Raw genomic sequence first — 57,671 nt, forward strand, 5'->3', positions numbered from 1 at the left:
TGGTCTGCGGCTTGGGGTCGTCCAGCAGCGCCAGTGGCGGCAGGTCGGAGCCGTCGGTGCTCACGCCCTGGAACATCGGGATCTGGGTATCGCGCTTGGCACGCTCGCTCTTCTCCACCACCGGTGCCGGCGGCGGCTCGATCCTGACCGGCTCGCGCTTGGCCTGCTTGACCGCATCGACCTTGCGCACTTCCTCGCGCTCCTCGCGCATCACGCGGGTCTGCTGCCACTCGCTGGCCTGATGGGTCTTGCGCTGCATCAGCGGCCCCAGCGCCAGCACCCAGGTGCCGATGCGCTCCATCACCGCAAACCACGACAGGCCGGTGGCCAGGGTGATCGACACCAGCAGCAGCACCAGCACGAACAGGTTGGCACCCAAGGCCCCGAACCCGGCGCTCAGCGAATTGCTGACCAAACGCCCCAGGATCCCGCCGGCGGCGGCCACGTCGCCGTTGAACAGGCGCAGATGCAGGAAGCCGGTCGAAGCGATCAGGAAACCCACCATGCCGACCAGCCGCAACGCCGGCCCCAGGTCGGCCTCGGCCTGTCCTTCCTTGTCCATGCCGAACAAGGCGATCCAGGCCACCGCGCCCAGTACCACCGGCAGCAGGAAGGCCACATAACCGAACAGCTGCAGCAGCACGTCGGCCGTCCAGGCGCCGACGCGGCCGCCCATGTTGTGCACCGGCGCGACCACGCTGCCGGTCTGCGACCAGCCCGGATCGGCGCTCGAATAGGTGAACAGGCTGGCCAGCAGATACAGCAGCAACGGCGCCACCGCGATCAATGCCAGATCGCGCCAGAGCTTTTGCCGACGCGGATTGTCCGCCACCGCCGTCTTGCGCGAGGACGTCTTGCCCTCAGCGGGCTTGCTGCGTTCGGGAACCTGCTTTGCCACCTGTAGCCAGACCTTAGAAAAATGCTGTTAGTGGTTGATAATAAACGACTGAGGCCATGGTTTCAGCTGTTGCATGCGCATCGCCGGCCCAGGCCTGCGCCGGTCAACAAAAAACGCCGCACAAGGCGGCGTCGATGACGCGTACTGGGTGGGCCATGCCATCTGCGGTTCAAGCAGTTCCATCGCGCCGCCTTGATTCACCGGGTGGGGACCGCCACTCTATGCCGCCACGGGGGCGCGAATTCGTTCGCCTGCCCTGCCAATTCCTAGATCGCGAGTATACATGAGCGCCTCTTCTGCCAGTCCCGCCAAGCATTCCCGCCTGCTGATCCTGGGCTCCGGCCCGGCCGGCTGGACCGCGGCGGTCTACGCCGCCCGCGCCAACCTCAAGCCGGTGGTGATCACCGGCCTGCAGCAAGGCGGCCAACTGATGACCACCACCGAAGTCGACAACTGGCCGGGCGACCCCCACGGCCTGATGGGCCCGGACCTGATGAGCCGCATGCAGGCCCATGCCGAGCGCTTCGAGACCGAGGTGATCTTCGACCACATCCACACCGCTGACCTGTCGCAGCGCCCGTTCCGGCTGATCGGCGACGGCGCCGAGTACACCTGCGACGCGCTGATCATCTCCACCGGCGCCACCGCCAAGTACCTGGGCATCCCCAGCGAGGAAGCCTTCAAGGGCCGCGGCGTGTCTGCCTGCGCCACCTGCGACGGCTTCTTCTACAAGGACCAGGACGTGGTGGTGGTCGGCGGCGGCAACACGGCAGTCGAGGAAGCGCTGTACCTGTCCAACATCGCCCGCAAGGTCTACCTGGTGCATCGCCGCGACACCCTGCGCGCCGAAAAGATCATGCAGGACAAGCTGTTCGCCAAGGTCGCCGCCGGCAAGATCGAGACCGTCTGGCACCACGCCATCGACGAGGTGCTGGGCAACGATGCCGGCGTCACCGGCGTGCGGGTCAAGTCCACCCTCGACGGCAGCACCCGCGAGATCGTCGCGCATGGCTTCTTCGTGGCCATCGGCCATCATCCCAACACCCAGCTGTTCGACGGCCAGCTGGCGATGAACAACGGCTACCTGGAGATCCGCTCCGGCCTCAACGGGGCGGCGACCGAGACCTCGGTGCCCGGCGTGTTCGCTGCCGGCGACGTCGCCGACCAGCACTACCGCCAGGCGATCACCTCGGCCGGTTTCGGCTGCATGGCCGCACTGGATGCCGAGCGCTATCTCGACAAGAGCGCCTGAGGTGGCCGCTGGCCGCCGGCCGCGCCGCGCGGGCAGCACCGATGCCGGCGGGCCGGGCGCATGAGCGTCACCGCCCGCTGGTGCCGCCGCCTGGACGAGCTCCCGGCCGGCGCCTGGGACGCGCTGCACGATGGCGCGCACCCATTCATTTCCTATGCATTCCTGGAAGGTCTCGAGCGCGAGGGCTGCCTGCGCCCGGACTGGGGCTGGAACCCGCTGCACCTGACGTTATGGGACGGCGATACGCTGGTCGCCGCCACGCCGGGCTATCTGAAGAACAACTCGCATGGCGAGTTCGTGTTCGACCACGCCTGGGCGCATGCGTATGCGCGTTACGGGCAGGAGTACTTCCCGAAGTGGCTGTGCGGGGTGCCCTACTCGCCGGTGACCAGCCCACGCCTGCTGGGCGCCACGCACTGGCGACCGCAGCTGCTCGCGGCGATGCGCGAGCTGGTGGAGCGCAGCGGGCTGTCGTCGGCGCATGTGAACTTCTACCCGGCCGACGAAGATGCGGCCTTCGATAGCGACTGGCTGGAGCGCAACGATCTGCAGTACCACTGGCATAACGCCAGCGGCTGGAGCGACTTCGACACCTTCCTGGCCGCGATGGACCACAAACGGCGCAAGAACATCCGCCAGGAGCGCGCCAAGGTGCAGCGGGCCGGTGTGCAGTTGCGCGTGGTCCATGGCGATGAAGCCAGCGCTGCCGACCTGGAGGCGATGTATGGCTTCTATCTCAAGACCTTCAACGAGTACGGCAACTCGCCTGCGCTGACGCCGCAATTCCTGCACCACCTGGCCCGGCACCTGCCGCGCCAGCTGGTGATGTTTCTGGCCGAGCTGGACGGTCGCCCGATCGCCGGCGCGCTGTGCCTGCGCGGGCGCGACACGCTGTACGGGCGTTACTGGGGCGGCGAGGCCTTGCCCGGGCTGCATTTTGAAACCTGCTACTACCAGGGCATCGACTATTGCCTGCGCGAAGGCCTGGCCCGCTTCGAGCCGGGCGCGCAGGGCGAGCACAAGATCGCACGCGGCTTTCTGCCGACCCTGGTCCGCAGCCGTCACTGGATCGCCGACCCCGGCTTCCGCGAGCCGCTGGCGCACTGGTGCGCCGACGAACGCCAGGCGGTCGCCCGGCACGCACGCGAGCTGTCCGAGCACAGCCCGTTCCGCGACTGAGCCGATGCGGCGGCGACCCGGGCTGGGTCGCAACTGATCGCAGACACGGCGTCGCCAGGATGTCGCAACAACAGGACTCACGCCACCGCAAGCCGGTGGTCAGCCGAGTGCGACCCGCATGCGCGGCACCGGGGGCTTGCGCACCCATCCCGCAAGGCGCGCCCATCATCCCCGCGAACCGTCGCGTGGCAGCAATAGGCATCGTCCTGGGTGCGCCAGGTGCGCCACGCTCTACACTGCGCGCATGTCCCGCGCCCTTCCCTACCTGCTGGCGGCCGATCCGGCCGCGCCGTTTCCGCCGGCCGAACACGCGTTGCGCGAGCCGGACGGCCTGCTTGCCATCGGCGGCGATCTGTCGCCGCAACGCCTGCTCAACGCCTATGCCGGTGGCGTGTTCCCCTGGTTCTCGGAGGGCCAGCCGATCCTGTGGTGGAGCCCGGACCCGCGCACGGTGTTTCGTACCGATGGCGTGCGCCTGTCCTCGCGCTTCCGGCGCCAGTTGCGCGGCAGCCGCTGGATGCTGCGCGCCGACACCGCCTTCGCCGAGGTGATCGCTGCCTGCGCGTCGATTCCGCGTGCCGGCCAGGACGGCACCTGGATCACCCCGGCGATGCAGCATGCCTATCTCGAACTGCATCGTCTGGGCCATGCGCATTCGCTGGAAGTGTTCGATGGCCCACGCCTGGTCGGCGGCATCTACGGGGTGGCGATTGGCCGGATGTTCTTCGGCGAGAGCATGTTCAGTGCCGACAGCGGCGGCTCCAAGGTGGCGCTGGCCGGGCTGGCCGCGCATCTGCATGCCTGCGGCTGGCCGTTGCTCGACGCGCAGGTGGAAAATCCGCACCTGCTGGGCCTGGGTGCGCAGCGCCTGCCACGGACGGACTTCCTGCAGCAGGTGCGGCTGCAGGTTGGCCGGGTTGCGCCGCCGGGCAGCTGGTCCGAGCGCCACGGCGAGCGGCCTGCCAGCGCGCTCGCTGAAGTCCGCTTAACATAAAATTTGCACCGCGGGGAGATGGAGCGTAAAATGCCGTCCCTTACGGCCCTCCCGGGCCAGCCGTGATTGCACAGGATTACATGTCGAAAGACGACTCCATTGAATTCGAAGGCAGCGTCAGCGAGACGCTCCCCAACACCACGTTCCGGGTCAAGCTGGAAAACGGGCACGAGATCATCGCCCACATCTCCGGCCGCATGCGCAAGAACTACATCCGCATCCTGACCGGCGACCGGGTCAAGGTCGAGATGACTCCCTACGACCTGACCAAGGGTCGTATTACCTACCGCATGAAGTAAGCGGTTCTGGTGTGAGACGCGAGGCGGCCCATGGCCGCTTTTTGTCGTGCGTGCTATTTGCCGAGCGGATTGCAGCGCCGTGAAACAAGGACAGAACGCTGCTCATGTGTGCGCAAGGGCTTTCAGCGATGCGCTGACAGACAGGCACCTGCGTGCCGAGCTCGACCCGCGCGCGCGGGCTTTCGCCCTCCAGGCGCAGACTCGGGCGAATGCGCCAGCGCGCTGCCGGTCTCGCGCCTTGGCGATCTTGCCCGGCCACACCGCGCTGCAGATTCCAGGCGTTGCACGGGGCAACGCCAGGCACCTGAACGCTGGCCAGCCATCCGTGCAGCACCGCACCGTCCAGACATAAAAAAAGCCGCTCATGCGAGCGGCTTTTTCCGGGTACGTCAGACAGTTGCGTCGATCAATCGACCGTGGCCGGCAGCAGGCGCTCCGGCTCCGGATGCGCTTCCACCACCAGCTCGCCGTCCTTGACGTCGATATTGACCCGGCCGCCCTCCACCAGCTTGCCGAACAGCAGCTCGTCGGCCAGCGGACGCTTGATCTTCTCCTGGATCACCCGCGACATCGGGCGCGCGCCCATCAGCGGATCGAAGCCGTGCTGGGCCAGCCAGTCGCGCGCCGTCGGCGTGGCCGACAACGACACGTGCTTTTCCTGCAACAGCATTTCCAGCTCGATGATGAACTTGTCCACCACCCGCAGGATGTGGTCGAAGCCCAGCGGCTGGAACTGCACGATCGCATCCAGGCGGTTGCGGAACTCGGGCGTGAACCCGCGGCGGATCGACTCCATCGCATCGGTGGAATGATCCTGCTTGGTGAAGCCGATCGACCGCCGTGACGCCTGGGTGGCACCGGCATTGGTCGTCATCACCAGGATCACGTTCTTGAAGTTCGCCTCGCGGCCGTTGGTGTCGGTGAGGATGCCGCGATCCATGACCTGCAACAGGATGTTGAAAATGTCCGGATGCGCCTTCTCCACCTCGTCCAGCAGCAGCACGCAATGCGGCGTCTTGACGATCTTCTCGGTCAGCAGGCCGCCCTGGTCGAAACCGACGTAACCCGGAGGCGCGCCGATCAGGCGGCTGATCGAATGCGCTTCCATGTACTCGGACATGTCGAAGCGCACCAGCTCGATGCCCAGCTGCAGCGCGAGCTGCTTGGTGACCTCGGTCTTGCCGACACCGGTGGGACCGGCGAACAGGAAGTTGCCGATCGGCTTTTCCGGATTGGCCAGGCCCGAGCGCGCCAGCTTGATCGAGCCGGCCAGCGTCTCGATCGCCGGGTTCTGGCCGAAGATCACCATCTTCAGGTTGCGCTCCAGATGCTGCAGCACGTCCTTGTCGGTCGCGCTGACCTGCTTGGCCGGAATCCGCGCCATCTTGGCGACGATGGTCTCGATCTCCTCGATGTCGATCAGTTCCTTGCGCTTATCTTCCGGCAGCAGCCGCTGCCGCGCGCCGGCTTCGTCGATCACATCGATCGCCTTGTCCGGCAGCAGGCGGTCGCCGATGTGCTTGACCGACAGGTCCACCGCCGCCTGCAGTGCGTCATCGGCATAGGTCACGCCGTGGTGCGCTTCGTACTTGGGCTTGAGACCCTGCAGGATCTCGAAGGTCTCGCCCACGGTCGGCTCGACGATGTCGATCTTCTGGAAGCGACGCGCCAGTGCACGGTCCTTTTCGAAGATGCCGCGGTATTCCTGGAACGTGGTCGAGCCGATGCAGCGCAGCTCGCCCGACGACAGCGCCGGCTTGATCAGATTGGAGGCATCCATGGTGCCGCCCGACGCCGACCCGGCGCCGATGATGGTGTGGATCTCGTCGATGAACAGCACCGCATTGGGCACCTTCTTCAGCGCCGCCAGCACGCCCTTGAGGCGCTTTTCGAAGTCGCCGCGGTACTTGGTGCCAGCCACCAGCGCGCCCAGGTCCAGCGAGAAGATCACCGCGTCGGCCAGCACTTCCGGCACGTCGTTGTCGACGATGCGCTTGGCCAGCCCCTCGGCGATGGCGGTCTTGCCGACACCGGCCTCGCCCACGTACAGCGGGTTGTTCTTGCGGCGCCGGCACAGCACCTGGATGGTGCGCTCGATTTCGTCGCCACGGCCGACCAGCGGGTCGATCTTGCCGTTGCGGGCCTGCTCGTTGAGGTTGGTGGCGAACTCGGCCAGTGCATCGCCCTTGGCCTCGCCCTCCCCGCCCTCGCTCTTGGGCTCGCCATCGGAGGCGGACGGCTGCTCGCCATCCTCGCCCAGCTTGGCGATGCCATGCGAAAGGTAGTTGACGATATCCAGGCGGGTGATGTCCTGCTGGTTCAGGAAATACACCGCGTGCGAATCCTTCTCGCCGAAGATCGCGACCAGCACATTGGCGCCGGTGACTTCCTTCTTGCCCGAGGATTGCACGTGGTAGACCGCCCGCTGCAGCACGCGCTGGAAGCCCAGCGTGGGCTGGGTGTCGCGGCCATCGTCTTCGGCCAGGCGCGAGACCGAGGCCTCGATTGCCTGCTCCAGATCGTTATGCAGACGCACCTGATCCGCGCCACAGGCCTTGAGGACGGCCTGGGCGGACGGGTTGTCCAGCAGCGAGAGCAGCAGGTGCTCGACGGTCATGAACTCATGACGTGCCTCGCGTGCTCGCTTGTAGCACTGGCCGATGGTTTGCTCTAGGTCTTTGCTGAACATTGGTAACTCCGAACGGCTGTTGCCAACAATATGCGGCTTTTGTCGGGATTTACCACAACCCTATCGGATAGGCATGTTCAGACGGCGTTAGCATGTGATTGCAGCCACAGTGTTGCGCTGCTGGAATGATCGAATCGCCCCGTCAGCTCTGTTCCATCGTGCACAGCAGCGGATGCTGGTTCATGCGCGAGAATTCGTTGACCTGTGCCACCTTGGACTCGGCGACTTCGCGGCTGTAGACCCCGCAGACGCCGCGTCCACGGGTATGGACATGCAGCATGACCTGCGTGGCCCGCTCCAGATCGAGGTTGAAAAACTGCTGCAGCACCGTCACCACGAAGTCCATCGGGGTGTAGTCGTCGTTCAGCAGAAGCACCTGATACCGCGGCGGTGGCGCCACTTCAGGCTTGCTGGCTTCGACGGTGAGGCCGTGATCGTGTTCGTGTGAGGTCTTGCGAGGCATCCGGCCATTATACGGTTCATCGCCGCGCGCATTGGACGATTTACGCCGCGCCCCGCACAATTTGTCTCCGATTCCATGGCTGGCCCTTGATGACCGATTCCCTGACCGCGCCAGTGCCGGTGCCGTCGTTCACCGCCGACCTGCCCGGCTCCGCGCACCTTGCCGGGCGGCAGCGCCACCTGGCCGGGCCTCACGCCACGCTGGTCGCCGGTGGCGCGGGCGCAGTCCCGACTGCGCAGGGCCTGCAGCGATGAGCGCTTCCGACCAGCGCTGGCATCCGGATGTCACCGTGGCCACCGTGGTGGTGCGCGACGGGCGCTTCCTGCAGGTCGAGGAGCGCATCGGCGGCCGGCTGTTGTTGAACCAGCCGGCCGGGCACCTGGAGCCGGACGAGAGCCTGCTCGATGCGGCGGTGCGCGAGACGCTGGAAGAGACCGGCTGGGACGTGCGCCTGACCCACTTCGTCGGCACCTACCAGTGGGTCGCCCCGAGCGGCCAGTGCTTCCTGCGGTTTGCATTCGTCGCCGACGCCGTCACCCACCATCCCGAGCGCAGCCTGGACACCGGCGTGGTGCGTGCGTTGTGGATGACCCCGGAAGAATTGCGCAGCGCGACCGAGCGCCTGCGCAGCCCGTTGGTGTGGGAGGTGGTGGCCGACTACCTGGCCGGCCAGCGCCATCCCCTGGCCTTGGTGCGGCACGTCGCATGAGGACGCCGCGCATCGTGGTCGGTGTCTCCGGCGGTGTGGATTCGTCGGTGGCGGCCTGGCGGCTGGCCCAGCAAGGCGAGTCGATCGCCGGGCTGTTCATGCAGAACTGGGCCGACGACGGCAGCGGCGATTGCCGCGCCGAGGACGACCGCCGCGATGCGGTGGCGGTGTGCGGGGTGCTGGGCATCCCGTTCCACTTCCGCGATTTTTCAGGGGAATACTGGAGCGGCGTGTTCGAGCACTTCCTGGCCGAGTATGCGGCCGGGCGCACGCCGAACCCGGACGTGCTGTGCAATCGCGAGGTCAAGTTCAAGCATTTCCTGGATGCGGCCCAGGCGCTGGGCGCCGAGCGCATCGCCACCGGCCACTACGCCCGGGTGGCGCACGGCGGCGGGCGCTGGCGCCTGCTGCGCGGCGCCGACCGCGGCAAGGACCAGAGCTATTTCCTGCATCAGCTGGGACAGACCCAACTGGCCGCGACGCTGTTTCCGATCGGCGACCTGGAAAAGAGCACGCTGCGACGGATCGCCCAGGACGCCGGCCTGCCGACGCATGCCAAGAAGGATTCCACCGGCATCTGCTTCATCGGCGAGCGCGATTTCCGCGAGTTCCTGGGCCGTTACCTGCCCGCGCGCACCGGCGAGATCCGCGACCCGCAGGGGCAGCGCATCGCCGAGCATCCGGGGGTGTTCTATTTCACCCTGGGTCAGCGCGAAGGCCTGAACATCGGTGGCCTACGTGGACGCGCCGCCGCGCCGTGGTACGTGGTCGGCAAGGATGTGGCGAGCAATGTGCTGTATGTGGACCAGGACCGCGATAGTCCGCTGCTGCAGTCGCGCTGGCTGCAGTCCGAGCAGGTCCATTGGGTCACCGGCGCGGCGCCGGCGCGCAGCTTCGCCTGCACCGCACAGACGCGCTACCGGCAACCCGACGAGCCGTGCACGGTGCAGGTGCAGGACGATGGCAGCGTGCAGGTGCGTTTCGAGCGGCCGCAACGGGCGGTGACGCCCGGGCAGTCGCTGGTGTTGTACGACGGCGAGGAATGCCTGGGCGGTGCGGTCATCGCCGCCACCGACGCGCCGCTGGAACGCCAGTTGGCGGGATCTTCTTTTTTACCTGAGGTAGTGGCTTGATGAGTTCTTCCATGGATCACCGCGTGCTGGCGCTCGCCGGCGTCGCCCAGGCCCTGCAACAGGTGCGGCGGATCGCCGAAACCGGGCACTCGGAGGCTGCGACGGTGCGTACCGCCATGGACAGCGTGTTCCGGGTGGATGCGGTCTCGCCGGAGGCCGTGTACGGCTCGCCAGCGGACCTGGCACCAGGGCTGCGGCTGCTGCACAACTATTTCCACAACCAGGGCCAGGACGAGGTCCTGCCGCGGCTGGCACTGGCGGTGCTGCAGCTGGAGCGCCGCTTCGTGCGCGACACCGCCACCGTCGCCACGGTCTCCAACGGCATCGAGGCGGCCGCGCGGCAGGCACAGAGCCTGGGCGACAGCGGCCATCCGGACGTGTTGAATGCGCTCGGCGGGCTGTATGCGCAGACCATCAGCCACCTGCGCCCCAAGGTCATGGTGCAGGGCAATCCGCATTACCTGGGCCAGGCCGGTGTGGTTGCGGAAATCCGCGCGTTGCTGCTGGCCGCTGTCCGCTCGGCGGTGTTGTGGCGGCAGATGGGTGGCAGCCTGTGGGATTTCCTGTTCGCCAAGCGCGCAATGATCGAGGCGGTCGACCGCGCGCTGCGCTAAACCAGTGGCAAGCGCCGGGGGACACGCGCGCCGGCGGTCGCTGGCGCGTGTCAACAAAGCTTGAACGGGCGAGACGATGTGGCGATCGTCGCTAAAGACACAGGGGGGACGGCCGATACAGCAACCGTGACTCTGCCGAGAACGCCCATGTATTCACGTCCACTTATCCGTCTGGCCGCCCCTTTGGCCTTGACCTTGCTGTTTCCTTTCGCTGTCGGATTCGACTGGCCCGCTTCGGTGCGCTGGGCGATCCTGGCGACCATGACGCTCAGCTGGCTCGGTTTCGCTGCCTGGGTGACCTACTCCCAGTTCCGGCGTAATCCGGACCAGACCCGCATCCTGCGCGAGCAGGACCAACTGCTCAACGAACTGCGTACGTTCGTCAGCAACGAAGTCGACGGTTCGCGCTCGGAAGTCGAGCGTGCCCGCGAACTGATCCGCCAGGCCGTGTCCGGTCTTGGTGGCAGCTTCGAAGCGATGAACCGCAAGTCGCGCCAGCAAAGCCAGGCATTGGCCCGCATCGTCGACCGTGCCGGTGACGACGGCAGCGCCGGCGTCGACGTCGCCCGCTTCGCCCAGCACGCCAGCTCCCGGATGGAGCAACTGGTGGAAGCGCTGGAACAGGTGAGCGGCCAGAGTACCAACACGGTGCACCACATCGACGAGATGGCCCAGCACCTGGATGGCATCTTCGCGCTGCTGGAAGATGTCAAGTCGATCGCCGACCAGACCAACCTGCTGGCCCTGAACGCCGCCATCGAAGCAGCCCGTGCCGGTGAAGCCGGTCGCGGCTTCGCCGTGGTCGCCGACGAGGTGCGCAATCTGTCCGAGCGTTCCACCACCTTCAACGAACAGATCCGCAAGCTGGCGCACAGCTCCAAGGAATCGATCGCCAAGGTCCGTGAAACGGTCTCGCAGCTGGCCTCGCGCCACATGGATCGCTCCCGCGAAGCCCGCCACGAATCGGCGGCGATGCTGGAGAACGTCGCGCAGATCAACGCCTCGCTGGGCGACGGCATGCGCGAAATCTCCGAATGCGCGCGTTCCATCGACGGTAGCGTGGCCGAAGCGGTGCGTGCCCTGCAGTTCGAGGACATCGCCACGCAGACGCTGAGCGGTATCCACACCCACCTCGATCGCCTCACCGCGATCAACCGTGAAGCGGTGGCGCTGCAGGAACTGCTGCATCGCAATGGCGGCGTGTACGACAGCGATCTGGTCGCCGCGCTGGCCAAGGTGTCCAACCGCCTGCGCGACATGCGTGTGGAATGGGAGCGCCCGCCGCACAAGCCGGTGGCGCAGCAGGGCATGGGCGCCGGTACGGTCGAACTGTTCTAAGACCGATGCCACGCACTGCCTGATTCCGACATTCCCCGGCCTTCCGGGGATTTGTCGTTCCGCAACAACCTGGTACTCCGCTGATGACGCTCCTCGCCCCGCCCACCGATGCACCCACGGCCGTGCTGGAATCCGCCGTGCTGGCGGCTGCACACGCCCAGCGCATTGCGCAAAGCGACGCGGCCCGGCCGGCGCTGCGCAGCGTGCGCATGCCGGCCGCGCTGGAACGGCTGGAGCATGCCGCCCGTGCGGAAGTGCAGGCAATGCAGAACCCACGCCGCAGCTGCAGCGAGGAAGACCTGCTGTTTGCGACCGTGGCCTGGGACCTGGGCCTGGATGGCGCCGCTGTCGGCGTGTCTGGAGCCTGACCTCCGTACGAGGGCGGGGCGTGCCTCGGCAGGCGCCCCGCCGGTTGTGTCCACTGCCCGACCGTTGGCGCTTGTGCACCGGGCCGTGCCACCAGGCGTGGCTCCGAGCATGCGGCACCATTCGATTGCAGCACCAGGGTGACCTGTCCCCTGCCCGCCTGCTCGACGACCTCCAAGAATCCCACGAAACAATGGAGCGCTTCGCTCGGCTGTTCTACGGCCTGGCTGCAGGGCGCTTGCCCGCTCCCGGTCGCGAGACACGCCGCGAATCCATCGCTCCAGGCTCTTATGCGGTATCCGTGCCGCAGGTTCCGAGATAGTCAGCGGGCTGCACCGAGACGCCCCTGCTGCTCGCAGCTGCCGCATGTGCCTTCGGTAGTTTGGCGCGTGATAGCTCAGGTATAGAGCGCCTGGCGCTGTGGCTTGGCTGCAGGGCCCTTGTCTGCCCACCATTGCGGGACACGCCATGAATCCGTTCCTGAAGTCGCTTAAGCGACATCCATGCCGCACAAGGTCCCCAGATACTGAGCGGGCTGCACCGGCACGACGCAGCTCCTGCTCTGAATTGCAGCGCGTGCCTTTCAGGTGGTCCGGTAGGTGAGATCTAGAGCGTCTAGCTTTGCAGCTTGGCTGCAGGGTCCTTGCCCGCCTACCATCGCGGGACACGCCGTGAATCCGTCCATGGAGGCTCTGGCGCGGCATCCATGCCGCTCAAGGTCCCGCGACGGTAGGCGGACAAGGACCAGTCGGGATGGTCGGTGTGCATGGTTGCAAGCGGTGCACAAGGTTGCTTTTTGGATAGCCGCGGATTGGGTCATCTTCCCAACGAAAGCCGAGCAGCGGACAAGCTTTTGAAGGCTCTCGGTGCGTTGTCCTCGCCGGTTGCCGGACCCTTGGCGGCATGGATGCCGCCGCGGAGCCTCCGCGGACGGATTCACGGCGTGTCCCGCAGGTGGCGAGGGCATCGCGCCCTCGACTCATCGAGCTTTTCACTTGCGGATGTGGACAGCCAGACGATTGAACAGCCGGACGACGCCAGGCGCTGCGAGAGGTTGCGTCAGCCGGCGATGACCAGGCGTGCACCGAGGCGCATGCCGGCTTCGGCCTCGCGCAGCCACTGCGCCATGTCGCGCGGCGACAGCGGCCGCGAATAGAAGTAGCCCTGGATTTCGTCGCAGCCCTGCTGGCGCAGCAGGGCGTCTTCCTGCACCGTCTCCACCCCTTCGGCCACCACCTGCATGCCCAGCGCATGGCCCAGATGCACGATGGCCTGGGTCACCTCGGCGGTGTTGGCGTCGTCGAGCATGCCTTGCACGAAGCTGCGGTCGATCTTCAGGCGCTGCACCGGAAAGCGATTGAGGTAATGCAGGTTGGAGAAGCCGGTACCGAAGTCGTCCACCGCCAGCAGCACGCCGTTCTGTTCGAACAGCTCGAAGCAGCGACGCAGTGCATCGGAATCGCGGATCAATGCCGACTCGGTCAATTCCAGTTCCAGGCGCGAGGGCGACCAGCCGTTGTCGCGGCAGATTTCCAGCACGCGCTCGGCAAAACCACGCTCGCGCAGCTGTACCGCGGACACGTTGACGGCGATGCGGCTGAAATTGAGGCCGGCGCGGTCCCAGACCACGGCCTGGCGGCAGGCTTCGCCGATCACCCATTCGCCCAGGCGCACGATCTCGCCGCACTCCTCGGCAATCGGAATGAACTCGACCGGGCTGCACTGGCCATGGCCGGGCCGGTTCCAGCGCATCAGCGCTTCGATCGCCGGCGAGGATTCGCCCACCGTATTGACCAGCGGCTGGTAGACCAGGGTGAACTCTTCGCGCTCCAGCGCGCCTTGCAGTGCGTGTTCCAGCTCCAGGCGGCGCTGTGCACGCATCAGCACGTCCTGGCTGTAGTAATGGAAGGTGTTGCGTCCCGATTCCTTGGCTGCATACATCGCCGCATCGGCGGCCCGCAGCAGGCTGTCGAAATCCGACAGGCCATCGCCCTGCAGCGCGATGCCGATGCTGGCTCCGAGCTTGAGGGTGACGTGGTCCTTGCGCAGCGGCTCGCCCAGCGCGCTGATCAGCTTGCGCGCGACATGGCCGGCGTCTTCGGGTTCGGAAAGATCGCGCAGCAGCACGATGAATTCGTCGTCGCTGAAGCGACCGAACAGGTCGCTGTTGCGCAGATGCTGATGCAGGCGTGCAGAAGCCAGCTTGAGCAGGTTGTCGCCGGTGGCATGACCGAAGGAATCGTTGATGCTCTTGAAGCCATCCAGATCGATCAGCAGCATTGCCAGGACCTGACCACGCTCGTGCGCTTCGCGAATCGCGTTCTCCGCCTGTTCGCGCAGCAAAAAGCGGTTGGGCAGGCCGGTCAGGCGATCGTAATGGGCCAGCAGCTCGATGCGTTCGTTGGCCTCGCGTTCGCGGGTGACGTCGCGGAACAAGGCGACGAAACGCGGCGGCAGGCCTTCGCGGCGGTCCAGCTCGATCAGCACCTGTACCCAGATCCGCTGGCCGGAGTTGCGGTAGAAACACAGCTCCAGCTGTTCGGGCAGGCCGCCGTCGGAGATACGCAGCAGCGCCGCCTCGAAGGCGTCGCGCGAATCCTGCGTGTACAGCGACAGCGCCTGCTCCAGGGTAATGTTTTCCTTGCGCAGGCCGTGGATGCGGTAGCACTCCTCGGTCCATTGCATGCGCCGGGTGTCGACCTCGATCTCGCAGCCGCCGATCTTGCCCAGCGCAGACACGCGGTTGAGCAGCTCGGTGCGCCAGCGGATCAATGCGTCGGTCTGGCGCTGCTCGGTGACGTTCTGCAACTGGCCCAGCAGGCGCACCATGCCGCCATTGCCGTCGAACACCGGCTGCGCCCACACCCGAAGGTGATGCGGATTGACGCCGGCAAGGCCGTTGATTTCCAGCTCGAAATGCACCGGCAGGCCTTCGTGCTTGATCTTGCGCCAGGCACTGCGCAGATGCGCAACCGACGGCCGACCCAGCAGGCGCAGGAGGTCGCGGATGCCCTGCAGGCGCAGCTCGGTCATGCCGAGCTGCTGCAGGAAATCCGGCGACACCCACAGCGTGTCCTTGCGCGTGTCCCAGCTCCAGCTGCCCATGCTGGCGATGCGCTGGGCCTCTTCGAGCTGGGCCTGCTGCTCGCGCAGCTGCTGCTCGAGCAATTTCTGGTGGTGCACGTCGGTATGCGTGCCGACCATGCGCAACGGGCGGCCGTCGGCGGTCCGCGACACCACCCGGCCGCGGTCGAGGATCCAGCGCCACTGGCCGTCGTGCTGGCGCAGGCGGAATTCGGCGGTATAGGTATCGGTGCGCCCGTCCAGGTGCGCCTGCACGGCAGCACTGACCAGCGAGTGGTCGTCCGGATGGATCAGTCCGGACAATGCGGTGAGATTGTTCGGGAGCGGCTGCTCGGAATAACCGAGCATGCGGGTCCAGCGCTCGGAGCGGTAGACCACATCGGCCGGAATATCCCAGTCCCACAGTCCGTGATCGGCGCTGTCCAGGCCCATTTCCCAGCGGCTGGTGCCGTCGGCGCCCATCGGCTCGGGAATGCTCAGGGTGAAGGCCATGACCTGGCCATGTTCGTCGCAGACCGCGCGCAACCAGCCCTCCAGACGCCCGCCGCCGGTACGCGGCAACACGCAGGCGGCCATGCCGCCGCTGTGGACCACCTGGACGCGACTGCTTTCCAGGACGTCGGCATAGGCGCCGAGGGTGGCCGGCAATCCCAGCGATTGCGCAACGCGGTTGGCCGCCAGAGGCTGGCCATGCGCATCCAACAACACCACCGCCGAGGTCAGCGGGTGCTGCAGCATGCTTGCAATGACGCCTGAGTCCACTCTGGAACACTCCGAAGAATCGACCCCGGGCCTCGGAGTCGCAATGGATAACGGCCGTTTCCTGGATTAGTTGAGGCATGTGTTTCGGGCTCGACCGTACCGGGCCGAGTTGCGGCTAAGATGGCTGCATCGCCAGCACCAAAGGTCGTCCGCGGACCCATGCCTCATCCTGTCGCCGCGCCCGCGTTTTCGTCCGCTCCCGTGTCCCGTCTTCGCCTCGCCGAGCGGCTGCAACAAGGTCTATGGACCCTGACCGGGCTGTACCTGCTGGTCGGCGTGGTCTGGCTGCTGCTGGGCAACCGGCTGCTGCATCTGGCCGGCGGCGCGATGCCGGAACGTTGGTCGGACGCGGGCTTTGTGCTGCTGTCGAGCGTCGTGATCCATCTGGTGCTGCGCCGCTTCGTGGCGCTGATCGTGGAAGAGCATGCGCAACTGGCGCAGTCGGAGGCGGTGCTGCAGGCCAAGTTCCTGGCCCTGCCCAGCCCTGCGCTGATCTACGACCTGGCCACGCTGCGCATCCTGGATGCCAACCCGGCCGCGCTGGAATTCTTCGGCTGGGAGCGCGACGAGTTTCTGCAGCAGACGCTGCAGGCGATCTGGCCCAATGCCGACGGCGCGCGCCTGGAGGAAATCATCACCCAGATCCGCGCCAAGGGCGACGCCACCTGCACCCTGCAAGAGGACCTGCTGACCCGCAGCGGCCCGCGCCATGTGGAGATCCGCAGCAACCAGCTGCATCTGGCCAGCGGCCCTGCCCGCCTGGTGGTTACCGTGGATCGCAGCGAGGAACGCCAGGCGCAGCATCTGCGCGACGAGGCGCTGCAGCGGCTGGAGGAGGCGCAAGGCATTGCGCGGCTGGGCTCATGGCAGCTGGATCGCGCAACCGGGCTGGGGCGCTACTCGCCGGCGGTGTACCGCCTGCTCGGCCGCAGCGTGCCGATGCATCGGCGCGAGCATCGGCTGGAAGAACTGTTGACCGCCTCGGACACTGCCACCCAGGCGCGGATCGAACGCATGATCGAGGACATGTGCACCGGTGGCGACGTGCAGATCGACGTGCTGCTGCCGTTGACCGGCGGCGATTCGCAGCCGCGCACCGTGCATCTGCGCGCCGAAAGCGTGACCTGCCCGAACGGTGCCCGGCATATCCATGGCACGCTGCAGGACGTCAGCGAACGCGAGCAATCGCGCCGCTTGCTGCGCGAGCGCGAGGAGCAGTTCCGCGAGCTGGTCCGGGTCCTGCCCGATGGCGTGCTGATCCTGGCCGACGAGCACGTGATGTATGCCAATGCCGCCGGGTCGGTGCAGTTCGGTTTCCAGGGCGAAACCATCCTGGGCGAGCCGCTGCAGACCCTGGTGGGCGACAGCGACCTGCCGGTGGTGCGCGAGTACCTGCGCGCGGGCAGCGACCGCAACGAGCCGGTGTCCAGCGCACGGGAGATGCGCCGTCGCGACGGCAGCACCTTCTATGCCGGCCTGTCGGCCGGCGACATCCGCTATGGCGGACGCAGCTGCAAGTTGCTGGTGGTGCGCGACCTGAGCGAACCCGAACGCATGCGCGATGCGCTGGCCGAGAGCAACGCCGAGCTGCAGGCCATGGCCAAGCGCCTGTTCTCGCTGCAGGAGGACGAACGCCGCGCGATCTCGCGCGATCTGCACGACGACATCGGCCAGGCGATCACCGCGATGAAGCTGTCCGCGCATGCGGCGCTGGACGAGCCGGATCCTGACGCGCGCCGTGAAGACCTGCTGGAAGTGGTGTCGCTGGCCGACAGCACCGTGACCAAGCTGCGCAACCTGTCGATGCTGTTGCGTCCGCCGCAGCTGGATGCGCTGGGCCTGGAAGCGGCGCTGCGCTGGCAGGCCTCGATGCTGTTCCGCGCATCGCCGGTGCGGCTGGAACTGGATATCCAGGCACTGGACGTGCGGCCGGGCAACGAGATCGAGCAGGCATGTTTCCGGATTGCGCAGGAAAGCCTGACCAATGCCCTGCGCCACGCCTGCGCGGGCGAAGTGCGCATGCGCCTGCACTCGATCGACAGCGAGAGCTTCCGCCTGGAAGTCAGCGATGACGGCGATGGCTTCGAACCGGAAGGCCCGCGCGGGCTGGGGCTGATCGTGATGCGTGAGCGCGCGCAAACCGTTGGCGGTGCGCTCGCGATAGAATCGGCCCCCGGAGCAGGCACGCGCGTGACGTTGCGCCTGCCCTATCACCCGGTCGGCGAGTCCGTCCACGACGATGGTGGACGCTAAGTCATGTGGAGCCCCGTAATCCCGCCCGGACTGGAAATCGTCAAACCCACCCGCCTGGGCGCGGGTAATCCCGACCTGTTGCGTCTTGTGGACGCTGCCGCTTCCGGCGGTCCGCCGTTGATGGTGTTCCACATCGACATCGACCACTTCGCCTCGATCAACGAGAACATGAGCGCCGAAGTCGGCGACCAGGCGCTGACGCTGGTGGCGCGCCGGCTGCAGGACTTTCTCGGCGCGCGCGGCACGTTGTGGCGGCACGGCAGCGATGAAATGGTGGTGGTGGCAGTGCGGCGCGAAGACACCCCGCTGCCGGAAGACTTTGCCGAGGAGATCCGCCAGCAGCTGGAACTGCCGCTGTCGGTGCTGCCGTACACCTTGTTCATGACCGGCAAGGTCGGCATCAGCCTGTGCCCGGAACACTCCACCTCGCTGTCGATCCTGCTCGACTACGCCGAGGAAGCCAGCTACCAGGCAGCACGCGAAGGCGGCAATACGGTGCGCCTGTACACCCGCAACTCGACCACCAACGCGCACAGCGAAAGCATCATTGCGCGGCAGATCGTCGATGCGATCCCGCACGGCGAATTGCGGCTGCGCTACCAGCCGCTGGTGAGCGCGCGCGATGGCCGCATCGTCGGCATGGAAGCGCTGCTGCGCTGGCAGTCGCCGACCCTGGGCATGCTGGTGCCGGAGCGCTTCATGCGCACCGCCGAGCGCCTTGGCGTGATCGTGCAGATCGGCGAATGGGTGCTGCAGAACGCGGTGCGTCAGGCGCGGCTTTGGCGCGACCAGGGCTTCGACGATTTCAGCATCGCGGTCAACGTCTCCACGCTGCAGCTGCTGCGTCCGGGCTTCTTCAACGAAGTGATGGCGATGCTGCAGACCGCCGGCGTTCCGGCGCAGTTCGTGACGCTGGAGATCAACGAAAGCGCGTTGACCAACAACGTCAACTTCGTCCACGAGACGATGGCCAACCTGCGCAACGAAGGCATCAGCCTGAGCCTGGACAACTTCGGCACCGGCGATTCCAGCCTGAGCGCGCTGGTGCGCTATCCGGTAGACCGGCTGAAGATCGACCGCAGCTTCATCAAGAGCGCGCCGGCCGGCAGCCGCGAGGCAGCGATCGCGCGCGCGATCATCGCGATGGGTCACCAGCTCGGCATGACGGTGATCGCCAACGGCGTGGAATCGCAGGCGCAGCTGGGCTTTTTGCGTCGCAACGATTGCGACATCTTCCAGGGCTATCTGTTCGGCGAGCCGATGTCGGCCGAGTCGGCCGGCATGGCGCTACGGCGCCGCTACCTGCGCCCGGAATCGTTCGCCGAAAGCCGCCCGGACCGCACGCTGCTGCTGCTGGACGACGAGGAAAACGTGCTGCGCTCGCTGGTGCGGCTGTTCCGCCGCGACGGTTACCGCATCCTGGCGGCCGGCAACGTGCGCGACGCCTTCGACCTGCTCGCCACCAACGACGTGCAGGTGATCCTGTCGGACCAGCGCATGAGCGACATGAGCGGCACCGAGTTCCTGGGCCGGGTCAAGATGCTCTACCCCGACACCGTACGCCTGGTGCTGTCCGGCTACACCGACCTGGCCACGGTCACCGAAGCGATCAACCGCGGCGCAATCTACCGCTTCCTGACCAAGCCCTGGAACGACGACGAGCTGCGCGAGCACATTCGCCAGGCCTTCCGCACGCACGACGAGCTGCGTAACGGCCGGGAGTAGGGATTCGGGATTCGGGATTCGGGATTGGTAAAAGCAAAAGCCAACAGCGATATTCCTGAGCCGCAATCGGAGATTCGCTGAGCAAGGCAGACGGCAAGAGCGCGGCAAAACCGCCCTTGCGAATCCCTAATCCCTAATCCCGACTCCCCAATCCCAACGGGCAGCGCTACCGCGGCTGCCGCACCGGCAATACGATCCGGAAACTGGCCCCCTGCCCCGGCGTGCTTTCGACGTCGATGCGGCCGTGGTGCTTGTTGATGATGCCGTAGGAAATCGACAGGCCCAGGCCGGTGCCGCTGCCGACCGGCTTGGTGGTGAAGAACGGGTCGAAGATGCGTTGCAGCAGGTCCGGGGCGATGCCGGCGCCGCTGTCCTGGAACTGGATCCAGACGTTGTCGGTCTCGTCGCGACCGGTGGTGACGGTGATCGTGCCGCGCTCGACGATCGCCTGGCCGGCGTTGAGCAGCATGTTCATGTAGACCTGGTTGAGCTCGGACGGCAGGCACTCGACCAACGGCAGCTCGGCGTAGTTACGCTCCAGCGTGACCTTGTACTTGAGCTCGTTCCAGATGATGTTGATCGTGGATTCGAGCCCGGCATGCAGGTCGACCATCTTCCACGACTCGGAACGGTCCGAGTACGAGAAATCCTTGAGGTCGCGCACGATGCGGGTGACCCGCTCGATGCCCTCGCGCGACTCGGCCATCAGCTGCGGCAGGTCGCGGCTGATGAAGTCGATGTCGGCACGGTTGCGGATCTCGTCGATCTCCGGAATCAGCGCCTTCGGATCCGGCGCCTGCAGCGCGCGCTCGTAGGCTTCGATCAGCGTGAACAGGCTGCGCAGGTATTCCTGCAAGCTGCCCAGATTGGAGTGCACGTAACCGATCGGGTTATTGATTTCATGCGCCACGCCGGCGGCGAGCTGGCCGATGGAGGCCATCTTCTCCGACTGCAGCAGCTTGTCCTGCGCACCGTTCAGACGCAGATAGGCCTGGCGCAGTTCGGCATGGCGCTGCTGCAGCTCGCGCTCATAGTCCTGCTGGCCTTCGATGTTGTGGAACAGCGCCAGAAAGTGCCCGACGCCCTGCTCCTCGTTGTAGTACAGGTGCGCGATGACCACGCGATCGGCGACCGGCAGGCTGCCGGTCCAGCTGCCCTTGCTGCGCGCCTGGTTGAGCGCATCCGACGGCAGCACCTGCGAGATCCGCTCGCCGAGATTGCGGTCGTCGGTGGGATCTTCCTTGCACAGGCTCTGGCGTGCGATGGCGTTGGCCAGGATCAGCTGCCCGTCTGCGCGGAACAGCAGCACGCCCTCGAGCATCTGGTCGCCGAAGGCGCGCAGCATGGCCGGTGACGGCAACAGGGTTTGATTGAGAAAAAACTTGGCAGTCACGGGACAGGGCGGCGTAGAGGACGCTTCAATATACGCCGAACGACGCGGGCCTCGCATTGCGCCGCGCCACGCTCCTGCGTAGCCAGTCTCTCGGCACTGCAGCAAGACGTGGCCGAGCCGGCCTGCGCGTGCGCTCGGGCACGCTGCGCGGCTTCAGGCCACTGCCAGCGACCGACCGCCGCGCAGCACACTCGACTGGCCCTTGGCGTCGTAGGACGGCGCACTCTCGGTGCGGCCAAGATGACGCAGTGCCCAGTTCACTTCGCGACGCCGGCGTGCCAGCAGCGCACCGTTGGCGCGATTGGCGTCGGCCAGTTCGCGCAGCCGCGCTTCTTCGCCCTGGGGCATTGCCGCTTCCAGCGCGCGCAGTGCCGACAGCTTGTCCTGGGTGTGACGCATCAACCCATCGATGTCGTTCTCGAGTAATGCCTGGCGTTCGCCGGCCAGCGCGTCGCTGAGACGTTGCAGGAACTCGTTCACGTTCATCCTTTGGGTCGGGGATTAGCCCGCCAGTTGCTGATTCAGATCCATCATGCGGCTGGCGATGGCATCCGGGTTGATGGAATAGCTGCCGTTCTGCAACGCATCCTTCACTGCCTGGACGCGACCGGTGTCGATCGCCGAGGACTGCGACAGCATGCGCTGCAGGTTCTGCAGGTTGGTGGCCTCGCCGGTCAGCTTGACGCTGTCGGTCGGCGGCAATGCGGCGATCGGGGACGCGCGATCTTCGCCGGCCGAGGCGATCTTGCTGCTCGTGGCCGCGGTGCGAAGGGTGGCAGCGGTCGGTAGATTGCCTTCGATTTTCTGGCTCATGTCGGGAACTCCTCTACAGGTCGTAGGGGATAACGGCAGGCCAAAAAAAAACTTTATAGCGATTTTCTATCTGGACACCACAACGGTCCCGCTCGCTTCGACGATCCCCTGCACCACCCGGCGCGACGAGGAATTTTCCACCGACACCCGCTCGTTCTCGCCGGCGTCGGACAGCGCACGACCGCTCATGCGCACCTCCAGACCGCCGTTGCGCGACACCAGCGGGACCGTGTCGCCGCGCCGGACCAGCCGCTGGGTGACCAGGTCGTTGGACGACAGCAGCGAACCGGCCGGCAGGACACGCCGGGCGCTCTTGCCCACCGCAGCCACCGGGTCGGCCAGCACCGCACCGACGATGCGCGCGGCGTCACGCTTCTCGATACTGATATCGGCCAGCGAGATGGTTTCTCCAGCGCTGATGCCGCGGCGCAGCACCAGCACGTCCTGGTTGCGGCGCACCTTCAGCGGCACGAACAGGCGCCAGCCAGCCGGCTGCGGACAAGCCACCTCCACCGTATTGGTGCCGGTCGGCTGCGCCTGCAGCGCGATCGGGCAGGCCGGCATGCGCAAGCCCGGATCGAGCGTGGCCTCGGCCTCGGCATCCGGGCCGACAGTGGCCAGTGCCGCAGCGCGGATGGAATCGACAGACTGATAGCTCTGGGCCCAGGCCGGAGCGGCAGCCAACAGGATGACAAGCAGGAGCAGGCGCATGGGACCAGATCCGGAGGAAGACGGAACAGACGGTGCAAGAGGCGTGCCTGTTCTTGCCGGGATTGGGGAGTCGGGATTGGGGATTGGTAAGAGCGGCCTGGCGGGTGGTTCATTTTTCCGGTGCCATGGACCCTTTGAACCAGCGCATCTATCTGACCAACTGTCTCTGAAACCTTCAGGGCCGCAGAAGCAGCAACGGCCTGACCAACGCGCTCATTCACGCCTTTGAGCCAATCCCTAATCCCTAATCCCAAATCCCCCAATCCCCGCGCTTTTGCGAATCCCCAATCCCGACTCCCCAATCCCTACAGCGCCCCACACCAAACTTAAAACCACTCAAGTTTTCCAAGGGCGCTGTCGATATCTGCCCCATGACCCACGATCTGCTCAACCGCATCGACCAGCGCACGCGTCTGGCTGGCCACAACCGACTGGCCCTGCTGCTGTTCCGGCTGGGCGGGCGCCAGCTTTTTGGCGTCAACGTCTTCAAGGTGCAGGAAGTGCTGCGCCGCCCGGAGCTGTTCCAGGTGCCGGGCCTGCCGACCGAGTTCGCCGGCGTGGCCGACGTGCGCGGGCGCTCGGTGCCGGTGCTGGACTTGGGGCTGGCGATCGGCCACCCGGAGCGCGATGCGCACTCGGAAAACGGCCCCGGCTACCTGGTGGTGGCCGAATTCAACCGCTCGGTCCAGGGCTTTCTGGTCAGCGGCGTGGAGCGCATCGTCAATATTGCGGTGGAAGATATCCATCCGCCGCCGGAACTGGGCGCCGAAGCCACTTATTTGACGGCGGTGACGCGGTTCCAGGGCGAGCTGATCCAGGTCATCGACGTGGAGAGCGTGCTTGCCGACATCGCCAAGGTCAGCAAGGACGTGCAGCTGGATCCCTCGCTGCAGATGGTCGCCTACGACCGGCAGTTCCAGGTGCTGGTGGTGGACGATTCGCGCGTGGCGCGCCAGCAGATCCGCAGCGTGCTCGACCAGCTCGGCGTGGCGGCGACCCTGTTGTCCGACGGCCGCCAGGCGCTGGACCATCTGCTGCAGGTGGCTGCCTCGGGCGAGAATCCGGCCGACCGCTATGCGATGGTCATCTCCGACATCGAAATGCCGGCCATGGACGGCTACACGCTGACGACGGAAATCCGGCGCACGCCGGGACTGCAAGGCCTGTACGTGCTGCTGCACACCTCCCTGTCGGGCGTGTTCAACAACGCCATGGTCGAGCAGGTCGGTGCCAACGCCTTCGTGGCCAAGTACAGCGCGCACGAACTGGCCGACTACGTGCTCGCCCGCCTGAAAGTGGTCGCCGAAGCGGCCTGAGCGGGCCAGGCGGCTGCCGGATCGGAGCCGATCGCAATGGCAGGGCGCTGCGCCGAGCGGGAGCCGCACCGCGCGACAGGCACAACAGCGCAGACGCGGTGGTAGTGCGTCGATGCGATGCCGAAGCGGCAATCGCCGACGCCAGACGGCGGCTCAGGTGAGGCCGAACCTTCCGGCCTGGCGCATTCACTGAACAAGCGCGCGACCTCTACGTTGTCCATCGCGTTTCCCGCACGGCCGGGGCGCCGTTCGTCGGCGGCACCGATGACGCTCCGCGCTCCGCGGGCCGCCCCCCCCCCTCGATTGGCACAAACATTGCTTCCTCCCTGGCAACACTTCGCGGGAGAGCACCGTGTCCAATTCGATCTCGTCCTTCCTCGGCATCCACGGCGATGCGCTGCCGCTGCGCGAGCAGCGCATGAAGCTCATTGCCAGCAACCTGAGCAATGTGGACACCCCGGGGTACAAGGCCAAGGACCTGAACTTCGAGGCGGCGCTCAAATCGGCCGAAGGCGTGCGCGATGGCACCCTGCTGCAGACCACGGACGCCAAGCACTACGAGATCGGCGGCAGTGCCGGGCTCAACCCGTTCCAGATCACCCGCGAATCCGACCAGCCCAGTCTGGACGGCAATACCGTCGATCCCGACGCCGAACGTGCTGCCTACGGCCGCGCCGCGCTGGAATACCGCGCCTCGCTGAGCTTCCTCGAATCCAAGGTGCGCTCGATGCTCACCGCGATCACCGGCCAATAAGTCATGAGCAATCTTCCCATCTTCGATGTGGCCGGCTCGGCGCTGCACGCGCAGTCGGTCCGCCTGAGCACCATCGCCTCGAACCTGGCCAATGCGGATTCGGTCGCCGGCTCGGCCGAGGCGACCTACAAGCCGATCGAGCCGATCTTCCAGGCCCAGCAAAGTCGCCAGGACCCCAGCCTGACCTCGGTGAACGTCAAGGAGATCACCACCACCAACGCGCCGCCGATCCGTCGCTACGAGCCCGGCCATCCGCTGGCCGATGCCGACGGCTACGTGTTCTCGCCCGACGTGGACCCGGTCTCGCAGATGGTCAACATGATCTCGGCCTCGCGCAACTACCAGGCCGGCGTGGAAATGCTCAACACCGCCAAGGAACTGGCGCTCGCCACCCTGACCATGGGTCGCTGACCCTCTCGCTGACCTCCACCTTACGGATTTCCAAACATGAGCACGATCGGCAGTGACCTCTACGCCAGCCTTGGGCTGAGCACCAGCAGCCCGGCCTCGACGAAGAAGAAGGAGGAATCGCTCGGCCAGGCCGACTTCCTGAAGTTGATGACCGAGCAGCTGCAGCACCAGGACCCGCTCAAACCGATGGAAAACAGCGCATTCCTGGGCCAGCTGGCACAGTTCTCCACCGTGCAGGGTATCGGCGACCTCAATACCAAGGTCAGCAGCTTCTCCGACGCGCAGAACAGCGATCAGGTGCTGAAAGGCGCCTCGCTGGTCGGGCACAACGTGCTGGTGCCCTCCGCGCAGGTCGCCATCTCTGCCACCAACTCGGCCAATGGCGTGGTCGCCGCGACCTCGGCCGGTACCGTCAATTTCGAAATCACCGATGCCAACGGCGCCTTCGTCAAGCAGCTCAGCGTGCCGTCCAGCGGTGCCGGCGAAGTGGCGTTTGCCTGGGACGGCACCGATGCCAACGGCAACCGCATGGCCCCCGGCAAGTACGGCGTGACCGCCACCCAGACCGACACCGCCGGTTCCAAGAGCAAGTTACCCACCTATGTCGACGCACCGGTAGAAAGCGTCACCATCGGCTCGGAGGGTCTGTATCTCAACCTGACCGGGCTAGGCACTTCCCCGCTCGCCAAAGTGCTCCGCGTCAGCTGAGCCGGCAACCGACACCTAAAGGACCTCATCCATGGCTTTCAATACCTCGTTGTCCGGCATCAACGCAGCCAATGCCGATCTGAACGTGACTTCCAACAACATCGCCAACGTCAACACGACCGGTTTCAAGGAATCGCGTGCCGAGTTTGCCGACATGTTCCAGAGCACCAGCTACGGCCTGTCGCGCAACGCGGTGGGCTCGGGCGTACGCGTCAGCAACGTGGCGCAGCAGTTCTCGCAGGGCAATATCGATCCGACCGGGCGCAGCCTGGACCTGGCGGTCTCCGGCGAAGGCTTCTTCACCGTGTCCTCCAACGGCGCCAAGATGTATACCCGCGCCGGCAACTTCCAGACCGATGCCAACGGCTATGTGGTCAATCCGCAGGGCGCGCGGCTGCAGGTCTTCGCCCCCAACCCGAGCGGCAACGGCTTCGACGTCGGTCGCCTGTCGGACCTGCAGCTGCTGACCACCGACAGCCCGCCCAAGTCGACCTCCACGGTCAACCTGGCCTTCACCCTGCCCGGCAACGCCACCGCACCGACGGTGACCCCGTTCAGCCCGGCCGACGACAAGACCTACAGCCACTCCACCGGCGGCATCAACGTCTACGATTCGCTGGGCGTCAGCCACGTGCAGACCTCCTACTTCGTCAAGACCGCCAACCCGAACGAATGGCAGGTGCACAACTACGTGGACGGCGCTGCGGTCGGTGCACCCACCACGCTGCAGTTCTCCGATACCGGCGCACTGACCACCCCGGCCAACGGCATCATCGCGATGGACCCGTTCACCCCGAGCACCGGGGCCGGCGTACTGAACATGCAGCTCAACGTCAGCGGCTCGACCCAGTACGGTGAGGCCTTCGCGCTGCGCGACACCCGCCAGGACGGCTACGCCAGCGGCAAGCTCAACGAGATCAGCATCGACACCAGCGGTGTGGTGTTCGCCCGCTACTCCAACGGCGCCGACAAGCCGCTGGGCCAGGTCTCCCTGGCCAGCTTCGTCAACCCGCAGGGCCTGCAGTCGCAGGGCAACAACATGTGGGCCGAAAGCTACACCTCCGGCGCCGCCCGCATCGGCGCCCCGGACACCTCGGACCTTGGCCAGATCGAATCCGGCTCGCTGGAATCCTCCACCGTGGACCTGACCGAGCAGCTGGTGAACATGATCGTGGCCCAGCGCAACTTCCAGGCCAACTCGCAGATGATCTCGACCCAGGATCAGGTCACCCAGACGATCATCAATATCCGTTAACGGCTGGGATTAGGGATTGGGGATTAGGGATTGGCAAGAGCGGGCATTGCATCCAACCGATGCCCGCAATGTCCCCTCCTCTCCCAGGTCATAACAGCCCGCGTTTACGAATCCCGAATCCCGACTCCCCAATCCCGGTGCCTCATGGACAAAGCTCTCTACGTTGCGATGACCGGCGCCCGCGCCTCCCTGCAGGCGCAGGGCACCGTGTCGCACAATCTCGCCAACGTCGATACGGTGGGATTCAAGGCTGCGCTGGCCAACACCGAAGCGTTCAAGATCCAGGGCAAGGGCTATCCGTCGCGGATCGATGCGCTGCACGTGGACCAGGGCTTCGACCGCAGCCAGGGCCACCAGAAGGTCACCGGCAACCCGCTGGACGTGTCGCTGCAGCAGGATCGCTGGCTGGCGGTGCAGTCGCCCGACGGCAGCGAGGCCTATACCCGCAACGGCGAGCTGGCGCTTACCGCCAATGGCCAGCTGGTTACCGCCAATGGCCATGCGGTGCTGGATGAGGGCGGCAATCCGATGACGGTCCCGCCGCACCAGGCGATGGAGATCGGCAGCGACGGCAGCATCTCGATCATTCCGCAGGGCGAAGGCCCGCAGACCATGGCCATCGTCGGCAAGATGAAGGTGGTCGATGCCCCCGCCGACCGGCTGACGCGGCGCCCGGACGGGCTGATGCGCAACACCAGCACCGACCCGGCGCAGGCGTTTGCGGTGGCCACCGGCAAGACCATCAACAGCGGCATGCTGGAGGGCAGCAACGTGGACGCCGCCGGCGCGCTGGTGGAGATGATCCAGCTGCAGCGCCAGTTCGAGATGCAGGTCAAGATCATCAAGAACGGCGACGACAACGCCCAATCGGCCAATTCGCTGCTGCGTGTCAGCGGCTAAGCGCCACTGACGCCCACTGCCCGACCGCCGGTTGGCTTGCTGCGCTGCCGAGCACCTGGATGGCGACCGCCCGGGTTCGCTGCAGAGCGGCTGGTTTGTGACTTGGCTGCAGGGCCCTTGCCCGCCCACCCCCGCAGGACACGCCGCAAGTACGTCCCTGCAGGCTCTTACGCGGCATCCATGCCGCGTAAGGTCCCGCGACGGTGGTCAGGCAAGGACCCGTTGAGATGGTCGGTGTGCATAGTTGCAAACAATGCATGACGTGCGTCGTTTGAATAACGCCGCGTCGGAGCAGCTTCCTAACGCAAGGCGATCAACCGCAGGTTTCAAAGAGCTACCGACTCACTTTCTGGTGCGGTGCCCTCGCCGATTGCGGGACCGTGTGGCGGCATGGATGCCGNTAACGCAAGGCGATCAACCGCAGGTTTCAAAGAGCTACCGACTCACTTTCTGGTGCGGTGCCCTCGCCGATTGCGGGACCGTGTGGCGGCATGGATGCCGGCACCGAGCCAACATGGAGGGACTTGCGGCGTGTCCCGCGGGCGGTGAGGGCACCGCGCCCTCGACTGACTAGCTTTTGAGGGCACCGCGCCCTCAACCCACCAGGCTGTTGACTGTGCCGCAACGCCAGCCGGCAAATCCCAAGAACCCTTTCGCACGCAGCGCCAAGGGTTCACACGTCGTTGAACACATCACTGACCGGCGACCGATCTACCGAACCTGATCTGCCGCGCAGGTTTCCACCGCTTCGGCCTAGCCGCTGCCTGTCCGCCGCCAGCCCTCCCCCGCGCAGGCCGCCGCGCCCGCTTCGCGTGATCCCGCGCACAGCCGGCAAAAATCCGACGCGGGTTTGGCACGCCGCGTGCATATACCCAGCCGTGCCCGGAACACATCCCCGGGTCTAACGAGGAATCGGGTCATGAATCAGGCTTTGTGGGTCGCCAAAACCGGACTGGATGCGCAGCAGACGCGCATGTCGGTCATTTCCAACAACCTGGCCAATACCAATACCACCGGCTTCAAGCGCGACCGTGCGGCGTTCGAAGACCTGCTGTATCAGCAGGTGCGTGCACCGGGTGGGTCGACCTCGGCGCAGACCCAGCTGCCGACCGGCCTGCAGCTGGGTACCGGCGTGCGCGTGGTGTCCACCTTCAAGGGCTTCGACCAGGGCAGCCAGCAGCAGACCGGCCGCGCGCTCGACGTGATGGTCAACGGCCGCGGCTTCTTCGAAGTGCAGATGCCCGACGGCACCTCGGCCTACACCCGCGACGGCACCTTCCAGATCAATGCGCAGGGCGAGCTGGTCACCAATAGCGGCTATCCGCTGCAGCCGGGCATCCAGGTGCCGGAAGGCGCGCAGTCGCTGACCATCGGCAACGACGGCACCATCAGCGTGACGCTGGCCGGCCAGGCCGCCGCGCAGGAAATCGGTGCGTTGACGCTGACCGACTTCATCAATCCCTCGGGCCTGCAGTCCAAGGGCGAGAACCTGTTCGTGGAAACCACCGCTTCGGGCCCCGCGCAGAACGGCACCCCCGGCCTCAATGGCCTGGGTACCACCGTGCAGGGCGCACTGGAGGGCAGCAACGTCAATACGGTGGAAGAGCTGGTGAGCATGATCGAGACCCAGCGCGCCTACGAAATGAATGCCAAGGCGATCTCCACCACCGACTCGATGCTCGGTTACTTGAACAACAACGTCTGATCGGCCCGCCGCTCGCCGCCCTCCCAGGAATCCACGCCATGTCCCGCCTGCCCTCTCTCTCTTCGCTGTCTTTTGCCATGGCCTGCAGCGCGCTGCTGGGCGGCTGCGTGGCGGCCGGCGATGTGCGGCCGTTCGCCGAAATGGCGCCGATCGTGCCGGTGGTCGCGCCGGTGGCGCAGCCCACCGCCGGCGCGATCTATGCCGCCGGCCCCAGCCTCAACCTGTACGGCGACCGCCGCGCCCGCGATGTCGGCGACCTGCTGACGGTGAACCTGGTGGAAAGCACCACCGCCTCGTCCACCGCCAACACCAGCATCAGCAAGGCCGACACCGTGGACATGAGCACGCCCACGCTGCTGGGCGTGCCGCTCACCGTCAACGGCACCGATGTGCTGCGCAACTCCACCAGCGGCGACCGCAGCTTCGACGGCAAGGGCAACACCGCCCAGAGCAACCGCATGCAGGGCAGCGTGACCGTCACCGTGATCCAGCGCCTGCCCAACGGCAACCTGGTGATCCAGGGCCAGAAGCAGCTTCGCCTGACCCAGGGCGACGAGATGGTGCAGGTGCAGGGCATCGTGCGCGCGGCCGACATCTCCCCGGACAACACCGTGCCCTCGAGCAAGGTGGCCGACGCGCGGATCGCCTACGGCGGCCGCGGCGCGATCGCGCAGTCCAATGCGATGGGCTGGCTGAGCCGCTTCTTCACTTCCCGTCTGTCGCCCTACTGAGCCTGCGACCATGAATCTGTCTTCCCTGCCCTTCCGTCTGCTGGCTGCCGCTGTGGCGGTCTGCGCGATCGCCGCGCCGGCCTCGGCCGAGCGCATCAAGGATCTTGCCCAGGTCGGCGGTGTGCGCGGCAACGCGCTGGTCGGTTACGGCCTGGTAGTGGGCCTGGATGGCAGCGGCGACCGCACCAGCCAGGCGCCCTTCACCGTGCAGAGCCTGAAGAACCTGCTCGGCGAGCTGGGCGTCAATGTTCCGGCGAACGTCAATCCGCAGCTGAAGAACGTCGCGGCCGTGGCCATCCATGCCGAACTGCCGCCGTTCGCCAAGCCCGGCCAGCCGATCGACATCACCGTGTCCTCGATCGCCAACGCGGTCTCGCTGCGTGGCGGCTCGCTGCTGATGGCACCGCTGAAGGGCGCCGACGGCCAGGTCTACGCAATGGCGCAGGGCAACCTGGTGGTCGGCGGTTTCGGCGCGCAGGGCAAGGACGGCTCGCGGGTGTCGGTCAACATTCCCAGCGTCGGCCGCATTCCCAACGGCGCCACCGTCGAACGCGCCCTGCCGGACGTGTTCGCCGGCAGCGGCGAGATCACCCTCAACCTGCACCAGAACGATTTCACCACCGTCTCGCGCATGGTCGCGGCGATCGACAGCAGCTTCGGCGCCGGCACCGCGCGTGCGGTGGACGGCGTGACCGTGGCAGTGCGCTCGCCGACCGATCCTGGCGCGCGCATCGGCCTGCTGGCGCGGCTGGAAAATGTCGAACTCTCCCCGGGCGATGCGCCGGCCAAGGTGGTGGTCAACGCGCGCACCGGCACGGTGGTGATCGGCCAGCTGGTGCGGGTGATGCCGGCGGCGATCGCGCATGGCTCGCTCACCGTGACCATCAGCGAGAACACCAACGTCAGCCAGCCGGGCGCGTTCAGTGGCGGCCGCACCGCGGTGACCCCGCAGTCGACGATCACGGCCACCGCCGAAGGCAGCCGCATGTTCAAGTTCGAAGGCGGCACCACGCTCGACCAGATCGTACGCGCGGTCAACGAGGTGGGCGCCGCTCCCGGCGACCTGGTGGCCATCCTGGAAGCGCTCAAGCAAGCCGGTGCGCTGACGGCGGAGCTGGAGGTGATCTGACATGCGTATCGCAGCCTCGCCCATTGATCTCAACCCGAGCACCAAGGCCGATCCCGCCAAGATCGACAAGGTCTCCCGTCAGCTCGAAGGCCAGTTCGCGCAAATGCTGGTCAAGAGCATGCGCGATGCCAGCTCCGGCGACCCGATGTTTCCTGGCGAAAACCAGATGTTCCGCGAGATGTACGACCAGCAGATGGCCAAGGCGCTGACCGACGGCAAGGGGCTGGGCCTGTCGGCGATGATCTCCAAGCAGCTGAGCGGCGACACCGGCGGCCCGGCATTGAACACCTCGCTCAACACCGCCGAGGCCGCCAAGGCCTATGCGCTGGTGGCCGGCAAGCGCGACGCCTCGTTGCCGCTGCCGGTCCGCGACGCGGCTGCGGGCAGCGTCGGCGCCGGCAGTGGCAGCGCGGCAGGCATCGGCGCAGGCGGCCTGGGCGGCATCGGCATGAGCCAGGTGCTGGACCTGATCGCCGGACGTACCGGCAGCAACGAGGCCGGCAGCGACGATGCGGCCGCACTGAGCTGGCCCTCGGCCAACGATCGCTGGAGCGATGTCGCTGTCAGCGATGCCGCCGATGCCAGTGCCGCGGTCAATGCGAGCGCGGCGAGCAGCGCCGCGGCCAGCCTCGGCGAGCGCACCCCGGAAGGCTTCGTCGCCAAGATCTGGACGCATGCGCAGAAGGCCGCGCGCGAACTGGGCGTGGATCCGCGTGCGCTGGTCGCGCAGGCCGCGCTGGAAACCGGCTGGGGCCGTCGCGGCATCGGCAACGGCGGCGATTCCAACAACCTGTTCGGCATCAAGGCCACCGGCTGGAACGGCGCCAGGGTCACCACCGGCACCCACGAGTACGTCAATGGCGTCAAGACCACCGAAACCGCCGATTTCCGTGCCTACGGCTCGGCCGAGGAAAGCTTTGCCGACTACGTGCGGCTGCTGAAGAACAACAGTCGCTACCAGCCCGCACTGCAGGCCGGCACCGATATCAAGGGTTTTGCACGCGGCTTGCAACAGGCTGGATACGCCACCGATCCGGGCTATGCCGCCAAGATCGCGGCGATCGCCAACGGTCCGACCATCGACCGTGCGGTAGCCGCGATCGGCAGCGCGGCGGCCGACCTGTCCAACCGCTATGCCAGCACCGCCGAGCCTGCCGGGCTCGGCACCATCCGTCGTTGAGGTAAACGCCCATGTCCATCATGTCCACCGGGACCAGTGCGCTGATCGCCTTCCAACGGGCGTTGTCGACCGTTAGCCATAACGTCGCCAACATCAATACCGAAGGCTACAGCCGCCAGCGCGTGGAATTTGCAACGCGCACGCCCACCGACATGGGCTACGCGTTCGTGGGCAATGGCGCCAAGATCACCGACGTCAGCCGGGTGGCCGACCAGCTGGCCACCTCGCGCCTGCTCGACAGCGGCGGCGAGCTCTCGCGGCTGCAGCAGCTGTCCTCGCTGTCCAACCGCGTCGACAGCCTGTACTCCAACACCGCCACCAACGTGGCCGGGCTGTGGTCGAACTTCTTCGACTCCACCAGCGCGGTCTCGTCCAATGCCTCGTCCACGGCCGAGCGGCAGAGCATGCTCGACAGCGGCAATTCGCTGGCCACGCGCTTCAAGCAGCTCAACGGGCAGATGGACAGCCTGAGCAACGAGGTCAACGGCGGCCTGACCTCCTCGGTGGACGAAGTCAATCGCCTGACCCAGCAGATCGCCAAGATCAACGGCACCATCGGCAGCAGCATCGACAGCGCCTCGCCCGACATGCTCGACCAGCGTGACGCGCTGGTGTCCAAGCTGGTCGGCTACACCGGCGGCACCGCGGTGATGCAGGACGGCGGCTTCATGAATGTTTTCACCGCCGGCGGCCAGGCCCTGGTAGTGGGGACCACCTCCTCCAAGCTGACCACCGTCGCCGACCCGTATCAGCCGACCAAGCTGCAGGTGGCGATGCAGACCCAGGGCCAGAATGTCAGCCTCAGCACCAGCTCGCTGGGCGGGCAGATCGGCGGCCTGCTGGAGTTCCGGACCAGCGTGCTGGAGCCGACCCAGGCCGAACTCGGTCGCCTGGCGGTGGGCATGGCCAGCACCTTCAACGCCGGTCACGCGCAAGGCATGGACCTGTACGGCGCGATGGGCGGCAACTTCTTCAACATCGGCACGCCCAGCGCCGCCGCCAATCCCGGCAATACCGGCAGCGCGTCGCTGAGTGCCAGCTTCAGCAACATGGCGGCGGTGGATGGGCAGAACGTCACGCTCAGCTTCGACGGTGCTGCCTGGAAGGCCACCAACGCCAGCACCGGCTCGGCGGTGCCGATCAGCGGCACCGGCACGCCGGCCAATCCGCTGGTGCTCAATGGCGTCAGCCTGGTGGTCGGCGGCACGCCGGCCAACGGCGACAAGTTCCTGCTGCAGCCCACCGCGGGGCTGGCCGGCAGCCTGTCGGTGGCCATCACCGACCCCTCGCGGATCGCTGCGGCCACCCCGGTCAAGGCCGCCGCCACGCTCGCCAACCTGGGCACCGGCAAGATCAGCGACGTCAAGGTCACCAACGCGCAGAACCCGGCGCTGCTGACCCCGGCCTCGGTGGAGTTCATCGACGCCAACCAGTACACCATCGACGGCAACGGGCCATTCGCCTATACCGCCGGCCAGACCATCAGCGCCAACGGCTGGAGCTTTGCGCTGGATGGCGCGCCCAAGGCCGGCGACAGCTTCGCCGTCGGCCCCACCGGCGCCGGTTCCAGCGACAACGGCAACGTCAAGCTGCTGGCCAAGATCGACGACGCCAAGGCGCTCAGCGGCGGCACGGTCACGCTCAACGGCGCGCTCTCGGGCCTGACCACCTCGGTCGGCTCGGCTGCGCGCGCGGCCAGTTACGCCTCGGACGCGCAGAAGGTCATCAACGACCAGGCGCAGGCCAGCCGCGACTCGATTTCCGGCGTCAACCTCGATGAGGAAGCCGCCAACATGCTCAAGCTGCAGCAGGCCTACCAGGCCGCCGCACAGATGATTTCCACCGCCGACACCATCTTCCAAGCCATCCTGGGCGCCGTACGCTGATGACCGACCGTATCTCCACCAGCATGATGTACAGCCAGTCGGTGTCGTCGATGACGGCAAAGCAGTCCCGGCTGAACCAGATCCAGGCCCAGCTCGCCAGCGGGCAGCGCCTGGTCACCGCCAAGGACGACCCGGTCGCCGCCGGCACCGCCGTTGGACTGGATCGCGCGCTGGCGGCGATCACGCGCTTCGGCGAGAACGCCACCAACGTGCAGAACCGGCTCGGCCTGCAGGAAAACGCCCTGGCGCAGGCCGGCGACAAAATGGCGCGCGTCACCGAATTGGCGGTGCAGGCCAACAATTCCTCGCTCAGCCCCGACGACCGCAAGGCGATCGCCTCGGAACTGACCGCGCTGCGCGACAGCATGGTCAGCCTGGCCAACAGCACCGATGGCACCGGGCGCTACCTGTTCGGCGGCAGCGCCGATGGCAGCGCGCCGTTCATCAAGAGCAGTGGCGGCGTCACCTACAACGGCGACCAGACCCAGAAACAGGTCGAAGTGGCGCCGGACACCTTCGTCAGCGACAGCCTGCCCGGCAGCGAGATCTTCATGCGTATCCGCACCGGCGACGGCACCGTGGATGCGCACCCGGACAATGCCAATACCGGCACCGGCCTGCTGCTGGATTTCAGCCGCGATGCCAGCACCGGCAGCTGGAACGGCGGCAGCTACAGCGTGCAGTTCACCGCCGCCGACACCTACGAGGTGCGCGACAGCACCAATACGGTGGTCGGGACCGGCACCTACAAGGACGGCGAGGACATCAACGCCGCCGGCGTGCGCATGCGCATCAGCGGCGCACCGGCGGTGGGCGACAGTTTCCAGATCGGCGCCTCCACCACCAAGGACGTGTTCTCCACCATCGACGACCTGGTCGGCGCGCTCAACTCCGACACCCAGACCCCGCCGCAGAAGGCGGCGATGATCAACACGCTGCAGTCGTCGATGCGCGACATCGCACAGGCCTCGTCCAAGATGATCGATGCGCGCGCCTCCGGCGGTGCGCAGCTGTCGGCGATCGATAACGCCAATTCGCTGCTCGAATCCAACGAGGTCACCCTCAAGACCACGCTGTCGTCGATCCGCGATCTGGATTTCGCCTCGGCGCTGGGGCACTACGAACTGGAGAAGGCCTCGTTGCAGGCCGCTCAAACGATTTTTCAGCAGATGCAGTCGTCGTCGTTGTTCAACCTGATCCGCTGATTTGCAGCAGAAAACCGCTGTTTTCTGCACGCCTGCGCGCGCGCACCTGCGCAGGCCGACGGAGTTTATTCGTCAAAATTTATACCAACGCTAAAGATCCACGGGGTGCTGCCGAATAAACCAAACCCCTTGCTACACAACGCTTCCGTATTTCGTCCTGCAGCAGAAAGACAGCAAAAAAACACTGGATTTCGCTAAAGGTTCCCGACGCAACGCCGTTATTCATCTCAGCAGCGGCAACGGCCAACTTGATGGCCCCCCTGCGGAGGCTCCGGGCAAGTCCCCCTTGCCGGAAAAATCGCTTAGGAGAAATCAAAATGGCACAGGTAATCAACACCAACGTAATGTCGCTGAACGCTCAGCGTAACCTCAACACCAGCAGCGCGAGCATGTCGACGAGCATCCAGCGTCTGTCCTCGGGTCTGCGCATCAACAGCGCCAAGGACGACGCCGCAGGTCTGGCGATCTCCGAGCGTTTCACCACGCAGATCCGCGGCCTGGACGTTGCCTCGCGCAACGCCAACGACGGTATCTCGCTGGCCCAGACCGCTGAAGGCGCGATGGTCGAAATCGGCAGCAACCTGCAGCGTATCCGCGAGCTGTCGGTGCAGTCGTCCAACGCCACCAACTCGCCGACCGACCGTGACGCGCTGAACTCCGAAGTCAAGCAGCTCACCGCCGAAATCGACCGCGTCGCCAACCAGACCAACTTCAACGGCACCAAGCTGCTGAACGGCGACTTCTCCGGCGCGCTGTTCCAGGTCGGCGCCGACGCCGGCCAGACCATCGGCATCAACAGCATCGTCGACGCCAACGTCGATTCGCTGGGCAAGGCCAACTTCGCTGCCGCCGTCTCCGGCGCCGGCGTGACCGGCACCTCCACCGCCTCCGGCTCGATCAGCGGCATGAGCCTGTCGTTCAAGGACGCCAGCGGCGCGTCCAAGAGCATCACCATCGCGGACGTCAAGGTCGGCGTCGGCGAGAGCGCTGCCGACGTGAACAAGAAGGTGGCTGCGGCGATCAACGACAAGCTCGACCAGACCGGCATGTACGCCTCGATCAAGAGCGACGGTTCGGTGCAGATCGAATCGCTGAAGGCTGGCCAGGACTTCACCTCGCTGACCGCCGGCACCTCCAGCGCCGCAGGCATCACCGTCGGCGCCGGCATCACCACCGCCTCGGCCGCTTCCGGCTCCGCCGCCTCGACCCTGAGCAGCCTGGACATCTCCACGTTCTCCGGCTCGCAGAAGGCCCTGGAAATCGTCGACAAGGCGCTGACCGCGGTCAACTCCTCGCGCGCCGACATGGGTGCGGTGCAGAACCGCTTCACCTCCACCATCGCCAACCTGAGCGCTACCTCGGAAAACCTGTCGGCCTCGCGTAGCCGTATCCGCGACACCGACTACGCCAAGGAAACCGCCGAGCTGACCCGCACGCAGATCCTGCAGCAGGCCGGTACCGCGATGCTGGCCCAGGCCAAGTCGGTTCCGCAGAACGTGCTGAGCCTGCTGCAGTAATCGGCAGCGGTTGGCAGCACGTCCAGAGCCCCTCTCCGGAGGGGCTTTTTTTGTGGCCGCGGTTTTTTCGGCCGCAGCGTTTGGCACGGTCGCGCAGCACGGTTTGTTGGCGCGGGGTTTTTGATGCAGTGGCGGCATGGAAATTGCATCATCCAGCCTCGTGAGCGACACGGGTCGCCGCCGCTAAAGTCCACCCGGATGCGGCCGATACCCGTCTCGTCATCCCATGCGTCCATCTTTTGTGGACGCCCAGACGAGGAATGCAACATGGCATCGGTGATCAGCACTTCCGGCTCCGGTCTGGACATCCCCACCGTGGTGTCCACCCTGGTCTCCCGGCAGAAAGACCCCGAGCAGGCGCGCATCAACAAGGCCGGGACCGCCGCGACGACACAGTTGTCGGCAATCAGCCAGATCAAGAGCAGCATGACCACGCTCAAGTCTGCGCTGGACAAGGTCATCAGCAGCGCCGACACCAACGCCTACAAGGCGACGGTGCCGACCGATGCCGGCTTCACCGCCACCACCACCAACTCGGCCGCGCCGGGCAACTACTCGGTGGAAGTGGTCTCGCTGGCCAATGCGCAGAAGCTCGCCTCCGGCGCGTTCGCCGCCGATGCCACCGTCGGCAGCGGCACGCTGACGATCGGGTACGGCGATAAAAGCATCACCGTGGACATCAGCGGCACCGACAAGCTCACCGACATCGCCGCGGCCATCAACAAGGCCGCCGGCGGCAAGGGCGTCACCGCCAGCGTGGTGACCGCCAACGATGGCCAGCACCTGGTGTTCAATGCGGTCGACTCCGGGATCAAGGGCGCCCTGACCGTCAGTGCCAGCGACCCCAGCCTGAGCAGCCTCACCTATGGCCCCGGCGTCAGCGGCGGCCTGAACCAGTCCGTGGCCGCGACCGATGCGCTGGTGCGCGTGGACGGCTTCGAACGCACCTCAAGTTCCAACACCATCACCGACATCGTGCCGGGCGTGGTGCTCAACCTCACCAAGGCCGCCGCCGGGACCAAGGTCACGCTGGGCGTCGCGGCCGACACCAGCGGCCTGAAGGCCAATCTGACTGCCTACGCCGCCGCCTACAACACCGCCAATACCCTGCTGGCCAAGAGCAGCTCCTACGACGCCACCACCAGGACGGCCGCGGCGTTGACCGGCGACTCGCTGGTGCGCGGCCTGCAGCAGCAGCTGCGCGGCCAGGTCAGCGGCAACCTCACCGAACTCAAGGCGCTGGGCCTGAACATCGACAAGGACGGCGTGATGAGCTTCGACGGCGGCAAGTTCGACACCGCCGTCGCCGCCGATGGCGGCGCCGCTGCCGAGGTGTTCGGCAAAGACAGCAAGTACGGCTCGGCCATGACCAAGCTGCTCGACAGCAACGTCAACGTCACCACCGGCACCCTGACCCTGCGCTCGGACAGCCTGAACAAGCAGATCAAGGGCTACGAGTCGGAACTCGACGACCTCGACGCGCGCATGACCAAGCTCAGCGATCGCTACACCGCGCAGTTCACCGCGATGGAAACCATGATCAGCAAGCTGCAGGGCAGCACCAGTTCGCTCAGCAGCCTGCTGACCCGCTGATTTCCGTGATGACGATCCTCAAGTCCCGCAATGGTCTTGCCGATACAAGAAGGGCCTATCGTGATATCGGCCTTGCCTTCCGGCAGGAGCGTCGTCGCCCGAGCGCAGCGCTCCGGGATCCGCGAAGGTCAGCCCATTGAGGAGTCATCCATGTACGGTTCCAATCGTCAGTATGCCGAGCAATACCGCAAGGTCGGCGTGTCCACCAGCGTGACCGAAGCCGACCCGCACAAGCTGGTGTCGCTGCTGTTTGCCGGCGCCTGCCAGCGCATCCGTCTGGCCCAGGCCTGCCTGGCGCAGGGCGACCAGGCGCGCAAGGGCAAGGCCATCGGCGAAGCCTGCGCGATCGTCGGTCACTTGAACGGCTCACTCGATCACGAAGCCGGTGGCGAGATCGCTGGTAACCTGTCGGCGCTCTACGACTACGTGATGCAGCGGCTGACTGCCGCCAACCTGCACAACGACGAAACTGCGTTGACCGAAGCGCTGGACCTGCTCAGCGAAATCGATTCGGCGTGGAACTCCATCCCCCTCGAACAACGCGGCCTCGCTGCCGTTTCGTGAGTTACACCATGCATAGCGCGCAAAGCCTTCAAGCCGAAATCGCCGATATCCGCCTGGCCATGGCGCAGGAGGAATTCGAGGTGATGCCGTTCATGCTGGACGCCCACGATCTGCATCTGCGCGAGTACGCGCAGCACGTGGACCTGAGCCAGGACCGCGAAGCGCTGCAGACGCTGCAGGCCATGCAGCAGGATCTGATGCGGATGATGCTCGAGCGCCGACGCAAGCTGCTGGACCTGATCCGCGCGCAGCGCACGTCCTCCTCGGCCAGCCGCGCCTACGCACGGGTCGGACGGATCTGATGTCCGCGCCCGGCACGCTCGCGGCATCGGCCGATGCCGCGCTGTTCGCCGACACGCTCAGCTGCGAAGTGCGTCTTCCGGCCGGCTTCCGCGCCGGTGGCGACGCCGGCCCGCACAGCGCCGCGGAAAGCCTGCTGCGCAGCCTGGGCCAGGTGGAAGACCTGCGCAGCGAAGACACCGGCGAAGACCGCGGCGAGCTGCCGCTGCTGGTGCAACGCATGGACGCCAAGCTCGACCTGATGCTGGCGCTGATCGGCCGCCTGGTACAGCAGGGCGACACCGGGTTGATCCAGGCAAACGTGCACTGGTCGGTGCGTGGAATCCGCCTGAGCTGCGCAAGCGACCACCCGCCGGGGACGCCGGGGAGCGTTTGCCTGCAACCTTCCGACTGGCTTCCTGAACTTGTACAGCTTCCTGCCGAGGTCCTGGCAAGCGCAAGCGAGGGCCACGATCATTGGCTATGGCTGCGGTTTGCGCCGCTTTCGCCAGGCTTGCAGGACGCGCTGGAACGTCATCTGTTCCGTCTGCACCGCCGCCAGATCGCCGACGCCCGCCGCCAGCGCTGATACCACCTGTTGGCGCGGGGCGCCGGGTCGGCTAAGGTGCCCTTTACTGAAAAAGGTCTCTTCTGCGCCGTGCGAGTCATCATCGTCGACGATCACACCCTTGTCCGTGCCGGCTTGTCCCGGCTGCTGCAAACCTTCGCCGGCATCGATGTCGTGGGCGAGGCCAGCAATGCACAGCAAGCCCTGGACATGACATCCCTGCACCGGCCTGATCTGGTGTTGATGGACCTGTCCCTGCCCGGCCGCAGCGGCCTGGATGCCATGACCGATGTGCTGCGCGCCGCGCCGCGCACCCATGTGGTGATGATGTCGATGCATGACGACCCGGTGCACGTGCGCGATGCACTCGATCGCGGCGCGGTCGGCTTCGTGGTCAAGGATGCCGCGCCGCTGGAGCTGGAGCTGGCATTGCGTGCAGCGGCAGCCGGCCAGGTGTTCCTGAGCCCGCAGATTTCGTCCAAGATGATCGCGCCGATGCTGGGCCGCGAAAAACCGGTCGGTATTGCCGCCCTGTCGCCGCGCCAGCGCGAGATCCTGCGCGAGATCGGCCGCGGCCAGAGCAACAAGGAAATCGCCGCCGATCTCGGCATCAGCGTCAAGACCGTGGAGACCCATCGCGCGCGCATGATGGAATCGCTCGGCTGCCGGCGTGCCAACGATCTGGTGTTGCTGGCGGCCAAGCACCACAACGAGCTGGTCTGAGGCCGGCGGCTGGACGGTGGCCGCAAACGGCCGCCAGCAATCGAAACAGTGACGGGATTCCGGCAGGCACGCTCAAGCCTGCATGGAACGTCAGGAGATTCCCCACGTCCTGTCAGGAAAATCATGAATCGCCTCGCGCGATTCCCTGATTAGAAACCCGTCGCCTTGTCCTGCAAGATGCGTTCCATCGCTGCCACGTGCGGCGCCTTCCGGAAGCGCTTCGATGAAGACGACCATTTCCGCCCAGCTTGGCCAGCAACTGCACCTGACCCCGCAGTTGCTGCAGTCGATCCGTCTGTTGCAACTGGACGGCATGCAGCTGGAACTGGAAATCCGTCGCGCGCTGGAAACCAATCCGCTGCTGGAACTGGAGGAGCTGGCCGACAACGACACCGCCGCGAGCAGCGACGATGGCGCTTCCGACGTCGCGGCCTTCGACGAACTGCCGGAAAGCACGATGTGGGACGTGCAGAACAGCAGCTGGAACGACGGCGACGACGATCGGATGCAGCGCGTGGCAGCCGGCGACTCCACCGACCCGCATGTGCGCATCCTGCGCGAGCTGGCGCTGGACCTGGACGAGGCCGCATTGGGGGCCGCCGCGTTCTGGCTGGAGCAGACCGACGACGCCGGCTACCTGACCGAAGCCCTGGCGACGCTGCAGCAGCTCGGCGCGACCCGTCTTGGTATGACCGTGCAGGCAGTGGAAGCGATCCGTCAGCGCCTGCTGCACGGCGACCCGGCCGGCCTGGCCGCCTGCGACCTGCGCGAGTGCCTGCAGGCCCAGCTGAGCGCCCTGCCCGGCCGCGTGCCGGCACGTCATCTGGCCGCGCGCATCCTTGCCGGCGACCTGGACCTGCTGGCCAGCCACGACTATCCGCTGCTGGCGCGCGCGCACGATGCCGAAGTGGACGATGCACGCGAAGCGGTGCGGCTGATCCTGTCGCTGCAACCGCGCCCCGGCGATGACCTGCTGCAGGAAAGCAACGCCAGCGTGATCCCGGACGTGCTCGCCTGGCATGCCGACGGCAGCTGGCGGGTGGCGTTGAACCCGGCCACCACGCATCGGGTGAACATCAACCCCGTGCACGAGCGTGCACTGGCCGAGGCCGGCGACGCCGCCCAGCCGCTGCGCGACATGCTGCAGGAAGCGCGCTGGCTGACCCGCGGCCTGTCGATGCGCTACGAGACCCTGCTGCGTGCCACGCGCGCCATCGTCGAACGCCAGGCCACGTTCCTGGTACGCGGCGAGGAAGCGATGGCGCCGCTGACGCTGAAAGAGATCGCCGATGAGATCGGCATGCACGAATCGACGATTTCGCGCATTACCACCGGCAAATACATCCAGACCCCGCGCGGCACCTTCGAGCTCAAGCACTTCTTTGCGGTACGCCTGGAAGGCGCCAGCGTCTCCGGCCAGGCGGTCAAGGCGATGGTGCGCCGACTGATCGAAAGCGAGCCGGCCGGCCGGCCGCTGGCCGACGAAGCCATCGCCGGGCTGTTGTCGCGCCAGGGCGTTAACATTGCCCGTCGCACTGTGGCCAAGTACCGCGAACAACTCGACATCGCCCCGGCACGCGAGCGCCGCCGCACCAACAAACCGCCGCTTGCCCGGGCAGGATAAGGATTACTATGAGCAAACTCACCGTGCTGCTGGTCGACGACCACGAGGGCTTCATCAACGCTGCGATGCGTCATTTTCGCAAAGTGGAGTGGCTCGATATCGTGGGCAGTGCCGCCAATGGACTGGAAGCGATCGAGCGCTCTGAGTCGCTGCGCCCCAATGTCGTGCTGATGGACCTGGCCATGCCGGAGATGGGTGGGCTGCAGGCCACGCGTCTGATCAAGACGCAGGACGATCCGCCGTATATTGTCATCGCGAGCCATTTCGACGATGCAGAGCATCGTGAACATGCTCTTCGCGCGGGTGCTGACAATTTTGTCAGCAAGCTGTCCTATATCCAGGAAGTCATGCCAATCCTGGAGGGCCTGACGGAAGGAGCCAGGAATGAGTGAGTCCCGCATTCTGCTGATCGACAGCGATGCCGTGCGCGCCGAGCGCACTGTCTCGCTGCTCGAATTCATGGACTTCAATCCACGCTGGGTCACCGACGGCGGCGACATCAATCCCGGCCGCCATCGCCATGACGAGTGGATGGCGGTGATGGTGGGCTCTGCGCAGGACGCGGCGCAGGCCGACAAGTTCTTCGACTGGCTGGCCGATGCCAAGCTGCCGCCACCGGTGCTGCTGATGGAAGGCAGCCCGAGCGCATTCGCACAGGCCCACGGCCTGCACGAAGCCAATGTCTGGACGCTGGACACGCCGCTGCGGCATACCCAGCTGGAAGCCCTGCTGCGCCGCGCCAGCCTCAAGCGCCTGGACGCCGAACACCAGGCCGGCGTGCAGCAGGACACCGGCCCGACCGGCAACAGCGAGGCCGTGACCCGCCTGCGCCGTTTGATCGACCAGGTGGCCGCCTTCGACACCACGGTGCTGGTGCTGGGCGAATCGGGCACCGGCAAGGAGGTCGTGGCACGCGCCATCCACCAGCAGTCGCCACGGCGCGACGGGCCGTTCGTGGCGATCAACTGCGGTGCGATCCCGCCGGACCTGCTGGAAAGCGAGCTGTTCGGCCATGAAAAGGGCGCCTTCACCGGCGCACTGAGTACCCGCAAGGGCCGCTTCGAAATGGCCGAAGGCGGCACCCTGCTGCTGGACGAGATCGGCGACATGAGCCTGCCGATGCAGGTCAAGCTGCTGCGCGTGCTGCAGGAGCGCAGCTTCGAGCGCGTCGGCGGTGGCCAGACCATCCGTTGCAACGTGCGGGTGATCGCCGCCACCCACCGCAACCTGGAAACCCGCATCAGCGACGGACAGTTCCGCGAGGACCTGTTCTACCGCCTCAACGTGTTCCCGATCGAGATGCCGGCGCTGCGCGAACGCGTCGACGACCTGGCCATGCTGGTGCAGACCATCGCCGGGCAGCTGGCGCGTACAGGACGCGGCGAAGTGCGCTTTGCCGACGAGGCCCTGCAGGCGCTGCGCAGCTACGACTGGCCGGGCAACGTGCGCGAGCTGACCAACCTGGTGGAACGCCTGGCGGTGCTGCATCCGGGCGGACTGGTGCGCGTGCAGGACCTTCCGGCGCGTTACCGCGGTGACTTTGCCCCGGCGGTTGCGGTCGAGCTTGCGCCGGAACCGGCGCTGGTGGCCGCCCCCATCGAAGCCATCGCGCTGCCGGCCAACGTGGTGACCCTGCAGCCGGCGGCAGCCGATGCCGAACCGGCGACCGGCTCCAGCCTGCCCGACGATGGCATCGACCTGCGTGGGCACATGGCCAACATCGAGCTGGCGCTGATCAACGAGGCGCTGGAACGCACCCAGGGCGTGGTGGCGCATGCAGCGCAGCTGCTCGGCCTGCGCCGCACCACGCTGGTGGAAAAGCTGCGCAAGTACGGCATCGATCGCGAGCAGACCGAGCTGGCGAACTGAGCCAAGCGCCGGACCGGCGCGGTGTTGCGCCGGCACCACGACTCTGCCGTGGTTCTGGCGTGCTCCTTGCATAAGGTGTAAAGCCGCCGGCACATGCCGGTCCAGCCCGAGACTGCCGTGTACCGAGCGCCCACCGATAGTCCCATGCCAACCAATGCGCCCGCGTCGGTTGCGACCGCCGGCTTGCCGCAGGCGGCGATCGCCACGTCTACTGCAGCTGGCCTGCCTCAGCATCCGTCGGCTGGGAATGGGACCGTCCAACCGGTGCAACCAGACTGCGATCCGCAGGCCCACTGCGACCCGATCTTTGTCACCCAGCCCTACCTTCCGCCGCTGCAGGAGTTCATGCAGTACCTGGAAGGCATCTGGGAGCGCAAGGTGCTGACCAACAACGGCCCCTGCCATCAGGAACTGGAACGTCGCCTGGGCGAATACCTGGGGCTGGAGCACATTTCGCTGTTCGCCAATGGCACCCTTGCATTGATGACTGCGATGCAGGCGCTGGACCTTGCCGGCGAAGTCATCACTACGCCGTATAGCTTCGTGGCGACCTCGCACGCGCTGCTCTGGAACCGGCTGCGGCCGGTGTTCGTGGATATTGACCCTGGCACGCTGAACTTGCAGCCGGCCTGCATCGAGGCGGCGATCACCCGGCACACCACGGCGATCCTGCCAACGCACTGCTATGGCCATCCCTGCGACGTGGCTGCGATCCAGGCCATCGCCGATCGCCACGGGCTGAAGGTGATCTACGACGCTGCACATGCCTTCGGCGTGGCCGACGCCGGCGGTAGCATCCTGCGTCACGGCGACCTGTCGGTGCTCAGCTTTCATGCCACCAAGGTCTTCAATACCTTCGAGGGTGGCGCCATCGTCAGTCCGGACGCGGAAACCAAACAGCGCATCGACCGTCTCAAGAACTTTGGCATCGTCGACGAGACGACGGTGGTGGAGCCGGGGATCAACGGGAAGATGTCGGAGATCAATGCCGCCTTCGGCCTGCTCCAGCTCAAGCACGTCGACTCGGTGCTTGCCGAGCGTGGCCGCATCGACGACTTCTACCGGCAGCGCCTGGCGCAGGTTGGCGGCATAGCCTGCCTCACCGGCACCGCCGAACGCCACAACGCGGCCTACTTCCCGATACTGGTCAGGCCAGATTATCCAATCAGTCGCGATGCCCTGCACGCCCTGTTCAAGTGCAAGAACATCCATACCCGTCGCTACTTCCACCCGCCGATCAGCAGCTTCCCGATGTATAGCGCGTTGCCATCGGCCGCCCCTGCCGCGTTGCCCAACACCTACCGGGCCGCAGAGCAGGTCATCTGCCTGCCGATCTATCCCGGCCTACCTATCAGCGTCGCCGAGACGATTGTGGCGACCATTGCGGGTGCGCACTGATCAATGAAAGACGGCATTCTGGTTACCTCGATCGGTTCGATGTCCGCCGTCAGTGTGCTCGGCGCATTGCGTACCTGCACCAGCGCGCGGATCGTCGGCAGCGACATCCATCCAGGCAACTGGGTGGCCGCGTCGGCACTGGTCGACCATTTCGTCGCGCTGCCGCCTGGGCAGGCAGCCGACGCCTACGCCGATGCGCTATTGACAGTATGCCTGCGCGAGCAGATCGGCCTGGTCATGCCACTGACCGATCCGGAGGTGGATGTCCTGGTCACGCACAGGCTGCGCTTTGCCAGCCACGGCGTGATCGTCTGCACCGCCGAGGCCGATGCGGTGGCGCTGGCACGTGACAAACTGGCACTGCACGCGCGTTTCGTCGACGATGTTCGGGTGGCCACGATTCCTTCGGTTCCACTCGACCAAACAGCCGATCTGCCCGCGTTCCCGCTACTGGCCAAACCGCGCCGCGGGCGCAGCAGCCAGGGCCACCGCGTCCTGCACGACGCCGAGGATCTGGCCTCAGCGCGTCGACGCCTGGACCCGGCCGACTACCTGCTTCAGCCCTACTACCCCGGCGCGGTATTCGTGGCCGATGTAGTGCGCGAGCAAGCCAGCGGTGCCGGGCGGTGCCTGTGCCGCGAAGAGCTGCTGCGCACCGCCAACGGCGCCGGCACCACCGTGCGTGTTGCTGCCATGCCGGAGCTGGAGGCGCTGGCCCTGCATGTCGCCGCGGTACTGGATCTGAATGGCTGCAGCAACATCGAGTTCCTGCGTCACGACGACCGCTACCTGCTGATGGACGTGAACCCACGCTTCTCTGCCGGCGTCGGCTTTTCGGTGCTGGCCGGATACGACATGCCCTCCGCCCACCTGGCCTGCTTCACGGGCCGGCCGTTGCCGCCGATGCCGTCGATAGCGCAGCCGCGCGTGTTTACCCGGCATGCGCACGAAGTCGAGCTTTGCGCCGATCGTATCTCGGCGCCCGTTTCCATTCACGCCCTTTCCTGAGCGCCATCGCATGTCACTGATCGATCTGAATCCGTCCTCCAGTGCCGACGGATGGGACAGCAAATGGGTCGAGATCTTCGACCGCTACCAGAATGACCGTCGCCACGCCTACTACATCAACGCGCTACTGGAGCAAGGTGAGCGCAGCGTTCTGGAACTTGCCGCCGGCAGTTTCCGCGACATGGCATCGCTGCGTGCGATGGGTGTGGACTGCTCGGGCATGGATTTCTCCATGGAATCGGTGAAACGGGCACGGCAGGCATTTCCGCAGTTTGCCGCACAAATCACCCAAATGAGCGCCTTCAAGATGCCGCTGCCGGATCGCGCGGTCGACGTCACCTACCACAACGGCTTCTGGGTGCTGTTTTCCGACGACCAGATCCAGGCCCTGGCCCACGAACAGGCGCGTGTCACCGGCCGCCGCATGATCGCCACCGTGCACAACGGCCACAACCCCCGGTTCGTCGCATATTTCGACACGATGAAGCGCAACGATCCGCTCTACGACATCCGTTTCTTCAGCGTTGCGCAGATCACCGAGCACATGCGCCAGGTCTGCGACGAGGTCGTCGTCGTTCCGGTTGGCAAATACAAGCGCCGCCACGAGGATGCCTTGATCCGATGGGGACTTACCCAGCCGTGGTTGCTGCGCGCCTACCTCAAGGCCAGCGGTCACCGGTTGTTGGAAACCAGCGAGCGGCTGCTTTGCATCGGTCGCGTGCGATGAGCTTGCCGATACCGCGCACGCCTGATCAGCGCATGCCAACCGTGCTGGTGTTCCCTATCAACCTGGATGCCTCGGCAGCCTGGGTCGCCGTCGCCCGCTCGCTCGACCTGCGGGTGTTGGGTGCCAGTTCCGAGCCTACAGAGGATGGCTTGTTCGGCGTGGACGCAGTCGTGTACCTGCCCTACATCACCGACCCGGCGTTCGTGACAGCGTTGCAGCACATGGTCGCCGCGCATGGAGTCACCCACCTGTTCAGTGCGCACCAGGGTGTTTGGGCCCACCTAGACCATGTGCTGGCGCAGGCCTGGGGAACGGCAACGGCACCGAGCCTGTGCGCCCCCAGCCCGCACCAGGCAGAGCGCGCTGCATTTGCCCGCAGTCGGCAATGGGCCGATGCGGCGACCGGCGATCTGCTGCCCTGGCAGCTTCCTGACACCCCGACGCCGGCCGCCCCGCTGGCGGTCCACGAGGCGGCCGGGCTGCATCGCCAGTTCGTGCGCACTCCCGGCCAATGCGATGAAGAGAAGCTCCGCGCGTTGTGCGCACTGGCCAGGGTTGCACCCCGTGGCGACATCGTCGAGATCGGCTGCCTGTATGGGCGATCCGCGCTGGCGCTGGGCAGCCTGGGGCATCGCTATGCCATTGGCTCCACCATCTGCGTGGACGCCTGGGGCTTTGCGCAGGCACGCGACCAGGGCGACGCTGCCGAGATCCTGAACGGGGCCGGCGTGGTAGTGGATTTCGAGCACATCTTCGAAGATTTCCTGGCAACTGCTTCGCAGGTCCCGGGTATGGGCTGCATCCGCCTGCCCTCGCAGGCGGCCATCGCGGTCTATTGCCGGGCCGCGGCGTCCGGATGGCTGGACAGCGGACCGCTGCGGCCGGTCCCTGTGCAGGGTGCCATTGCGATCCTGCACATCGACGGCAACCATGCCCATGCCGAGGTCGTTGCAGATATCGCAGCCTGGCTGCCGTGGCTGCGTCCTGGCGGCTGGCTGCTGCTGGACGATTATGTTTGGGCGTTCGGCGACGGCCCCCGCCGCGCCGGCGACGCCCTGCTGAAGGACGGCGGTTTCGATTGCGCCTTCATCGCCGCCGACACCCTCTTCCTCCGCAAGTGCGCCGCCTGAGCCCCCAATCTTGACGACCCCGATGCCCACTCCATTCCCCGCCGTGCCGCGAGTCACGGTAGCAGTACCCGCCTACAAACCCACCTTCCTGGAGACCGCGCTGCGCAGCGCACTCACGCAGGACCTGCACGATCTGGAGTTGTTGATCTGCGATGACTGCCCGGACGAAGCCGTCGCCCAGGTCGTGGCCCCCTTCCTTGCCTCCGAGCACGGGACGCGTATCCGCTACCTGCGCAACCCACAGCCGCTGTTGGAAGTCGGAAATTTCGGTCGCTGCATCGCGGAGGCTCGCGGCACCTACCTCAAATTCCTCTGCGACGACGACGTGCTGCTACCCGGCTGCCTGACCGCGATGGCCGATGTGCTGGACCGGCACCCGGAGGTGACGCTGGTCTCGTCGCGTCGGCAGTTGATCGACGAACGCGGCGCCCCACTGCCGGACTCCGGCGCCACCGCAATGCCGTTCGAAGGCGACGTCTGCGTGCATGGCCAGGAACTGGTCTCGTTCCTGGCAGAGCGCACCTTGAACTTCATCGGCGAACCCAGCACGGTGATGTTCCGCACTGCACAGATGCGGCCGCATGCCCAGGCGCCGTTTTCGCTGCACGGCCGACGCATCCAGTGGCTGGGCGACCTCACCATGCACGTCAATCTGCTGCGCGAGGGTCATCTGGCCATGCTGCAGACCCCGCTGTCGTGCTTTCGCATCTCTGCCGGACAGGTGAGCAATGCCTCCCGGCTGGCCCCCGATAGCGGCCGCGCCGGCTTGACCGCGTTTCGCACCGCCATTCGCGAGCTCGGCTGGCAGCGCTCCGCGCGCAATCACGAGGTCGGGGTCAGGCCGTTGGAAGGCGCGCAATCCTTCATTGCGTTCGATCTCGGCGTGCGCGTGGATCGCATGCTTCGCAACCTGCCGCCGACTCCGCCCAGCAGCGGCGAGATCCTGCGCGCTTGGCTCGACCAGCGGGTGCCGGACGAGGCCCAGCGCCGGCGGATCGCGGCGCGGTTGCAGATGGCAGGCGGCGGCCCCCTGATCTGCGTGGTGGTCGTGGATCGTCATGGAGACGCCGCCGCGATCGACGTCACCGTTCAAAGCCTGATCTCACAGGCAGGCCAATACCCACGGGTGCAGGTGCAGATCGTCAGCCCGGTGGACGCAGTCACGCCGCACAAGGCGCCGTTCCCGATCCACCTGCACCGCCACGAGGGCTCGCTGGCACAGCTTGAGGCGATCAACGCGTTGGCCGCCACCGGATCAGCCGATTGGCTGCTGTCCGTGAAGGCCGGCACCACCTTCACCGCCTCGGGCCTGCTCGCCGTAGCGCAGGATCTGCTGGCTGACAGCAGCCTGCGCGCGGTGTACGCCGACGAGATGATCAGGGCCGAGGACGGCGAACTTTCGGCGCTGCTGCGGCCGGACGCCAACCTGGATCTGCTTTTGTCCATGCCAGCCAGCATGGTGCGCCACTGGCTCTACAGGCGTGACACCTTTGTCGCAGCAGGCGGCCTGGACCCTGCATTCACCGATGCGGCGGAATTGGATCTGCTGTTGCGTCTCATCGACGCCGACGGCCTCAACGGCCTGGGTCACGTACACGAGCCGCTGCTGGTGATTCCCACGTCGCGTGTCTGGTCGCATCCGGCCGAACGGAAGGCACTGCTACGTCACTTGCACCATCGCGGTTACGAGCAAGCCAAGGTCGACAGCCACCTGCCCGGCTGCTACCGCATCGATTACGGACATGCGCAGGCACCGTTGGTATCGATCATCGTCCCCACCAAGAACCAGCTCGGCATGCTGCAGCGCTGCGTGGAAACACTGCTTGAAAAGACCGCCTACACTAACTACGAGTTGCTGATCGTCGATAACGGCAGCACCGACACCGACGCGTGCCAGTGGCTGGACGGCATCGAGGCGATGGACAGCCCGCAACTACGCGTGCTGCGCTACCCGCAACCGTTCAACTACGCTGCCATGAACAACCTGGCTGCACAGCATGCGCGCGGCGAGTATCTGGTCCTGTTGAATAACGATACCGCGATCCTGCAAGGGAACTGGCTGCATGCGCTGCTCAACCACGCGCAACGGCCAGAGGTAGGCGTGGTGGGCGCAAAGCTGCTGTACCCCAACGGTACCGTTCAGCACGCCGGCGTGCTGCTGGGATGGCATGGCCCCGCCGAACACCCCTTCAACGGCGAGGCGATGGACGCGCCCGGCTACATGTACCGGCTGCAGGTCGATCAGGACTACAGTGCTGTCACCGGCGCCTGTCTCATGGTGCGCGCCAGCCTCTACGCAGAGGTCGGCGGCCTGGACGAGGATGTCTTCAAGGTTTCCTACAACGATGTGGACCTGTGCCTGAAGATCCGGCAGGCCGGCTATCTGGTGGTCTGGACCCCGCATGCATTGCTGCTGCACGAGGGCAACGTGAGTCAGACGCATGTGGATACCGCCACGCAGCTCGCCAAATCGCGCCGCTTCGAGGCCGAACAAGAGGCCGTGTACCGGAAATGGCTGCCCTGGATCGCACACGACCCCGCCTACAACCGTAATCTGAGCCTGCACGGCGACGCCTTTCAGGTGGAAGACGACAACCGCCTGACCTGGCGTCCGCTGAGCTGGCGTCCATTGCCCACCGTGCTGGCGATGGCGGCTGACCGGGATGGCTGCGGCAACTACCGCATCATCCAGCCCGTGCGCACCATGCAGGCCAATGGGCTGGCCGACGCGATTTGGTCGATGCGCTACCTGTCGCCGGTGGAGATGCAGCGATTGCAGCCGGATACGCTGGTGCTGCAGCGCCAGATGTTCGAGCACAACCTGGTGCCGCAGCAGCGCGGCACCCGCTTCAGCGGTTGCTTCAAGGTGGCGGAACTGGACGACTACCTGCCCAACGTGCCGCGCAAGAACCTGCATCGCGATGCCATCCCCAACGAGATCATGCGCAGCATGCGCAAATCGTTGGGGATGGTGGACCGCTTCGTGGTCTCGACACACGCGCTGGCCGAGGCATTGCAGGGCATGCACCGCGATACCCGGGTGGTGGAAAACCGCCTGCCATTGCCTTGGTGGCAGGATCTGCGAAGCCTGCGTGGCCAGGGCCGACGTCCGCGTGTGGGCTGGGGCGGTGGCATCGGCCACCGTGGGGACCTGGAAATGATCGAAGACGTGGTCAGGGCGCTGGCCGGAGAGGTGGAATGGGTGTTCTTCGGCATGTGCCCTGAAAGACTGCAACCTTACGTCCACGAATTCCATCCCGGCGTGCCTATCGACGACTATCCCGCAAAGCTGGCCGGACTGAACCTGGATCTGGCGCTGGCTCCGCTGGAGGACAACCTGTTCAACCAGTGCAAGAGCAACCTGCGCCTGTTGGAGTACGGCGCCTGTGGCTTCCCGGTGGTGTGCAGCGACGTGCGTCCGTACCAGGGTTCGTTACCGGTCACCCGCGTACGCCACCGCTTTCGGGATTGGGTGGAGGCGATCCGCATGCACATCAACGATCTGGACGCCGCTGCCGCCGCTGGCGATGCGCTGCGTGCGGCCGTGCGACGTGACTGGATGCTGGACCATGACCACGCTGCGCATTGGTTGACGCAGTGGTTGCCGGATTGAGCCGGGCTGGCAGCAGCCGCTTCCGGCCGCCAGCCGGAAGCGGCTAGCCGGCAGCACGTCGCATCACGCGCCGGCCAGCGGCAGCGCGGCGATCAGACCGCCTCGGCGGCTTGGCGGCCGGCAACGCGCTTGCGTGCCCAATCAGCCCCGCGTGAAGGCTTTGCCCTGGCTCTTCGCCCCGCGCGCCGGAATCCCGACGCAGTTTCGGCACGCCGCTTGCATTGGTGTGGATGCCTCCCTGGCTGACCGCACCCATGAGCGACTCCGTTACCTCCATCCTCTCGCAGATCCGCAGCTACCAGACGCAGATGGGCCAAGGCCCGATGGGTGCGGTGGGCGATGCGGCGCGCGGCAATCAGATCCAGGGGCTGGCCGGCACGCAGGGAACGCCGGCCACCCAGGCACCGAGCTTCAGCGAGACCTTGCGCGGCGCCCTCGGCGGCGTCAACGAGGCCCAGCAGAAGTCCGGCGCCCTGGCCAAGGCCTTCGAAATGGGCGACCCCAGTGCCGATCTGGCACGGGTCATGGTCGCCTCCCAGCAGTCCCAGGTGGCCTTCCGCGCCACCGTGGAAGTCCGCAACCGTCTCGTCCAGGCTTACCAGGACGTCATGAACATGCCGCTGTAAGGGTTGACGACACATGGCACTCGCGATCACCAAAGAAAACATGAACCAGAACGCCGAAAAGGCGGGGCAATGGTTCGACCGTGTCCGCAGCCTGCAGATCACCCGCAAGCTGACCATGATGGCGATGATCGCCGTGGCGGTGGCGGCCGGTCTGGCGGTGTTCTTCTGGTCGCAGAAACCCGGTTACCAGTCGCTGTACACCGGCCTGGACGAAAAGGGCAATGCCGAGGCGGCCGACCTGCTGCGCACCGCGCAGATCCCGTTCAAGATCGACCAGGGCACCGGCGCCATCTCGGTGCCGCAGGACCGTCTGTACGACGCCCGCCTGAAGCTGGCCGGCTCCGGCCTGACCGGCAAGGAGACCGGCGGCGGCTTCGAGCTGATGGAAAAGGATCCCGGCTTCGGCGTCAGCCAGTTCGTGGAAAACGCCCGCTACCAGCACGCCCTGGAAACCGAGTTGTCGCGCACCATCGGCACCCTGCGTCCGGTGCGCGAGGCGCGTGTGCATCTGGCCATTCCCAAGCCCAGCGCCTTCACCCGCCAGCGTGACGTGGCCAGCGCCTCGGTGGTGCTGGAGCTGCGCGGCGGCCAGGGCCTGGAACGCAACCAGGTCGATGCCATCGTCAACCTGGTCGCCTCCAGCATCCCGGACATGACCCCCGAGCGCGTCACCGTGGTCGACCAGAGCGGGCGCATGCTCTCCATCGCCGATCCCAACAGCGACGCCGCCCAGCACGCCGCCCAGTTCGAACAGGTGCGCCGCCAGGAAAGCTCCTACAACCAGCGCATCCGCGAGCTGCTCGAGCCGATGACCGGCCCGGGCCGGGTCAACCCGGAAGTCAGCGTGGACATGGACTTCTCTGTGGTCGAGGAAGCCCGCGAGCTCTACAACGGCGAGCCGGCCAAGCTGCGCAGCGAGCAGGTCAGCGATACCAGCACCAGCGCCACCGGCCCGCAGGGCCCGCCGGGCGCGACCAGCAACAGCCCCGGCCAGCCGCCTGCGCCAGCCGCAAACGCCACTGCCGGCGCACCAGGCACTCCGGCCGCTGCCAATGGCCAGGCCGCCGCAGCGGCTGCGCCGACCGAAAGTTCCAAGAGCGCCACCCGCAATTACGAATTGGACCGGACCTTGCAACACACCCGTCAGCCGGCCGGCCGCATCAAGCGGGTGTCGGTGGCGGTGCTGCTGGACAACGTGCCGCGTCCCGGTGCCAAGGGCAAGATGGTCGAGCAGCCGCTGACGGCCGCCGAGCTCACCCGCATCGAGGGCCTGGTCAAGCAGGCCGTGGGCTTCGACGCGGCCCGTGGTGACACGGTGTCGGTGATGAACGCCCCGTTCGTACGCGAGGCGGTCACCGGCGAGGAAGGTCCGAAGTGGTGGGAAGACCCGCGCGTGCAGAACGGTCTGCGCCTGCTGGTCGGTGCGGTGGTGGTGCTGGCGCTGCTGTTCGGCGTGGTGCGCCCCACCCTGCGCCAGCTCACCGGCGTGACCGCGGTCAAGGACAAGCAGGACAAGGGCGGCAACGATGGCACTCCACAGAGCGCCGACGTGCGGATGGTCGACGATGACGACCTGGTGCCGCGCCTGGAAGAAGACACCGCCCAGCTCGGTCAGGACCGCAAGACCCCGATCGCGCTGCCGGATGCCTACGAAGAACGCATGCGCCTCGCACGCGAAGCAGTCAAAGCCGATTCAAAACGTGTCGCACAAGTCGTGAAGGGATGGGTCGCCAGTGAAGCCTGATACACCACCGATGACCGGCGTACAGCGCGCCGCCGTGCTGTTGCTGTCGCTCGGGGAAAGCGACGCCGCCGAAGTGCTCAAGCACATGGACCCCAAGGAGGTGCAGAAGATCGGCATCGCCATGGCCACCATGACCGGCATCTCGCGCGACCAGGTCGAGAAGGTCATGGACGAGTTCAACGGCGAACTGGCCGGCAAGACCTCGCTGGGCGTGGGCGCCGACGACTACATCCGCAACGTGCTGATCCAGGCGCTGGGCGCCGACAAGGCCGGCGGCCTGATCGACCGCATCCTGCTCGGCCGCAACACCACCGGCCTGGACACCCTGAAGTGGATGGACCCGCGCGCGGTGGCCGACCTGGTGCGCAACGAGCACCCGCAGATCATCGCCATCGTCATGGCGCATCTGGACAGCGACCAGGCCGCCGAGGCCCTGAAGCTGCTGCCCGAGCGCACCCGCGCCGACGTGCTGCTGCGCATCGCCACCCTGGACGGCATCCCCCCGAATGCGCTGAGCGAGCTCAACGACATCATGGAGCGCCAGTTTTCCGGCAACCAGAACCTCAAGTCGTCCAACGTGGGCGGCATCAAGGTGGCCGCCAACATCCTCAACTTCCTGGACACCGGCGCCGACCAGGGCGTGCTGGGCGAGATCGGCAAGATCGACGCCGACCTGGCCGGCAAGATCCAGGACCTGATGTTCGTGTTCGACAACCTGGTGGACCTGGACGACCGCGGCCTGCAGACGCTGCTGCGCGAGGTCTCCGGCGAACGCCTGGGCCTGGCCCTGCGCGGCGCCGACGTCAAGGTGCGCGAGAAGATCACCCGCAACATGTCCCAGCGCGCCGCCGAGATCCTGCTCGAGGACATGGAAGCGCGCGGCCCGGTGCGCCTGGCCGACGTGGAAGCGGCGCAGAAGGAAATCCTCACCATCGTCCGCCGCCTGGCTGACGAAGGTGCGATCAGCCTGGGCGGCGCCGGGGCGGAGGCGATGGTATGACCGACATCGTCACCCGCTGGCTGGCTCCCGACCTGCACCTGGAACCCGCCCCGCCGGAGCCGGAGTACGACGAACCGGCGGTGTACGAGCCGGTGCTGCGTCCACCGACCCTGGAAGAGATCCAGGCCATCGAAGACGCCGCCCAGCAGGAAGGCTTTGCGCGCGGCCATGCCGAAGGCTTTGCCCAGGGCCAGTCGGAGGTGCGCCGGCTGACCGCGCAGATCGACGGCATCCTGGACAACTTCACCCGACCGCTGGCGCGGCTGGAGAACGAGGTGGTCGGCGCGCTCGGCGAGCTGGCCGTGCGCATCGCCGGCTCGCTGGTCGGGCGCGCCTACCAGGCCGACCCGCAGCTGCTGGCCGAGCTGGTCCAGGAGGCCGTCGACGCGGTCGGCGGCGCCGGCCGCGAGGTGGAAGTGCGCCTGCATCCGGACGACATCACCGCACTGCTGCCGCACCTGGCGCCCAGCAGCACCACCCGCGTGGCCCCGGACCTGAGCCTGAGCCGCGGCGACCTGCGCGTGCACGCCGAAAGCGTGCGCGTGGACGGAACACTGGACGCGCGCCTGCGGGCCGCGCTGGAGACAGTCATGCGCAAATCCGGAGCGGGCCTGTGAGTGCCCTGCTGGGAGCCACCCCGGCCGACTGGCTGGACGCGCGCAACCTGCGCCTGGCCACCCGCCTGGGCGGACTCGGGCTGGAACCGAGCGCCGGGCGCACCCTGATCCGCGAAGGCATCCTGCGCCGCGCGGTCGGCCTGACCCTGGAAGCCACCGGCTGCGAGGCGCCGATGGGCGCTACCTGCAAGGTCGAAGTGGACGGCGGCTGGGTCGATGCCGAAGTGGTCGGCTTTGCCGGCGAACGCACCTACCTGATGCCCAGCGCCGAGCTGCACGGCCTGCTGCCGAACGCCCGCGTGGTGCCCTCGCGGCGCCGTGGCGGCGTGGAAGTGGGCGAAGGCCTGCTCGGCCGCGTCATCGACAGCGACGGCACCCCGCTCGACGGCAAGGGCCCGATCCGCGGCGAAGGCAGCGTCAGCATGGCCGGCGTGTCGATCAACCCGCTGGCGCGCGAGCCGATCACCACCTCGCTGGATGTGGGCGTGCGCGCGATCAACGCGCTGCTGCCGATCGGCCGCGGCCAGCGCGTGGGCCTGTTCGCCGGCTCCGGTGTCGGTAAGTCGACACTGCTCGGCATGATGACCCGCTTCACCTCGGCCGACGTGATCGTGGTCGGGCTGATCGGCGAACGTGGCCGCGAAGTGCGCGACTTCGTCGAAACCACGCTGGGCGAGGAAGGCCTGCGCCGCGCCGTGGTGGTGGCCGCCCCGGCCGACCGCCCGCCGTTGGCGCGCCTGCACGGCGCCTACCGCGCCACCGCCATCGCCGAATGGTTCCGCGACCAGGGCCTGAACGTGCTGCTGCTGATGGATTCGCTGACCCGTTTCGCCCAGGCCCAGCGCGAGATCGGCCTGTCGGTCGGCGAGCCGCCGACCACCCGCGGCTACCCGCCGTCGGTGTTCGCCAAATTGCCGGCGCTGGTCGAACGCGCCGGCAACGGCGCCAAGGGGCGCGGCTCGATCACCGCCTTCTATACCGTGCTGACCGAAGGCGACGACCCGCAGGACCCGATCGCAGACGCCGCGCGCGCCATCCTCGACGGCCACATCCTGCTCTCGCGTCGGGTTGCCGACAGCGGCCTGTACCCGGCCATCGACGTCGAATCCTCGGTCAGCCGCGTGGTGCAGGACATCGCCGACGACACCTGGCGCCTGCGTATCCGCAAGCTCAAGCGGCTGCTGTCGGCCTATACCGCCAACCGCGACCTGATCGC

51 protein-coding genes (2 of these 51 running past the window's edge) are annotated in these 57,671 nt (G+C 66.4%); 43 read left to right on the forward strand and 8 right to left on the reverse strand.

What is annotated here, in order from left to right:
• Nucleotides 1-898, reverse strand: the beginning of a protein-coding gene (locus C0541_RS11135) for a DNA translocase FtsK (RefSeq protein ID WP_115048366.1). The gene continues 1,460 nt to the left of window position 1, outside the view; 898 of the gene's 2,358 nt are visible here — the first part of the coding sequence; its start codon is at nt 896-898; its stop codon lies off the left edge, out of view.
• Nucleotides 899-1,181: 283 nt separating this feature from the next.
• Here C0541_RS11135 and trxB point away from each other — a divergent pair, with 283 nt between their 5' ends.
• The 4 genes from trxB (at nt 1,182) to infA (ending at nt 4,622) form a co-directional block, all read left to right on the forward strand.
• The gene (gene trxB, locus C0541_RS11140) at nt 1,182-2,150 is read left to right on the forward strand and encodes a thioredoxin-disulfide reductase (RefSeq protein ID WP_115048368.1); all 969 of its coding nucleotides are present in this window, start codon (nt 1,182-1,184) and stop codon (nt 2,148-2,150) included.
• A 60-nt stretch (nt 2,151-2,210) separates the two neighbouring features.
• The gene (locus C0541_RS11145; protein WP_115048370.1) at nt 2,211-3,329 is read left to right on the forward strand and encodes a GNAT family N-acetyltransferase; all 1,119 of its coding nucleotides are present in this window, start codon (nt 2,211-2,213) and stop codon (nt 3,327-3,329) included.
• A 244-nt stretch (nt 3,330-3,573) separates the two neighbouring features.
• Nucleotides 3,574-4,323: a leucyl/phenylalanyl-tRNA--protein transferase gene (gene aat / locus C0541_RS11150; RefSeq protein ID WP_115048372.1), complete on the forward strand. Its 750-nt coding sequence runs from the start codon at nt 3,574-3,576 to the stop codon at nt 4,321-4,323.
• 80 nt (nt 4,324-4,403) lie between these two features.
• The gene (gene infA, locus C0541_RS11155; protein WP_002813418.1) at nt 4,404-4,622 is read left to right on the forward strand and encodes a translation initiation factor IF-1; all 219 of its coding nucleotides are present in this window, start codon (nt 4,404-4,406) and stop codon (nt 4,620-4,622) included.
• Nucleotides 4,623-5,028: 406 nt separating this feature from the next.
• Here infA and clpA read toward each other — a convergent pair whose 3' ends face one another.
• Together clpA and clpS are read right to left on the reverse strand one after the other, a co-directional pair.
• On the reverse strand, nt 5,029-7,311 hold the full coding sequence (gene clpA, locus C0541_RS11160) for an ATP-dependent Clp protease ATP-binding subunit ClpA (RefSeq protein WP_115048375.1): 2,283 nt from the start codon (nt 7,309-7,311) through the stop codon (nt 5,029-5,031).
• Between the two features lie 142 nt (nt 7,312-7,453).
• Nucleotides 7,454-7,774, reverse strand: coding sequence for an ATP-dependent Clp protease adapter ClpS (clpS, locus tag C0541_RS11165; protein ID WP_029219836.1), 321 nt, complete (start codon nt 7,772-7,774; stop codon nt 7,454-7,456).
• 89 nt (nt 7,775-7,863) lie between these two features.
• On the opposite strand from clpS, the gene C0541_RS20890 reads away from it, so the two are divergent.
• From C0541_RS20890 to C0541_RS11190, 6 genes are all read left to right on the forward strand, one after another.
• A complete protein-coding gene (locus C0541_RS20890; protein ID WP_161960014.1) occupies nt 7,864-8,028 on the forward strand; it encodes a hypothetical protein in 165 nt (54 codons plus the stop codon).
• Nucleotides 8,025-8,483, forward strand: a complete 459-nt coding sequence (locus C0541_RS11170) for an NUDIX hydrolase (protein WP_115048376.1) — start codon at nt 8,025-8,027, stop codon at nt 8,481-8,483. The genes C0541_RS20890 and C0541_RS11170 overlap by 4 nt, the downstream gene beginning before the upstream one ends.
• Nucleotides 8,480-9,616: a tRNA 2-thiouridine(34) synthase MnmA gene (gene mnmA, locus C0541_RS11175; RefSeq protein WP_115048378.1), complete on the forward strand. Its 1,137-nt coding sequence runs from the start codon at nt 8,480-8,482 to the stop codon at nt 9,614-9,616. Before C0541_RS11170 ends, mnmA begins: the two co-directional genes overlap by 4 nt.
• A complete protein-coding gene (hflD, locus tag C0541_RS11180) occupies nt 9,616-10,230 on the forward strand; it encodes a high frequency lysogenization protein HflD (protein ID WP_115048381.1) in 615 nt (204 codons plus the stop codon). The genes mnmA and hflD overlap by 1 nt, the downstream gene beginning before the upstream one ends.
• A 60-nt stretch (nt 10,231-10,290) precedes the next feature.
• Nucleotides 10,291-11,568, forward strand: coding sequence for a methyl-accepting chemotaxis protein (locus tag C0541_RS11185; RefSeq protein ID WP_193725915.1), 1,278 nt, complete (start codon nt 10,291-10,293; stop codon nt 11,566-11,568).
• Between the two features lie 83 nt (nt 11,569-11,651).
• The gene (locus C0541_RS11190) at nt 11,652-11,936 is read left to right on the forward strand and encodes a hypothetical protein (protein WP_115048383.1); all 285 of its coding nucleotides are present in this window, start codon (nt 11,652-11,654) and stop codon (nt 11,934-11,936) included.
• Between the two features lie 1,057 nt (nt 11,937-12,993).
• On the opposite strand, the gene C0541_RS11200 is transcribed toward C0541_RS11190, so the two are convergent.
• On the reverse strand, nt 12,994-15,780 hold the full coding sequence (locus tag C0541_RS11200) for a sensor domain-containing protein (RefSeq protein WP_193725916.1): 2,787 nt from the start codon (nt 15,778-15,780) through the stop codon (nt 12,994-12,996).
• Between the two features lie 120 nt (nt 15,781-15,900).
• On the opposite strand from C0541_RS11200, the gene C0541_RS11210 reads away from it, so the two are divergent.
• Both C0541_RS11210 and C0541_RS11215 read left to right on the forward strand, forming a co-directional pair.
• On the forward strand, nt 15,901-18,033 hold the full coding sequence (locus C0541_RS11210) for a PAS domain S-box protein (protein WP_161960016.1): 2,133 nt from the start codon (nt 15,901-15,903) through the stop codon (nt 18,031-18,033).
• 3 nt (nt 18,034-18,036) lie between these two features.
• The gene (locus C0541_RS11215; protein WP_115048387.1) at nt 18,037-19,758 is read left to right on the forward strand and encodes an EAL domain-containing protein; all 1,722 of its coding nucleotides are present in this window, start codon (nt 18,037-18,039) and stop codon (nt 19,756-19,758) included.
• A 166-nt stretch (nt 19,759-19,924) separates the two neighbouring features.
• Here the strand turns inward: C0541_RS11215 and C0541_RS11220 are convergent, their stop codons facing one another.
• The 4 genes from C0541_RS11220 to flgA all read right to left on the reverse strand — a co-directional run bounded on the left by C0541_RS11220 (nt 19,925) and on the right by flgA (nt 22,675).
• The gene (locus C0541_RS11220; RefSeq protein WP_115048389.1) at nt 19,925-21,151 is read right to left on the reverse strand and encodes an ATP-binding protein; all 1,227 of its coding nucleotides are present in this window, start codon (nt 21,149-21,151) and stop codon (nt 19,925-19,927) included.
• A gap of 153 nt (nt 21,152-21,304) precedes the next feature.
• On the reverse strand, nt 21,305-21,637 hold the full coding sequence (locus C0541_RS11225) for a flagellar protein FlgN (RefSeq protein ID WP_115048392.1): 333 nt from the start codon (nt 21,635-21,637) through the stop codon (nt 21,305-21,307).
• Nucleotides 21,638-21,652: 15 nt separating this feature from the next.
• Nucleotides 21,653-21,964, reverse strand: a complete 312-nt coding sequence (gene flgM / locus C0541_RS11230) for a flagellar biosynthesis anti-sigma factor FlgM (RefSeq protein ID WP_115048394.1) — start codon at nt 21,962-21,964, stop codon at nt 21,653-21,655.
• Between the two features lie 66 nt (nt 21,965-22,030).
• On the reverse strand, nt 22,031-22,675 hold the full coding sequence (gene flgA, locus C0541_RS11235) for a flagellar basal body P-ring formation chaperone FlgA (RefSeq protein ID WP_115048396.1): 645 nt from the start codon (nt 22,673-22,675) through the stop codon (nt 22,031-22,033).
• A gap of 371 nt (nt 22,676-23,046) precedes the next feature.
• On the opposite strand from flgA, the gene C0541_RS11240 reads away from it, so the two are divergent.
• The 31 genes from C0541_RS11240 to fliI all read left to right on the forward strand — a co-directional run.
• A complete protein-coding gene (locus C0541_RS11240) occupies nt 23,047-23,991 on the forward strand; it encodes a chemotaxis protein (RefSeq protein ID WP_115048398.1) in 945 nt (314 codons plus the stop codon).
• A gap of 352 nt (nt 23,992-24,343) precedes the next feature.
• Nucleotides 24,344-24,745, forward strand: coding sequence for a flagellar basal body rod protein FlgB (gene flgB / locus C0541_RS11245; protein WP_115048400.1), 402 nt, complete (start codon nt 24,344-24,346; stop codon nt 24,743-24,745).
• 3 nt (nt 24,746-24,748) lie between these two features.
• Nucleotides 24,749-25,156, forward strand: coding sequence for a flagellar basal body rod protein FlgC (gene flgC / locus C0541_RS11250; RefSeq protein ID WP_005914451.1), 408 nt, complete (start codon nt 24,749-24,751; stop codon nt 25,154-25,156).
• Nucleotides 25,157-25,192: 36 nt separating this feature from the next.
• On the forward strand, nt 25,193-25,864 hold the full coding sequence (locus C0541_RS11255; protein ID WP_115048402.1) for a flagellar hook capping FlgD N-terminal domain-containing protein: 672 nt from the start codon (nt 25,193-25,195) through the stop codon (nt 25,862-25,864).
• A gap of 31 nt (nt 25,865-25,895) precedes the next feature.
• Nucleotides 25,896-27,119, forward strand: a complete 1,224-nt coding sequence (gene flgE, locus C0541_RS11260) for a flagellar hook protein FlgE (RefSeq protein ID WP_115048404.1) — start codon at nt 25,896-25,898, stop codon at nt 27,117-27,119.
• 144 nt (nt 27,120-27,263) lie between these two features.
• Entirely contained in the window at nt 27,264-28,019 is a 756-nt protein-coding gene (gene flgF, locus C0541_RS11265; protein ID WP_039566893.1) for a flagellar basal-body rod protein FlgF, read from the forward strand.
• 919 nt (nt 28,020-28,938) lie between these two features.
• Nucleotides 28,939-29,724 (forward strand): flagellar basal-body rod protein FlgG, encoded by a 786-nt coding sequence (gene flgG, locus C0541_RS11275; protein WP_064631239.1) that lies wholly within the window; start codon nt 28,939-28,941, stop codon nt 29,722-29,724.
• A 38-nt stretch (nt 29,725-29,762) separates the two neighbouring features.
• Entirely contained in the window at nt 29,763-30,455 is a 693-nt protein-coding gene (gene flgH / locus C0541_RS11280) for a flagellar basal body L-ring protein FlgH (protein ID WP_115048406.1), read from the forward strand.
• 10 nt (nt 30,456-30,465) lie between these two features.
• Nucleotides 30,466-31,584: a flagellar basal body P-ring protein FlgI gene (locus C0541_RS11285; protein ID WP_115048408.1), complete on the forward strand. Its 1,119-nt coding sequence runs from the start codon at nt 30,466-30,468 to the stop codon at nt 31,582-31,584.
• Between the two features lies 1 nt (nt 31,585).
• Nucleotides 31,586-32,764: a flagellar assembly peptidoglycan hydrolase FlgJ gene (locus C0541_RS11290; RefSeq protein ID WP_115048410.1), complete on the forward strand. Its 1,179-nt coding sequence runs from the start codon at nt 31,586-31,588 to the stop codon at nt 32,762-32,764.
• Nucleotides 32,765-32,775: 11 nt separating this feature from the next.
• Entirely contained in the window at nt 32,776-34,650 is a 1,875-nt protein-coding gene (gene flgK, locus C0541_RS11295; RefSeq protein ID WP_115048412.1) for a flagellar hook-associated protein FlgK, read from the forward strand.
• Complete coding sequence (gene flgL / locus C0541_RS11300) at nt 34,650-35,855, forward strand: flagellar hook-associated protein FlgL (RefSeq protein WP_115048414.1); 1,206 nt, start codon at nt 34,650-34,652, stop codon at nt 35,853-35,855. Before flgK ends, flgL begins: the two co-directional genes overlap by 1 nt.
• Before the next feature lie 317 nt (nt 35,856-36,172).
• On the forward strand, nt 36,173-37,372 hold the full coding sequence (locus C0541_RS11305) for a flagellin (protein ID WP_115048416.1): 1,200 nt from the start codon (nt 36,173-36,175) through the stop codon (nt 37,370-37,372).
• 267 nt (nt 37,373-37,639) lie between these two features.
• Nucleotides 37,640-38,965: a flagellar filament capping protein FliD gene (gene fliD / locus C0541_RS11310; RefSeq protein WP_115048418.1), complete on the forward strand. Its 1,326-nt coding sequence runs from the start codon at nt 37,640-37,642 to the stop codon at nt 38,963-38,965.
• Between the two features lie 150 nt (nt 38,966-39,115).
• Nucleotides 39,116-39,529 (forward strand): flagellar export chaperone FliS, encoded by a 414-nt coding sequence (gene fliS, locus C0541_RS11315; RefSeq protein ID WP_115048420.1) that lies wholly within the window; start codon nt 39,116-39,118, stop codon nt 39,527-39,529.
• A gap of 8 nt (nt 39,530-39,537) precedes the next feature.
• Complete coding sequence (locus C0541_RS11320) at nt 39,538-39,831, forward strand: hypothetical protein (protein ID WP_115050258.1); 294 nt, start codon at nt 39,538-39,540, stop codon at nt 39,829-39,831.
• The gene (locus C0541_RS11325) at nt 39,831-40,397 is read left to right on the forward strand and encodes a PilZ domain-containing protein (RefSeq protein WP_115048422.1); all 567 of its coding nucleotides are present in this window, start codon (nt 39,831-39,833) and stop codon (nt 40,395-40,397) included. The genes C0541_RS11320 and C0541_RS11325 overlap by 1 nt, the downstream gene beginning before the upstream one ends.
• Before the next feature lie 69 nt (nt 40,398-40,466).
• Entirely contained in the window at nt 40,467-41,099 is a 633-nt protein-coding gene (locus C0541_RS11330; RefSeq protein ID WP_003482986.1) for a response regulator transcription factor, read from the forward strand.
• A 223-nt stretch (nt 41,100-41,322) separates the two neighbouring features.
• Entirely contained in the window at nt 41,323-42,723 is a 1,401-nt protein-coding gene (gene rpoN / locus C0541_RS11335) for an RNA polymerase factor sigma-54 (RefSeq protein WP_115048424.1), read from the forward strand.
• 8 nt (nt 42,724-42,731) lie between these two features.
• Entirely contained in the window at nt 42,732-43,115 is a 384-nt protein-coding gene (locus C0541_RS11340; protein ID WP_016904817.1) for a response regulator, read from the forward strand.
• Complete coding sequence (locus C0541_RS11345) at nt 43,108-44,592, forward strand: sigma-54 dependent transcriptional regulator (protein ID WP_115048426.1); 1,485 nt, start codon at nt 43,108-43,110, stop codon at nt 44,590-44,592. Before C0541_RS11340 ends, C0541_RS11345 begins: the two co-directional genes overlap by 8 nt.
• 345 nt (nt 44,593-44,937) lie before the next feature.
• Nucleotides 44,938-45,990: a DegT/DnrJ/EryC1/StrS family aminotransferase gene (locus tag C0541_RS11350; RefSeq protein WP_193725941.1), complete on the forward strand. Its 1,053-nt coding sequence runs from the start codon at nt 44,938-44,940 to the stop codon at nt 45,988-45,990.
• A gap of 3 nt (nt 45,991-45,993) precedes the next feature.
• The gene (locus C0541_RS11355; RefSeq protein ID WP_115048431.1) at nt 45,994-46,998 is read left to right on the forward strand and encodes an ATP-grasp domain-containing protein; all 1,005 of its coding nucleotides are present in this window, start codon (nt 45,994-45,996) and stop codon (nt 46,996-46,998) included.
• Complete coding sequence (locus tag C0541_RS11360; protein WP_238601310.1) at nt 46,931-47,725, forward strand: class I SAM-dependent methyltransferase; 795 nt, start codon at nt 46,931-46,933, stop codon at nt 47,723-47,725. Before C0541_RS11355 ends, C0541_RS11360 begins: the two co-directional genes overlap by 68 nt.
• Entirely contained in the window at nt 47,638-48,855 is a 1,218-nt protein-coding gene (locus C0541_RS11365) for a class I SAM-dependent methyltransferase (RefSeq protein ID WP_238601311.1), read from the forward strand. The genes C0541_RS11360 and C0541_RS11365 overlap by 88 nt, the downstream gene beginning before the upstream one ends.
• 22 nt (nt 48,856-48,877) lie before the next feature.
• Nucleotides 48,878-52,468, forward strand: a complete 3,591-nt coding sequence (locus C0541_RS11370) for a glycosyltransferase (protein WP_193725917.1) — start codon at nt 48,878-48,880, stop codon at nt 52,466-52,468.
• Between the two features lie 254 nt (nt 52,469-52,722).
• Nucleotides 52,723-53,094, forward strand: coding sequence for a flagellar hook-basal body complex protein FliE (gene fliE / locus C0541_RS11375; RefSeq protein WP_161960017.1), 372 nt, complete (start codon nt 52,723-52,725; stop codon nt 53,092-53,094).
• Between the two features lie 13 nt (nt 53,095-53,107).
• The gene (gene fliF, locus C0541_RS11380; RefSeq protein WP_115048440.1) at nt 53,108-54,838 is read left to right on the forward strand and encodes a flagellar basal-body MS-ring/collar protein FliF; all 1,731 of its coding nucleotides are present in this window, start codon (nt 53,108-53,110) and stop codon (nt 54,836-54,838) included.
• A gap of 10 nt (nt 54,839-54,848) precedes the next feature.
• Entirely contained in the window at nt 54,849-55,838 is a 990-nt protein-coding gene (gene fliG, locus C0541_RS11385; RefSeq protein WP_016904678.1) for a flagellar motor switch protein FliG, read from the forward strand.
• Nucleotides 55,835-56,455 (forward strand): FliH/SctL family protein, encoded by a 621-nt coding sequence (locus C0541_RS11390; RefSeq protein WP_115048443.1) that lies wholly within the window; start codon nt 55,835-55,837, stop codon nt 56,453-56,455. Before fliG ends, C0541_RS11390 begins: the two co-directional genes overlap by 4 nt.
• Nucleotides 56,452-57,671: the 5' portion of a flagellar protein export ATPase FliI gene (gene fliI, locus C0541_RS11395; RefSeq protein WP_115048444.1), read on the forward strand. It continues 157 nt past the right edge of the window; 1,220 of the gene's 1,377 nt are visible here — the first part of the coding sequence; it begins with the start codon at nt 56,452-56,454; the stop codon falls past the right edge of the window. Before C0541_RS11390 ends, fliI begins: the two co-directional genes overlap by 4 nt.

Source organism: Xanthomonas arboricola (genome assembly GCF_003353015.1).
Lineage (GTDB): Bacteria > Pseudomonadota > Gammaproteobacteria > Xanthomonadales > Xanthomonadaceae > Xanthomonas > Xanthomonas arboricola_E.

Coding starts and splice junctions, on each gene's coding strand:
- trxB (WP_115048368.1), top strand. CDS start 1,182: ATGAGCGCCTCTTCTGCCAGTCCCGCCAAGCATTCCCGCCTGCTGATC.
- C0541_RS11145 (WP_115048370.1), top strand. CDS start 2,211: ATGAGCGTCACCGCCCGCTGGTGCCGCCGCCTGGACGAGCTCCCGGCC.
- aat (WP_115048372.1), top strand. CDS start 3,574: ATGTCCCGCGCCCTTCCCTACCTGCTGGCGGCCGATCCGGCCGCGCCG.
- infA (WP_002813418.1), top strand. CDS start 4,404: ATGTCGAAAGACGACTCCATTGAATTCGAAGGCAGCGTCAGCGAGACG.
- clpA (WP_115048375.1), bottom strand. CDS start 7,311: ATGTTCAGCAAAGACCTAGAGCAAACCATCGGCCAGTGCTACAAGCGA.
- clpS (WP_029219836.1), bottom strand. CDS start 7,774: ATGCCTCGCAAGACCTCACACGAACACGATCACGGCCTCACCGTCGAA.
- C0541_RS20890 (WP_161960014.1), top strand. CDS start 7,864: ATGACCGATTCCCTGACCGCGCCAGTGCCGGTGCCGTCGTTCACCGCC.
- C0541_RS11170 (WP_115048376.1), top strand. CDS start 8,025: ATGAGCGCTTCCGACCAGCGCTGGCATCCGGATGTCACCGTGGCCACC.
- mnmA (WP_115048378.1), top strand. CDS start 8,480: ATGAGGACGCCGCGCATCGTGGTCGGTGTCTCCGGCGGTGTGGATTCG.
- hflD (WP_115048381.1), top strand. CDS start 9,616: ATGAGTTCTTCCATGGATCACCGCGTGCTGGCGCTCGCCGGCGTCGCC.
- C0541_RS11190 (WP_115048383.1), top strand. CDS start 11,652: ATGACGCTCCTCGCCCCGCCCACCGATGCACCCACGGCCGTGCTGGAA.
- C0541_RS11210 (WP_161960016.1), top strand. CDS start 15,901: ATGGCTGCATCGCCAGCACCAAAGGTCGTCCGCGGACCCATGCCTCAT.
- C0541_RS11215 (WP_115048387.1), top strand. CDS start 18,037: ATGTGGAGCCCCGTAATCCCGCCCGGACTGGAAATCGTCAAACCCACC.
- C0541_RS11225 (WP_115048392.1), bottom strand. CDS start 21,637: ATGAACGTGAACGAGTTCCTGCAACGTCTCAGCGACGCGCTGGCCGGC.
- flgM (WP_115048394.1), bottom strand. CDS start 21,964: ATGAGCCAGAAAATCGAAGGCAATCTACCGACCGCTGCCACCCTTCGC.
- flgA (WP_115048396.1), bottom strand. CDS start 22,675: ATGCGCCTGCTCCTGCTTGTCATCCTGTTGGCTGCCGCTCCGGCCTGG.
- C0541_RS11240 (WP_115048398.1), top strand. CDS start 23,047: ATGACCCACGATCTGCTCAACCGCATCGACCAGCGCACGCGTCTGGCT.
- flgC (WP_005914451.1), top strand. CDS start 24,749: ATGAGCAATCTTCCCATCTTCGATGTGGCCGGCTCGGCGCTGCACGCG.
- C0541_RS11255 (WP_115048402.1), top strand. CDS start 25,193: ATGAGCACGATCGGCAGTGACCTCTACGCCAGCCTTGGGCTGAGCACC.
- flgE (WP_115048404.1), top strand. CDS start 25,896: ATGGCTTTCAATACCTCGTTGTCCGGCATCAACGCAGCCAATGCCGAT.
- flgF (WP_039566893.1), top strand. CDS start 27,264: ATGGACAAAGCTCTCTACGTTGCGATGACCGGCGCCCGCGCCTCCCTG.
- flgG (WP_064631239.1), top strand. CDS start 28,939: ATGAATCAGGCTTTGTGGGTCGCCAAAACCGGACTGGATGCGCAGCAG.
- flgH (WP_115048406.1), top strand. CDS start 29,763: ATGTCCCGCCTGCCCTCTCTCTCTTCGCTGTCTTTTGCCATGGCCTGC.
- C0541_RS11285 (WP_115048408.1), top strand. CDS start 30,466: ATGAATCTGTCTTCCCTGCCCTTCCGTCTGCTGGCTGCCGCTGTGGCG.
- C0541_RS11290 (WP_115048410.1), top strand. CDS start 31,586: ATGCGTATCGCAGCCTCGCCCATTGATCTCAACCCGAGCACCAAGGCC.
- flgK (WP_115048412.1), top strand. CDS start 32,776: ATGTCCATCATGTCCACCGGGACCAGTGCGCTGATCGCCTTCCAACGG.
- flgL (WP_115048414.1), top strand. CDS start 34,650: ATGACCGACCGTATCTCCACCAGCATGATGTACAGCCAGTCGGTGTCG.
- C0541_RS11305 (WP_115048416.1), top strand. CDS start 36,173: ATGGCACAGGTAATCAACACCAACGTAATGTCGCTGAACGCTCAGCGT.
- fliD (WP_115048418.1), top strand. CDS start 37,640: ATGGCATCGGTGATCAGCACTTCCGGCTCCGGTCTGGACATCCCCACC.
- fliS (WP_115048420.1), top strand. CDS start 39,116: ATGTACGGTTCCAATCGTCAGTATGCCGAGCAATACCGCAAGGTCGGC.
- C0541_RS11320 (WP_115050258.1), top strand. CDS start 39,538: ATGCATAGCGCGCAAAGCCTTCAAGCCGAAATCGCCGATATCCGCCTG.
- C0541_RS11325 (WP_115048422.1), top strand. CDS start 39,831: ATGTCCGCGCCCGGCACGCTCGCGGCATCGGCCGATGCCGCGCTGTTC.
- rpoN (WP_115048424.1), top strand. CDS start 41,323: ATGAAGACGACCATTTCCGCCCAGCTTGGCCAGCAACTGCACCTGACC.
- C0541_RS11340 (WP_016904817.1), top strand. CDS start 42,732: ATGAGCAAACTCACCGTGCTGCTGGTCGACGACCACGAGGGCTTCATC.
- C0541_RS11345 (WP_115048426.1), top strand. CDS start 43,108: ATGAGTGAGTCCCGCATTCTGCTGATCGACAGCGATGCCGTGCGCGCC.
- C0541_RS11350 (WP_193725941.1), top strand. CDS start 44,938: ATGCAGTACCTGGAAGGCATCTGGGAGCGCAAGGTGCTGACCAACAAC.
- C0541_RS11355 (WP_115048431.1), top strand. CDS start 45,994: ATGAAAGACGGCATTCTGGTTACCTCGATCGGTTCGATGTCCGCCGTC.
- C0541_RS11360 (WP_238601310.1), top strand. CDS start 46,931: ATGCGCACGAAGTCGAGCTTTGCGCCGATCGTATCTCGGCGCCCGTTT.
- C0541_RS11370 (WP_193725917.1), top strand. CDS start 48,878: ATGCCCACTCCATTCCCCGCCGTGCCGCGAGTCACGGTAGCAGTACCC.
- fliE (WP_161960017.1), top strand. CDS start 52,723: ATGAGCGACTCCGTTACCTCCATCCTCTCGCAGATCCGCAGCTACCAG.
- fliF (WP_115048440.1), top strand. CDS start 53,108: ATGGCACTCGCGATCACCAAAGAAAACATGAACCAGAACGCCGAAAAG.
- fliG (WP_016904678.1), top strand. CDS start 54,849: ATGACCGGCGTACAGCGCGCCGCCGTGCTGTTGCTGTCGCTCGGGGAA.
- C0541_RS11390 (WP_115048443.1), top strand. CDS start 55,835: ATGACCGACATCGTCACCCGCTGGCTGGCTCCCGACCTGCACCTGGAA.